At 66.9% G+C, this 56,817-nt stretch carries 50 protein-coding genes and 2 riboswitches (2 of these 52 running past the window's edge); of the genes, 22 read left to right on the top strand and 28 right to left on the bottom strand.

Features of this window, described 5'->3' with window-relative positions:
* The 6 genes from ACO2TI_RS00775 to ACO2TI_RS00750 all read right to left on the bottom strand — a co-directional run.
* Positions 1-997, bottom strand: the 5' portion of a protein-coding gene (locus tag ACO2TI_RS00775; RefSeq protein ID WP_423281500.1) for an ABC transporter ATP-binding protein. 71 nt of this gene lie to the left of the window's left edge; 997 of the gene's 1,068 nt are visible here — the first part of the coding sequence; the start codon lies at positions 995-997; its stop codon lies beyond the left edge, outside the window.
* A 3-nt stretch (positions 998-1,000) separates the two neighbouring features.
* Positions 1,001-1,855, bottom strand: coding sequence for a carbohydrate ABC transporter permease (locus ACO2TI_RS00770; RefSeq protein ID WP_423281499.1), 855 nt, complete (start codon positions 1,853-1,855; stop codon positions 1,001-1,003).
* 71 nt (positions 1,856-1,926) lie between these two features.
* Positions 1,927-2,808, bottom strand: a complete 882-nt coding sequence (locus ACO2TI_RS00765; protein WP_423281498.1) for a carbohydrate ABC transporter permease — start codon at positions 2,806-2,808, stop codon at positions 1,927-1,929.
* A 71-nt stretch (positions 2,809-2,879) separates the two neighbouring features.
* On the bottom strand, positions 2,880-4,139 hold the full coding sequence (locus ACO2TI_RS00760) for an ABC transporter substrate-binding protein (RefSeq protein WP_423281497.1): 1,260 nt from the start codon (positions 4,137-4,139) through the stop codon (positions 2,880-2,882).
* 100 nt (positions 4,140-4,239) lie between these two features.
* Complete coding sequence (locus ACO2TI_RS00755) at positions 4,240-5,757, bottom strand: sensor histidine kinase (RefSeq protein ID WP_423281496.1); 1,518 nt, start codon at positions 5,755-5,757, stop codon at positions 4,240-4,242.
* Positions 5,757-6,437 (bottom strand): response regulator transcription factor, encoded by a 681-nt coding sequence (locus ACO2TI_RS00750; RefSeq protein ID WP_423281495.1) that lies wholly within the window; start codon positions 6,435-6,437, stop codon positions 5,757-5,759. The genes ACO2TI_RS00755 and ACO2TI_RS00750 overlap by 1 nt, the downstream gene beginning before the upstream one ends.
* Before the next feature lie 48 nt (positions 6,438-6,485).
* Between ACO2TI_RS00750 and ACO2TI_RS00745 the strand changes: the two genes are divergently transcribed.
* Entirely contained in the window at positions 6,486-7,373 is an 888-nt protein-coding gene (locus tag ACO2TI_RS00745; protein WP_423281494.1) for a hypothetical protein, read from the top strand.
* On the opposite strand, the gene ACO2TI_RS00740 is transcribed toward ACO2TI_RS00745, so the two are convergent.
* From ACO2TI_RS00740 to ACO2TI_RS00685, 12 genes are all read right to left on the bottom strand, one after another.
* Complete coding sequence (locus tag ACO2TI_RS00740; protein ID WP_423281493.1) at positions 7,360-8,751, bottom strand: L-serine ammonia-lyase; 1,392 nt, start codon at positions 8,749-8,751, stop codon at positions 7,360-7,362. The two genes, ACO2TI_RS00745 and ACO2TI_RS00740, sit on opposite strands and share 14 nt — an antisense overlap.
* Positions 8,752-8,757: 6 nt before the next feature.
* The gene (locus ACO2TI_RS00735; RefSeq protein WP_423281492.1) at positions 8,758-9,822 is read right to left on the bottom strand and encodes a threonine aldolase family protein; all 1,065 of its coding nucleotides are present in this window, start codon (positions 9,820-9,822) and stop codon (positions 8,758-8,760) included.
* A gap of 2 nt (positions 9,823-9,824) precedes the next feature.
* Positions 9,825-12,722 carry an aminomethyl-transferring glycine dehydrogenase gene (gcvP, locus tag ACO2TI_RS00730; protein ID WP_423281491.1) on the bottom strand — a complete coding sequence of 966 codons (2,898 nt, stop codon included), beginning with the start codon at positions 12,720-12,722 and terminating at the stop codon, positions 9,825-9,827.
* Positions 12,723-12,785: 63 nt separating this feature from the next.
* On the bottom strand, positions 12,786-13,160 hold the full coding sequence (gcvH, locus tag ACO2TI_RS00725; protein WP_423281490.1) for a glycine cleavage system protein GcvH: 375 nt from the start codon (positions 13,158-13,160) through the stop codon (positions 12,786-12,788).
* A gap of 49 nt (positions 13,161-13,209) precedes the next feature.
* A complete protein-coding gene (gcvT, locus tag ACO2TI_RS00720) occupies positions 13,210-14,337 on the bottom strand; it encodes a glycine cleavage system aminomethyltransferase GcvT (protein ID WP_423281489.1) in 1,128 nt (375 codons plus the stop codon).
* Between the two features lie 42 nt (positions 14,338-14,379).
* Positions 14,380-14,495: riboswitch (glycine riboswitch) on the bottom strand.
* Between the two features lie 11 nt (positions 14,496-14,506).
* Positions 14,507-14,599, bottom strand: a riboswitch (glycine riboswitch).
* A gap of 15 nt (positions 14,600-14,614) precedes the next feature.
* A complete protein-coding gene (locus ACO2TI_RS00715) occupies positions 14,615-17,899 on the bottom strand; it encodes a pilus assembly protein (RefSeq protein ID WP_423281488.1) in 3,285 nt (1,094 codons plus the stop codon).
* A 14-nt stretch (positions 17,900-17,913) separates the two neighbouring features.
* Complete coding sequence (locus ACO2TI_RS00710; RefSeq protein ID WP_423281487.1) at positions 17,914-18,468, bottom strand: hypothetical protein; 555 nt, start codon at positions 18,466-18,468, stop codon at positions 17,914-17,916.
* The gene (locus ACO2TI_RS00705) at positions 18,465-19,523 is read right to left on the bottom strand and encodes a PilW family protein (protein WP_423281485.1); all 1,059 of its coding nucleotides are present in this window, start codon (positions 19,521-19,523) and stop codon (positions 18,465-18,467) included. The genes ACO2TI_RS00710 and ACO2TI_RS00705 overlap by 4 nt, the downstream gene beginning before the upstream one ends.
* A 7-nt stretch (positions 19,524-19,530) precedes the next feature.
* Complete coding sequence (locus tag ACO2TI_RS00700) at positions 19,531-19,989, bottom strand: type IV pilus modification PilV family protein (protein WP_423281484.1); 459 nt, start codon at positions 19,987-19,989, stop codon at positions 19,531-19,533.
* On the bottom strand, positions 19,962-20,468 hold the full coding sequence (locus ACO2TI_RS00695) for a pilus assembly FimT family protein (protein ID WP_423281483.1): 507 nt from the start codon (positions 20,466-20,468) through the stop codon (positions 19,962-19,964). The genes ACO2TI_RS00700 and ACO2TI_RS00695 overlap by 28 nt, the downstream gene beginning before the upstream one ends.
* On the bottom strand, positions 20,456-20,905 hold the full coding sequence (locus ACO2TI_RS00690) for a type IV pilin protein (protein WP_423281482.1): 450 nt from the start codon (positions 20,903-20,905) through the stop codon (positions 20,456-20,458). Before ACO2TI_RS00690 ends, ACO2TI_RS00695 begins: the two co-directional genes overlap by 13 nt.
* 187 nt (positions 20,906-21,092) lie before the next feature.
* Entirely contained in the window at positions 21,093-22,778 is a 1,686-nt protein-coding gene (locus ACO2TI_RS00685) for an electron transfer flavoprotein-ubiquinone oxidoreductase (RefSeq protein WP_423281481.1), read from the bottom strand.
* 177 nt (positions 22,779-22,955) lie between these two features.
* Between ACO2TI_RS00685 and ACO2TI_RS00680 the strand changes: the two genes are divergently transcribed.
* The 3 genes from ACO2TI_RS00680 to ACO2TI_RS00670 all read left to right on the top strand — a co-directional run bounded on the left by ACO2TI_RS00680 (position 22,956) and on the right by ACO2TI_RS00670 (position 24,942).
* Positions 22,956-23,738, top strand: a complete 783-nt coding sequence (locus ACO2TI_RS00680) for an SDR family oxidoreductase (RefSeq protein ID WP_423281480.1) — start codon at positions 22,956-22,958, stop codon at positions 23,736-23,738.
* 128 nt (positions 23,739-23,866) lie between these two features.
* A complete protein-coding gene (locus ACO2TI_RS00675) occupies positions 23,867-24,502 on the top strand; it encodes a YceH family protein (protein WP_423281479.1) in 636 nt (211 codons plus the stop codon).
* Between the two features lie 23 nt (positions 24,503-24,525).
* Complete coding sequence (locus ACO2TI_RS00670) at positions 24,526-24,942, top strand: acyl-CoA thioesterase (RefSeq protein ID WP_423282132.1); 417 nt, start codon at positions 24,526-24,528, stop codon at positions 24,940-24,942.
* Positions 24,943-24,945: 3 nt separating this feature from the next.
* Here ACO2TI_RS00670 and ACO2TI_RS00665 read toward each other — a convergent pair whose 3' ends face one another.
* The gene (locus tag ACO2TI_RS00665) at positions 24,946-25,542 is read right to left on the bottom strand and encodes a LuxR C-terminal-related transcriptional regulator (RefSeq protein ID WP_423281478.1); all 597 of its coding nucleotides are present in this window, start codon (positions 25,540-25,542) and stop codon (positions 24,946-24,948) included.
* Between the two features lie 155 nt (positions 25,543-25,697).
* Between ACO2TI_RS00665 and ACO2TI_RS00660 the strand changes: the two genes are divergently transcribed.
* Both ACO2TI_RS00660 and ACO2TI_RS00655 read left to right on the top strand, forming a co-directional pair.
* Complete coding sequence (locus tag ACO2TI_RS00660) at positions 25,698-26,396, top strand: CoA transferase subunit A (protein ID WP_423281477.1); 699 nt, start codon at positions 25,698-25,700, stop codon at positions 26,394-26,396.
* A 10-nt stretch (positions 26,397-26,406) separates the two neighbouring features.
* Positions 26,407-27,045: a 3-oxoacid CoA-transferase subunit B gene (locus ACO2TI_RS00655; RefSeq protein WP_423281476.1), complete on the top strand. Its 639-nt coding sequence runs from the start codon at positions 26,407-26,409 to the stop codon at positions 27,043-27,045.
* A 41-nt stretch (positions 27,046-27,086) separates the two neighbouring features.
* Here ACO2TI_RS00655 and ACO2TI_RS00650 read toward each other — a convergent pair whose 3' ends face one another.
* A complete protein-coding gene (locus ACO2TI_RS00650) occupies positions 27,087-27,833 on the bottom strand; it encodes an arginyltransferase (RefSeq protein ID WP_423281475.1) in 747 nt (248 codons plus the stop codon).
* Positions 27,830-28,600, bottom strand: a complete 771-nt coding sequence (gene aat / locus ACO2TI_RS00645; RefSeq protein WP_423281474.1) for a leucyl/phenylalanyl-tRNA--protein transferase — start codon at positions 28,598-28,600, stop codon at positions 27,830-27,832. Before aat ends, ACO2TI_RS00650 begins: the two co-directional genes overlap by 4 nt.
* A gap of 115 nt (positions 28,601-28,715) precedes the next feature.
* Between aat and ACO2TI_RS00640 the strand changes: the two genes are divergently transcribed.
* The 8 genes from ACO2TI_RS00640 to ACO2TI_RS00605 all read left to right on the top strand — a co-directional run bounded on the left by ACO2TI_RS00640 (position 28,716) and on the right by ACO2TI_RS00605 (position 38,617).
* Positions 28,716-30,887, top strand: coding sequence for a response regulator (locus tag ACO2TI_RS00640; protein WP_423281473.1), 2,172 nt, complete (start codon positions 28,716-28,718; stop codon positions 30,885-30,887).
* Between the two features lie 88 nt (positions 30,888-30,975).
* On the top strand, positions 30,976-31,908 hold the full coding sequence (locus ACO2TI_RS00635; protein WP_423281472.1) for a DedA family protein/thiosulfate sulfurtransferase GlpE: 933 nt from the start codon (positions 30,976-30,978) through the stop codon (positions 31,906-31,908).
* Between the two features lie 64 nt (positions 31,909-31,972).
* Positions 31,973-33,103, top strand: coding sequence for an MlaE family ABC transporter permease (locus tag ACO2TI_RS00630; RefSeq protein WP_423281471.1), 1,131 nt, complete (start codon positions 31,973-31,975; stop codon positions 33,101-33,103).
* A 9-nt stretch (positions 33,104-33,112) separates the two neighbouring features.
* Complete coding sequence (locus tag ACO2TI_RS00625) at positions 33,113-33,925, top strand: ABC transporter ATP-binding protein (protein ID WP_423281470.1); 813 nt, start codon at positions 33,113-33,115, stop codon at positions 33,923-33,925.
* A 24-nt stretch (positions 33,926-33,949) separates the two neighbouring features.
* Positions 33,950-34,921, top strand: a complete 972-nt coding sequence (locus tag ACO2TI_RS00620) for an MlaD family protein (RefSeq protein WP_423281469.1) — start codon at positions 33,950-33,952, stop codon at positions 34,919-34,921.
* Positions 34,918-35,502, top strand: a complete 585-nt coding sequence (locus ACO2TI_RS00615) for an ABC-type transport auxiliary lipoprotein family protein (protein ID WP_423281468.1) — start codon at positions 34,918-34,920, stop codon at positions 35,500-35,502. The genes ACO2TI_RS00620 and ACO2TI_RS00615 overlap by 4 nt, the downstream gene beginning before the upstream one ends.
* Before the next feature lie 156 nt (positions 35,503-35,658).
* Positions 35,659-37,689 carry a hypothetical protein gene (locus ACO2TI_RS00610; protein WP_423281467.1) on the top strand — a complete coding sequence of 677 codons (2,031 nt, stop codon included), beginning with the start codon at positions 35,659-35,661 and terminating at the stop codon, positions 37,687-37,689.
* A gap of 292 nt (positions 37,690-37,981) precedes the next feature.
* Positions 37,982-38,617, top strand: a complete 636-nt coding sequence (locus ACO2TI_RS00605) for a dienelactone hydrolase family protein (RefSeq protein ID WP_423281466.1) — start codon at positions 37,982-37,984, stop codon at positions 38,615-38,617.
* 187 nt (positions 38,618-38,804) lie between these two features.
* Here ACO2TI_RS00605 and ACO2TI_RS00600 read toward each other — a convergent pair whose 3' ends face one another.
* Positions 38,805-39,755, bottom strand: coding sequence for a hypothetical protein (locus tag ACO2TI_RS00600; RefSeq protein ID WP_423281465.1), 951 nt, complete (start codon positions 39,753-39,755; stop codon positions 38,805-38,807).
* A 515-nt stretch (positions 39,756-40,270) separates the two neighbouring features.
* Between ACO2TI_RS00600 and ACO2TI_RS00595 the strand changes: the two genes are divergently transcribed.
* The 3 genes from ACO2TI_RS00595 (at position 40,271) to ACO2TI_RS00585 (ending at position 42,180) form a co-directional block, all read left to right on the top strand.
* Entirely contained in the window at positions 40,271-40,972 is a 702-nt protein-coding gene (locus ACO2TI_RS00595) for a hypothetical protein (protein WP_423281464.1), read from the top strand.
* Positions 40,973-40,979: 7 nt separating this feature from the next.
* Positions 40,980-41,609 (top strand): hypothetical protein, encoded by a 630-nt coding sequence (locus ACO2TI_RS00590; RefSeq protein ID WP_423281463.1) that lies wholly within the window; start codon positions 40,980-40,982, stop codon positions 41,607-41,609.
* A gap of 433 nt (positions 41,610-42,042) precedes the next feature.
* On the top strand, positions 42,043-42,180 hold the full coding sequence (locus ACO2TI_RS00585) for a hypothetical protein (RefSeq protein ID WP_423281462.1): 138 nt from the start codon (positions 42,043-42,045) through the stop codon (positions 42,178-42,180).
* Positions 42,181-42,426: 246 nt separating this feature from the next.
* Here ACO2TI_RS00585 and ACO2TI_RS00580 read toward each other — a convergent pair whose 3' ends face one another.
* Genes ACO2TI_RS00580 through hsdR form a run of 4 tightly spaced genes read right to left on the bottom strand, consistent with a single transcriptional unit; the run spans position 42,427 to position 49,202 of the window.
* Positions 42,427-43,629, bottom strand: coding sequence for a phospholipase D family protein (locus tag ACO2TI_RS00580; protein WP_423281461.1), 1,203 nt, complete (start codon positions 43,627-43,629; stop codon positions 42,427-42,429).
* On the bottom strand, positions 43,626-45,203 hold the full coding sequence (locus ACO2TI_RS00575) for a restriction endonuclease subunit S (RefSeq protein WP_423281460.1): 1,578 nt from the start codon (positions 45,201-45,203) through the stop codon (positions 43,626-43,628). The genes ACO2TI_RS00580 and ACO2TI_RS00575 overlap by 4 nt, the downstream gene beginning before the upstream one ends.
* Entirely contained in the window at positions 45,200-46,657 is a 1,458-nt protein-coding gene (locus ACO2TI_RS00570) for an N-6 DNA methylase (protein ID WP_423281459.1), read from the bottom strand. The genes ACO2TI_RS00575 and ACO2TI_RS00570 overlap by 4 nt, the downstream gene beginning before the upstream one ends.
* A gap of 55 nt (positions 46,658-46,712) precedes the next feature.
* Complete coding sequence (hsdR, locus tag ACO2TI_RS00565) at positions 46,713-49,202, bottom strand: EcoAI/FtnUII family type I restriction enzme subunit R (RefSeq protein WP_423281458.1); 2,490 nt, start codon at positions 49,200-49,202, stop codon at positions 46,713-46,715.
* Between the two features lie 1,799 nt (positions 49,203-51,001).
* On the opposite strand from hsdR, the gene ACO2TI_RS00560 reads away from it, so the two are divergent.
* The 5 genes from ACO2TI_RS00560 to ACO2TI_RS00540 all read left to right on the top strand — a co-directional run bounded on the left by ACO2TI_RS00560 (position 51,002) and on the right by ACO2TI_RS00540 (position 53,620).
* Positions 51,002-52,234, top strand: coding sequence for a PIN domain-containing protein (locus ACO2TI_RS00560; RefSeq protein ID WP_423281457.1), 1,233 nt, complete (start codon positions 51,002-51,004; stop codon positions 52,232-52,234).
* A 115-nt stretch (positions 52,235-52,349) separates the two neighbouring features.
* Positions 52,350-52,511, top strand: a complete 162-nt coding sequence (locus ACO2TI_RS00555) for a hypothetical protein (RefSeq protein ID WP_423281456.1) — start codon at positions 52,350-52,352, stop codon at positions 52,509-52,511.
* Between the two features lie 80 nt (positions 52,512-52,591).
* A complete protein-coding gene (locus ACO2TI_RS00550; RefSeq protein WP_423281455.1) occupies positions 52,592-52,903 on the top strand; it encodes a hypothetical protein in 312 nt (103 codons plus the stop codon).
* Complete coding sequence (locus ACO2TI_RS00545) at positions 52,903-53,172, top strand: hypothetical protein (RefSeq protein ID WP_423281454.1); 270 nt, start codon at positions 52,903-52,905, stop codon at positions 53,170-53,172. Before ACO2TI_RS00550 ends, ACO2TI_RS00545 begins: the two co-directional genes overlap by 1 nt.
* A gap of 34 nt (positions 53,173-53,206) precedes the next feature.
* The gene (locus ACO2TI_RS00540) at positions 53,207-53,620 is read left to right on the top strand and encodes a hypothetical protein (protein WP_423281453.1); all 414 of its coding nucleotides are present in this window, start codon (positions 53,207-53,209) and stop codon (positions 53,618-53,620) included.
* Between the two features lie 552 nt (positions 53,621-54,172).
* On the opposite strand, the gene ACO2TI_RS00535 is transcribed toward ACO2TI_RS00540, so the two are convergent.
* Positions 54,173-56,146, bottom strand: coding sequence for a hypothetical protein (locus ACO2TI_RS00535; protein ID WP_423281452.1), 1,974 nt, complete (start codon positions 56,144-56,146; stop codon positions 54,173-54,175).
* Positions 56,143-56,817, bottom strand: the end of a protein-coding gene (locus ACO2TI_RS00530; protein WP_423281451.1) for a large ATP-binding protein. Its footprint extends 1,287 nt past the window's final position; only the last 675 of its 1,962 coding nucleotides appear in the window; the start codon falls outside the window, past its right edge; it ends in the stop codon at positions 56,143-56,145. The genes ACO2TI_RS00535 and ACO2TI_RS00530 overlap by 4 nt, the downstream gene beginning before the upstream one ends.

Below are 56,817 nucleotides of genomic sequence, written 5' to 3'. Positions count from 1 at the left end.
GCGTTCCGACCGACTCCGTCACGCGGCCCGGCACGCGAACGGTGATCGTCCCGGCGGCGGTCTCGACCAAGGCGTAGGTCTCGGGCCCGGTCGGCTCGATCATGGCAAGGCGGCCAGGCAGCCCGTCAGCGGCCAGCCCCACGTCTTCCGGGCGCAGCCCGTAGACCAGTTCGTCGGCGTTGGAGGCCGACAGCGCGCGGCGGTGCGCGTCGCTGAGCGCAAGCTCGACGCCCTGGGCGGCGATGCGCTCGATGCCGTCGCGCCGGGCGGCGAGCATGTTCATCGTCGGCGAGCCGATGAACTCGGCGACGAAGCGCGTGGCCGGGCGGCTGTAGATGTCGTCGGGCGTGCCGAACTGCTGCACCACGCCGTCGCGCATCACGGCAATGCGGTCGCCCAGCGTCATGGCCTCGACCTGGTCGTGCGTGACGTACACGGTGGTCGTCTTGGTGCGCTGGTGCAGAAGCTTGATCTCGGCGCGCATCTCGACGCGCAGCTTGGCGTCGAGGTTGGACAGCGGCTCGTCGAACAGGAACAGCTTGGGGTTGCGCGCGAGCGCGCGGCCCATCGCGACGCGCTGGCGCTGGCCGCCCGAGAGCTGGCCGGGCTTGCGCTCGAGCAGGTGCTCGATCTGCAGCATCTTGGCCACGCGCTGCACCGCGGCCTCGCGCTCGGCCTTGGGTACCTTGCGCATCTCCAGTCCGAAGGCGATGTTCTGCGCGACGTTCATGTTCGGGTAGAGCGCATAGCTCTGGAACACCATCGCGATGTCGCGGTCCTTGGGCAGCGCGTAGGTCACGTCGCGCCCGGCCAGCTCGATGCGCCCCGAGGTCGGCGTGTCGAGCCCGGCGATCATCGACAGCAGCGTGCTCTTGCCGCAGCCCGAGGGGCCGACGAGGATCAGGAACTCGCCGGCCTCGATCTCGAGGCTGATGCCCTTGAGGATGTCGGTGCCCGCATAGCTCTTGCGGATGTCCTGGATGGCGAGAGCGCCCATGGTTTACCCCTTCACCGCGCCGGCCGTCAGGCCGCGCACGAAATACTTGCCCGCGATCAGGTAGACCGCGAGTGTCGGCAGCGCCGCGATCATGGCCGCGGCCATGTCCACGTTGTAGGCCTTCACCGTGCTGGAGGTGTTGGCCAGGTTGTTCAGCCCCACGGTCACCGGCTTGGCATCGTTGCCCGAGAACACGACGCCGAACAGGAAGTCGTTCCAGATCGCCGTGAACTGCCAGATCAGCGTGACCACGAGGATCGGCGTCGACAGCGGCACGACGATGCGCCAGAAGATGCGCCAGAAGCCCGCGCCGTCGAGCATCGCGGCCTTGATCAGCTCGTCGGGCAGCGCGGCGTAGTAGTTGCGGAAGAACAGCGTCGTGCTCGGCAGCCCGCACAGGATGTGCACCAGCACCAGGCCCCAGATCGAGTTGGCCATGCCCAGCCAGCCCAGCACCTGCGACATCGGCAACAGGATCACCTGCAGCGGCATGAACACGCCGAACAGCAGCAGCGCGAACATGAGCTCGCTGCCGCGGAACTTCCACTTCGTGAGCACGTAGCCGTTGACGGCGCCCAGGGCGGTCGAGATCAGCACCGCCGGCACGACCATCGCGACCGAGTTCCAGAAGAAGGGCTTGAGGCCGTTGCAGTCGGTGCCGGTGCAGGCGCTCGACCACGCGATGCCCCAGGCCTCGAGGCTGGGCGCGCTCGGCAGCGCGAGCAGCCCGCCGGCGCGGATCTCGTCAGCGCCCTTGAAGGAGGTGACGAGCATCACGTACAGCGGCGCGAGGAAGAAGGCCGCGAAGCCCATCAGCAGGCCCCAGACGGCGAGGCGGTGAAAGTGGATGCGATTCATTGAAACCCCCTTGGCGCTTCGCGCCGTCCCCCCGAGAGGGAGTTCGCCCCTTCGGGCGGCCGAGCAGGGGCTCATCGTTTGGCCCTCAGTTCGCTGTAGAGGTAGGGCACGACGATGGCTGCGATCGTCGCGAGCATCACGGTCGCCGAGGCGGCGCCCAGGTTGATCTGGCCGCGCGTGAAGGCCATCGAGTACATGAACGTGGCCGGCAGGTCGGTCGCATAGCCGGGGCCGCCGGCGGTCAGCGCCATCACCAGGTCGAAGCTCTTGATCGCCAGGTGCGACAGCACCATCAGCGTCGAGAAGAACACCGGGCGCAGGCTGGGGATCAGGATGCGCCAGTAGATGCGCGGCAGCGAGGCACCGTCGACCTGGGCGGCCTTGATGATCGAGTCGTCGATGCCGCGCAGTCCGGCGAGGAACAGCGCCATCACGAAGCCTGCGCTTTGCCACACGCCCGCGATCACGACGCAGTAGATCGCGCGCTCGGGCTGCACCAGCCAGTCGAACGAGAAGTCGGTCCAGCCCCAGCCCTGCACCAGGTTCTCGACGCCCAAGCCGGGGTTGAGGATCCACTTCCAGGCGGTGCCGGTCACGATCATCGACAGCGCCATCGGATAGAGGAACACCGCACGCAAGGCGCCCTCGGCGCGGATCTTCTGGTCGAGCAGGATCGCCAGCAGCAGGCCGATGGCCATCGCGCCGCCGATGAAGAGCGTGCCGAAGACGGCCAGGTTGGACAGCGCGACGCGAAAGCGGTCGCTCTCGAACAGCTGCACGTACGGCTCGAATCCGGCGAACTCGTAGTTCGGCAACAGCCGCGAGGCCGAGACCGAGAACCAGCCGTTCCAGGCGATGAAGCCGTAGATGAAGAGGAAGCCCAGCACGAAGGAGGGCGCGACCACCAGGCGCGGCAGCCAGGCGCTGCCGGTGGGCGACGAGGGAAGGCTCATGCCGGGCTCCGCGAAACCAGGAGGAAAGGGCGGGGCACCGCGGGTGCGGCGCCCGAGCCGCATCGCGAGGACTACTTCGTCCTGGCGGCCGCGACCAGCTTGTCCATGGCCTCGGCGGCGGTCATCTTGTCGCTGTTCCAGAAGTTCGACACCGCGTCCTTGATCGCGCCTTCGGCGGCCGACGGCACGGCCATGCCGTGGGCGATCGAGGGCACCAGGCCGCCGCCTTGCGCGGTGGCGACGAAGTCCTTGCTCGAGAGCTTGGCGCAGTCGTCGAACTTGCCCATGTCCATGTTCAGGCGCACCGGGATCGAACCCTTGTTGAGGTTGAACACCTCCTGGAACTCGGGCGCCATGATCGCGGCGGCGAGGTCCTTCTGCGCCTTCTGGTTGGCCTCGTTCTTGATCTTGAACATCGCGAACGAGTCGACGTTGAAGGTGAAGGCATTGGCTGTGCCCGGCGCGGCGGCGCACAGGAAGTCGACGCCCGGCTTCTTGCCGGCGGCGATGAACTCGCCCTTGGCCCAGTCGCCCATCAGCTGCATGCCGGCCTCGCCGCGGATCACCATCGCGGTGGCGAGGTTCCAGTCGCGCCCCGGCGCGTTCTTGTCGGTGTAGCCCTTGATGCGCTTGAAGGTCGTGAGCACCTTCTCCATGGTCGCGCTCTTCAGCGAGGCCGCATCGAGCTGCACCAGGGCCTTCTTGTAGAAGTCGGCGCCGCCGACGCCGAGCGCCACGCTTTCGAAGGTGGTGAAGTCCTGCCAGTTCTGGCCGCCGTGGGCCACCGGCGTGATGCCGGCCTTCTTGAGCGCCTCGGCGGTGACGAAGAACTCGTCCCAGTTGGTCGGCAGCTTGGCGTTGGCCTTCTTCAGCGCCTCGGGGTTGGCCCACAGCCAGTTCACGCGGTGCACGTTGACCGGCACGGCGGCGTAGTGGCCCTTGACCTTCATCACGTCGCTGACGACCTTGGGCAGCAGCGTGTCCCAGCTGTTGGCCTTGGCCACGTCGTCGAGATCGGCGAGCACGCCTTCCTTGCCCCACTCCTGGATCGACGGGCCCTTGATCTGCGCGGCGGCCGGCGCATTGCCCGAGACCACGCGCGACTTCAGCACCGTCATCGCCGAATCGCCGCCGCCGCCGGCGACCGCGAAGTCCTTCCAGGTGTGGCCCTTGGCCTGCAGCGTGGCCTTCAGGGCCGCGGCCGCCTTGGCCTCGCCACCCGAGGTCCAGTAGTGCAGCACCTCCACCTCGCCGGCGTGCGCGAAGGCGCAGCCCGCCAGGGCCAGCGCGCCCACGAGTGGGCGCAGGAAGGTCGGCGTGTTCAGCTTCATGTCGTGTGTCTCCTGGTGTTGGATGCGCCGGGCTGAGCCGGTGAGCTTGCTCGACAAGCTGAACAAAGTATTAATGAATCATTACTACATAAATACGGTATTAACCCGGAGGGTCGGGACGGAAGCGCTCGAGCGCCGCTCCGGCGCGCGGCAGTTCGATGCGCACCCGAAGCCCATGGGGCGCGGCCGGCTCCAACTGCACGGTTCCGGCGTGCCGCTCGACGATCTCCTTCACGATCGACAGCCCCAGGCCGCAGCCGCTGCCGTCGTGCGAGCCGCGCACGAAGCGGCCGAACATGCGCTCGCGGTCGAGCGCATCGGGAATGCCCGGGCCGTTGTCCTCGACCTCCGCGACGGCCAGGGCGTCCTCGCGGCGCACGCGCAGCGTGACCTCGGCGCCGCGGCCGGCGTAGCGCACCGCGTTGTCGATCAGGTTGGCCAGCGCCTCGCGCACCAGCAGGCTGCTGCCTTCGACGGGCAGCGGCTCGCCGGTGGGCGGGCCGTCGAAGCCGAGGTCGACGCCAGCGGCGAGCGCGCGCGGCACCCACTCGGCGGCGAGGTCGCGGCCGAGCTGGGCCAGGTCGAAGCGGTTGCGACCCATCACCGCGGCCGATTCCGGCTCGGCGCGCGCCAGCGTCAGCAACTGGTTCACCAGATGGGCGCTGCGCGCGGCGCTTTGCTGCACGCGCGCGAGCCGCTCCTGCAGCGCCAGCACCGCTTGCGGATCGCGCAGGCGCTCGGGATCGGCCAGGTCGGCCAGAGCCAGCTCGGTCTGGCTCTTGAGCCCGGCCAGCGGCGTGCGCAGCTGGTGGGCCGCATCGTTGATGAAGCGGCGCTGGCTGCTGACGCTCTCGTGCACCGCGTTCAGCAGCGCGTTCACGGCGCCGGCCAGGCCACGCACCTCCTGCGGCGCGCGTTCCAGCGCGATCGGCGCCAGGTCGTTGGGCGCGCGGTCCTGCACCGCGTCGCGCAGGCGATCCAGCGGTGCCAGGCCGGCGCGGATGCCGGCCCACACGATCAGCGACATCAGCGCGACCAGCACTGACAGCGGTAGCGCGGTGTCGACCAGGATCGAGCGCAGCAGCGCCTCGCGGCTGGTGCGCCCGCGCGCCACCTGCACCAGCATCCGCTGCGCGGGCTCGTCCTCGCCGTAGGCCAGGTACAGCGCGGCCACGCGCACTGGCACGTCGCCGACGCGGCCGTCGTAGAAGCGCGGCTCGTTCAGGCCATCGCCGAGCTCGGGTGGCGGCGCGGGCAGCTTGTCGTTGCCGAGGATGAACTGGCCCGGCGGCGTGCTGACCATGTAGAACACGCGCTCGTCGGAGTCGGACTCGATGATGTCCTGCGCCGCGCGCGGAAAGTCGATCAGCAGGCCGTTGCCGATCGGCTTGACCTGGCGCGCCAGCGCGCGCGAGGTCTGGTAGAGGCTGCGGTCGAGGGCCTGCGTGGCGTAGCGCGCCGCGAGGTTGTAGGTGACCCAGGCCGCGGCCAGCCACAGCACGAGCTGGGGCAGCAGGAGCCACAGCAGCAGGTGGCGATGCAGCGAGCGCGAGCCGGGGGCCACGCCGGGCACGCGGCGCGCGAAGCGGCGCAGCCAGGCGCCGGCGCGCGCGGGCACTAGGCCTTCTCCAGCAGGTAGCCGAGACCGCGCACGGTGCGGATACCGAGCTCCGAGCCTTCGAGCTTGCGGCGCAGGCGGTGGATGTAGACCTCGAGCGAACTCGGGCCCGACTCGCCGGGCTCGACCTCCCAGGCCTGCGCGATCTGGTCCTTGGTGACGACCTTGCCCTGGTGGGCGAGCAGCAGGTCGAGCAGCAGCCATTCGCGCGGCGACAACTCCATCGTCTCGCCGCCGACGCTGGCACGCCGCGCGTCGCGGTCGAAGCTCAGCTGACCCGCCTGGACGGTGCCGGCCGCCGCGGCGCCGCCGCCCGCCGCCTGGGCACGGCGCAGCAGCGCGCGGATGCGCGCTTCGAGTTCGGGAAAGTCGAAGGGCTTGGTGAGGTAGTCGTCGGCGCCGACATTGAGCCCGGCGACGCGGTGCTCCAGGCCGTCGAGCGCGGTGAGGATCAGCAGCGGCAAGCTGGCGTTGGCGGCACGCACGCGCTTGATGACGCTCAGGCCGTCGACCATCGGCAAGCCGAGGTCGATCACGCCGAGGTCGCACTGGCCCTTGAGCAACAGATACTCGGCCACGGCCCCGTTGTCGGCCACCTCGACCTCGAAGCCGGCGCGGCGCAGCTGGGCACTGAGGGCGTCGGCGAGGATGGCGTCGTCTTCGGCAAGCAGCAGCTTCATGAGCGGAAGCTTAACGCCTGAACGTTCAATTAACGAAAGCTGGGCGGTATGAACACCACAGCAGCGAGCGACTTCGACGCCTTCCTTGCGAGTGCCTGGAACGAGCACGGCGATGTGCCGGAGGCGGTGGCGCAGCGGCTGGCAGCCCACAGGGGCCGGGTGACCGCACCGGCGCAGGTCGGGCCGTTCGCGGCCTTGCTCGCGCATGTCTACGGCGAGCACCTCGGCCGGTGGGCGCGCGGCGTCGAGTTGCTGGACGCGCTGCGAGGTGCCGCGGGCGACGATGCGGCCGCGCGCGCGGCGATCGATCGCCGCGTCGCCAGCCTGCGGCATTGCGCCGGCGAGGCTGGTGCGCTGGAGGGCCTGACCGAGCCGGACCGGGTGAGCGCGCTGGCGCTGGCGGCCGCGGCGCTGGCAGGCCGCGGCGATCTGGCTGGGGCGATCGGAGCCTTCGACGAAGCGCTCGCCTGCGCCCAGGCGCTGCCCACGGCCGACGTGGCCGGCATCGCGCGCGCCCTGGCCGTGGGCGGCAACAACCTCGCCAGCGTGCTGGAGGAGAAGGGGCACCGCAGCGCCGATGAGACGCGCGGCATGCTCGCTGCAGCGCGCGCCGGCCTGAGCTACTGGAAGCTGGCCGGTACCTGGCTCGAAGAGGAGCGAGCGGAATACCGGCTCGCGCGCAGCCTCCTGAAGGCGGGCGATGTCGCGCAGGCGGTGCAGGCGGCGCAGCGCTGCGTGGCGGTCTGCGAGGCGAATGATGCGCCGGCGCTCGAACGCTTCTTCGGTCACGCCGTGCTGGCGGTGGCGTATCGCTCGGCGGGCGATCGGTCGGGCTTCGAGGCGTCGCGCGGGCTGGCGATGCAAGCCTACGATGCGGTGCCGAACGACGAACGCCCGTGGTGCGAGGGCGACCTCGCCGAACTCAACACTCGATGATGTTGACCGCCAAACCGCCGCGGGCGGTCTCCTTGTATTTGGTCTGCATGTCGGCGCCGGTCTCGCGCATGGTCTTGATGACCTGGTCGAGGCTCACATGGTGCGTGCCGTCGCCGCGCAGCGCCATGCGCGCGGCATTGATCGCCTTGACCGAGGCGATCGCGTTGCGCTCGATGCAGGGAATCTGCACCAAGCCGCCGACCGGGTCGCAGGTCAGGCCGAGGTGGTGCTCCATGCCGATCTCGGCCGCGTTCTCCACCTGCTCGGGCGTGCCGCCCAGCACCGCGCACAAGGCGCCGGCGGCCATCGAGCAGGCGACACCGACCTCGCCCTGGCAGCCGACCTCGGCGCCGGAGATCGAGGCGTTTTCCTTGTAGAGGATGCCGATCGCGCCGGCGGTGAGCAGGAAGTCGATCGCCCCTTGCTCCGTCGCGCCGGGCGTGAAGCGTGCGTAGTAGTGCAGCACGGCCGGCACGATGCCGGCGGCGCCGTTGGTGGGCGCGGTGACGACGCGCCCGCCGGCGGCGTTTTCTTCGTTGACCGCCAGCGCGTAGAGGTTGACCCAGTCGAGCACCTGCAGCGGATCGCGCAGCGCGGCCTCGGGGTTGGCCGTGAGGTCGCGGTACAGGCGCGCCGCGCGCCGGCGCACCTTGAAGCCGCCGGGCAGCGTGCCCTCGGTGCGCAGGCCGCGCTCGACGCAGGCTTGCATCACGCGCCAGATGTGCAGCAGGCCCGCGTCGATCTCGGGATCGCTGCGCCAGTGGCGCTCGTTGCGGCGCATCACCTCGGCGACCGAGCAGCCGAGCGATTGCGTCAGCGCCAGCAGCTCGGCGCCGCTGTGGAAGGGGTGCGGCAGCACCGTGGTGTCGGGCGCGATGAGCTTTTGCTTGCTGCCGTCGGCGGCGACTTCCTCGCTGACGACGAACCCGCCGCCGACCGAGAAGTAGGTGCGCGATTCGATCTCGGCGCCGGTGGCATCGAAGGCCTGGAACGCCAGGCCATTGGGGTGAAAGGGCAGTGTGTCGCGGCGCAGGAAGAGCAGGTCGGTCGCCTCGTCGAACGCGATGCGCTGCGTTGCGCCGAGCACGATGTGGCGCTCGCTGCGGATGGCATCCAGCAGCGCCGGCACGGCATCGACGTCGACGGTGTCCGGTTCGTGGCCGGCCAAGCCCAGCAGCACGGCCTTGTCGGATCCGTGGCCCTTGCCGGTCAGCGCAAGCGAGCCGTAGAGCCGGCACACGACGCGCGCGGTGCGCTCGAGCTTGCCCTCGTGGGCGAGCCGCGAGACGAACAGGCGCGCGGCGCGCATCGGGCCCACGGTGTGCGAGCTCGAGGGCCCGATGCCGACCTTGAAGAGATCGAAGACGGAGACGGCCATGTCAGCTCAAAGGGCGGTGCACGTTGCGGCGATGTCGGCCACGAAGGCGTCGACGGACTCGGGCCGCGTGTCCCAGGCGCACATCAGCCGGCAGCCGCCGCCGGCAATGAAGTCGTAGAAGCGCCAGCCCTTGTCGTTCTGCAGCGTCTTGATGGCCTGCGGTGGCAGGAAGGCGAACACCGCGTTGGCTTCGGGCGGGTGCATCACGCGCACGCCCGGGACATCCTTGATGCCCTGGTAGAGCCGCTGCGCCATCGCGTTGGCGTGGCGGCCATTGCGCAGCCAGGTGTCCTTCTCGAGCATGCCGACCCACGGTGCCGAGATGAACCTCATCTTGGACGCGAGCTGGCCGGCCTGCTTGACCCGGTAGGCAAAGTCCTCGCTGAGCGCGCGGTCGAAGAACACCACCGCCTCGCCGACCGGGATGCCGTTCTTGGTGCCGCCAAAGCAAAGGACATCGACACCGGCGCGCCAGGTGATCTCGCTCGGGTGGCAGCCGAGATGCGCCACTGCGTTCGCGAAGCGCGCGCCATCCATGTGGACCTTGAGCTGGCGGCGCTTGGCGATCGCGGCGATGGCGCGCACTTCCTCGACCGTATAGACGGTGCCCAGCTCGGTGGCCTGCGTGATCGAGACGACCTTGGGCTTGGGGTAGTGGATGTCGTTGCGCCTGGTGACCAGGCGCTCCACCTCGTCGGGCGTGAGCTTGGCGAGCTGCGCGGCCGGCGTGAGCGGATCGGTGGTCAGCAGCTTGGAGCCGTTGGAGAAGAACTCCGGGCCGCCGCACTCGTCGGTGTCGATGTGGGCCTGCGGCGTGCAGATCACCGAGTGGTAGCTCTGGCACATCGAGGCCAGCGCCAGCGAGTTGGCGGCCGTGCCGTTGAAGACGAAGTAGACGTCGCAGTCGGTCTGGAAAAGGGCGCGCAGCTCGTCGGAGACGCGCTGGGTCCAGATGTCGTCGCCGTAGGCGGGCTGGTGGCCGCAGGCGTCGGCCTCCATGAACCAGCGCGCCGCCTCGGGGCACATGCCCGCGTAGTTGTCGCTGGCGAAGTGTTGCCGAGGCTGGCTCATCTTCATTCCTCGTACTCTGACAACGGCACGCAGCTGCAGAACAGGTTGCGGTCGCCGTAGACGTTGTCGACGCGGCCCACCGGCGACCAGTACTTCTGGCGCTTGAGCGACGCGACTGGGTAGGCCGCGACCTCGCGCGAGTACGGGTGCGTCCATTCGCCGCTCAGCAGCGAAGCCGCGGTGTGCGGAGCGTTCTTCAGCGGGTTGTCTTCCTTGGGCCAGGCGCCTTGCTCGATCTGCCGGATCTCCTCGCGGATCGCCAGCATCGCGTCGCAGAAGCGGTCGAGCTCGGCCTTGGGCTCGCTCTCGGTCGGCTCGACCATCAACGTGCCGGCCACCGGGAACGACAGTGTCGGTGCGTGGAAACCGTAGTCGATCAGGCGCTTGGCGACGTCCTCGGCGCTGACGCCCGAGCTGTCCTTGAGCGGGCGCAGGTCGAGGATGCACTCGTGCGCCACGCCGCCGCCCTTGACGCCGGCGACGTTGCCGCTGAAGTGGATGTCGTAGGCATCGCTCAGGCGCGCGGCGACGTAGTTGGCCGAGAGGATGGCGGTCTCGGTGGCGAGCGTGAGCCCTTCGGCACCCATCATGCGCACGTACATCCAGCTGATCGGCAGCACCGCGGCATTGCCCAGAGGCGCCGCGGCGACGGCGCCGACGCCGCCCTCGGCCACCGCCAGCCCACCGGCCGCGTGGCCGGGCAGGAAGGGCACGAGGTCCTCGACCACGCAGACCGGGCCCACGCCCGGGCCGCCGCCGCCGTGCGGGATGCAGAAGGTCTTGTGCAGGTTCAGGTGGCTCACGTCGCCGCCGAACTCGCCCGGCGCGGCCACCCCAACCAGCGCGTTCATGTTCGCGCCGTCGACGTAGACGCGCCCGCCGTGGCGGTGGATCAGCGCGCACAGGTCCTTCACGCCGCCTTCGAACACGCCGTAGGTCGACGGGTAGGTGATCATCACCGCGGCCAGGTTCTTGCCGTGCTGCTCGCACTTGGCGGTGAGGTCGGCGAAGTCGACGTGGCCCTCGCTGTCGCACTTCACCACCACGACCTGCATGCCGACCATCTGCGCCGAGGCCGGGTTGGTGCCGTGCGCCGATTCGGGGATCAGGCAGATGTTGCGGTGCGACTCGCCGCGCGACGCGTGCCAGGCGCGGATCGCCAGCAGGCCGGCGTACTCGCCCTGCGAGCCGGCGTTGGGCTGCAGGCTGATGCCGGCATATCCGGTGGCCTGGCACAGCCAGTCGCGCAGCTGCTGGTCGAGCAGCGCGTAGCCGGCGCGCTGGTCGGCCGGCGCGAACGGATGGATGTGCGCAAACTGCGGCCAGGTGATGGGAATCATCTCGCTGGTCGCATTGAGCTTCATCGTGCACGAGCCCAGCGGGATCATCGTGCGGTCGAGCGCGAGATCCTTGTCGGCCAGGCCGCGCAGGTAGCGCAGCATCGCGGTTTCGCTGTGGTGGGTGTTGAAGACCGGGTGCGTGAGGTAGGCGCTGGTGCGCAGCAGCGACTGGGGCAGGCGCGTGCCGATGCCGCGTTCGAAGCGGTCGAACGGGGGCACGGTCTTCCCCTCGGCGAACACGCTCCACAGCGCGACGAGGTCGGCGCGCGTCGTGGTCTCGTCGAGCGTGATGCCGACCAGATCAGCACCGGCGCGACGCAGGTTCATGCCGGCCGCGACCGCCTTGCCGATCAGCGCCCCGGCCTGCGCGCTGCGCACGACGACGGTGTCGAAGCCCTGCGCGTTGACGACCACGCAACCGAGTTCCTGCAGGCCGGCCGCCAGCACGGCCGCGTAGCTCGCCACGCGTTGGGCAATGCGCTTGAGTCCCTGCGGGCCGTGGTAGACCGCGTACATGCTGGCGATCACCGCCGGCAGCACCTGGGCGGTGCAGATGTTCGACGTGGCCTTCTCGCGTCGGATGTGCTGCTCGCGCGTCTGCAGCGCGAGGCGGTAGGCCGGCTGGCCGTGCGCATCGATGCTCACGCCGACGATGCGGCCCGGCAGCGAACGCTTGAACTCGTCCTTGCAGGCGAGGTAGGCGGCGTGCGGGCCGCCGTTGCCCATCGGCATGCCGAAGCGCTGCGTGTTGCCCAGCGCGATGTCGGCGCCGAGTTCGCCGGGCGAGGCGAGCAACGTCAGCGCGAGCAGGTCGGCAGCGACGATGGCCAGGCCGCCTTGCGCATGCACCGCGGCGATCGGCGCGCGCAGGTCAGGGACGACGCCATTGACGCCGGGGTACTGGAACAGCGCGGCGAAGCATTCGCTCTTGCCCGCGTCTTCGGCCGCGCCGACGACGACCTCGATGCCCAGCGGCTCGGCGCGCGTGCGCACGACCTCGAGCGACTGCGGCAGCACGTCGTCGGCGACGAAGAAGCGCTGGCTCTTGCTCTTGCCGACGCGCGCGGCCAGCGTCATCGCCTCGGCGGCGGCGGTGGCTTCGTCGAGCATCGAGGCGTTGGCGATCGCCATGCCGGTCAGGTCGCAGACCATGGTCTGGAAGTTGACCAGCGCCTCCATGCGCCCTTGCGAGATCTCGGCCTGGTAGGGCGTGTAGGCGGTGTACCAGGCCGGGTTCTCGAGGACGTTGCGCAGGATGACGCCCGGCGTGATCGTGCCGTGGTAGCCCTGGCCGATGAAGCTGCGCAGCACGCGGTTCTTGTCGGCGATGGCCTTCAGTTCGGCCAGCGCCTGGGCCTCGGTCACCGCCGCCGGCAGTGCCATGCCCTGCGCGCGGCGAATGCCGGCCGGCACGATCGCCTCGATCAGCGCACGGCGCGACGCCGCGCCGATCGCGCCCAGCATCAGCCCCTCATCCTCGGGCGTCGGCCCGACGTGGCGAGGCAGGAATTCGGAGCCGTTCTCGAGTTCGGCGAGCGAGGGCATGGCGGACATCAGCATGGCTTGGGGCTCCACCCGGTGCGGGCGGAGGGAATCAATACGGCGGGGAGGGAAAGCGAAGGCTCAGAGCGTCTTGAGCAGCGCGTCGTAGGCGGGCTGGTCCATCAGCTCGTCAAACTCGGCCATGTTGGTGACATGGACCTTGAAGAACCAGCCGTTACCCAGCGGGTCGCTGTTCGCGAGCGAGGGGTCGTTGCGCAGGTCCTCATTGACCTCGACGATCTCGCCCGTGACCGGCATGTACAGATCGGCCGCGGCCTTGACCGACTCGACCACGCCGGCGACCTCGCCCTTCTTGAAGGTCTTGCCGACCTCGGGCAGGTCGACGAAGACCACGTCGCCGAGCGCATCTTGCGCATGGTGGGTGATGCCGACGACGGCGGCCTCGTGGTCCTCGATGTTGATCCACTCGTGGTCGTTGGTGTACTTGGTCGTCATGGGTGGGACTCCTTGAAGGTTCGAGAGACGGGGCGGTCAGTCGCGGCGATCAGCCACGGTGGTAACGGTGAGGCGTGAACGGCATCGGGGCCACGCGCATCGGCACTTGCTTGCCGCGCACGATGGCGTAGACCTCGCCGCCGGGCACCGCATGGTTGCTCGCCAGGTAGGCCATGGCGATCGGCTTGCCCGCGGTGGGCGCGAGGGTACCGCTGGTGACGTGGCCCAGCTTTCGCCCGTGGCTGTCGACGAGCTCGGCGCCTTCGCGCACCGGCATGCGCTCCAGGCCCACCAGGCCGACGCGCTTGGACGGCACGCCGCCCAGGAGCTGTGCGTCGACGACCCCCGATCCGGGGTAGTGGCCGGCGCGCGCGCCGCCGGCGCGGCGCACCTTCTGGATCGCCCAGGTCAGGCCCGCCTCGACCGGCGTCGTGGTCGTGGTGATGTCATGCCCGTAGAGGCACAGCCCGGCTTCGAGGCGCAGCGTGTCGCGCGCGCCCAGACCGGCGGGCCGGACCTCGGCCTGCGCGAGCAGGGCCTTTGCCAGCGGCACCGCGGCGTCGGCCGAGACCGAGATCTCGAAGCCGTCTTCGCCGGTGTAGCCGGAGCGGGTGACGAAGCAGTCGGCGCCGGCCAGTTCGAAATGCCCGCCCGTCATGAAGACCAGCGACGCGACGCCGGGGTTCAGGCGCGACAGCGCGGCCACCGCCTTGGGGCCTTGCAGTGCCAGCAGCGCGCGCTCCGGCAGCGGCACGACATGGCAGCGATGGCCGATGTGGGTGATCAGGTGACGCGTGTCGGCGTCCTTGCAGGCCGCGTTGACGACCACGAACAGGTCGTTCTCGCGGCGCGTGATCATCAGGTCGTCGAGGATGCCGCCGTGGGCATTGGTGAAGAAGGCGTAGCGTTGCTTGTTGACACCCAGGTCGATCACGTCGACGGGGACCAGCGACTCGAGCGCTGCGGCGGCATCGGCGCCGACCAGGCGCAGCTGGCCCATGTGCGACACGTCGAACAGTGCCGCCGAATCGCGGCAGTGGCGGTGCTCGGCGAGGATGCCTGCGGGATAGCTGACCGGCATGTCGTAGCCGGCGAACTCGACCATCTTGGCGCCGAGTTCGAGGTGCAGGGCGTGCAGCGGCGTCTTCAGCAGGGGGGCGGTCGTGGTCGCGGACATGGTCGTTCTCCGAGGGCAAGTGGTTTCCACCGTTGCCGGTGGTTTGCCCTCGCTGTCCGCTTTACCTGAGAGATTGGCGGCCGCTGCTCTGAGAGCGTCGTGCCGCTTGCCCCTTCGGTGGGCCGCCTCGAGGGCGGCCTCTCTCCAGTGAGGTGACGCCTCCTTCGGGAGGCGTTTGCCAGTCCTTTTGCCTGAGCGTTCGAGACCTGAGCCTCTGCGCCTTCGGCGGCCTCTCGGGGAGGCTCTCTCCTGACGCTTGGCAGTGTAGCCGAAGGGGTCAGCGGTGGATGATGCGCCAGGCGTTCTTGCGGGAGGGGAGGGTGGCTGGGGGGCCCATCTTCCGGCAATTAATCTTGTCGGCCGAGGTCTGCCAGCAGATCTGGATCTGGCTGCTTTGGCTACCCGGGCTACCGGCCGGCGCCAGGGCGATGAGGCCCGAAGCGGTGATGCCGTCATACGGTTGGGTAATGCTCGACTCATTGACCACCTTTACGCCGGATTTGAGATCGACGTAGTAAGTGGCCCCCTTGCCGCCGCAATTGCTGGTCGACATGCCATTGGCGTTGAAGCTCACGATACCCCGGGCGATCACAGGCGCCGTGTGAGCTTGCTGTCCCGAAGGCAGATCGAAGTACCAGCCAAGATTGGTCTGCCAGTCAAACGCTGGTCCGCTGAGGATGATCTGACCGGCGTCAGTGATCAGCGTCTTGGCCACCAGCTGCGTGCGCGGCGCGTCGATCGTGGTTCCGTTGTCCTTGAAGGCGTAAAAGCTCTGAATCTGCGGCTGGGCCAAACCGACGAAATCGGCCACACCCAGCAATCGTCCGGTGCCGACGGTGACGACACGCTCACCGTTGATCCGCGCCAGGTCGAGCGGCGCGGTGATGGGCTGACGCGCTCCCGAGGGAGCCACCAGCTTGGCGATCGCCGTGCTGGAGAGTTCCTCCAGATCGAACCGCCAGACATTGCCGTGCTCGTCGCCACCGTACACGTAGCGCACAGTGCCATCGCGTTCGCCCATGGCCGACAGATGCGCAAGACCCGGGTTGCCGCTCGTACCGCTTTGGATCCTGAGGGGTGTCGTCTTGGGTGTACCTGTCCACGGATCGAGCACGTGCACGCGACTGCTGCCGTCGTTGGACGCGCCGTTGTAGCCCTCGGCGATCAGCACCACGGTCCCGAGCTTGCGCGTACGAACGATGAGAGGCCTTCCCATCGCAAGTCCGGCCGTCGTGATGCCTTGCGACGTCGGGAACTCCCACTTCCAGCGCTTGGCGAGTTCGTCATCAGTGGTAATCGTCTTGGGGTCGGTCACATCCAGCGCCACCACGCCCGCGCCAGCCATGCCACGCCCGACAAGCAATAGCTGCTTGCCGTCGACGTTAGCAACTTGCGGAGAGCCATCGAGCAGTGTCCGGAAGGCCCAGGTACGTTGCGTGGTGACTTTGAGCGCATCGCGCACGGCCGCGGGAGCGAAAGCCCAAAGCTCATCGCCGGTGGCCGCATCGAACGCGTGCAGGAAGCCTTCACCGGTGCTCGCATAGACAACGCCGTCGACGACGCGCGGCTGGGCATTGATCACCGCGCCCAGCAGGCCTGTGCGCTTCCGAAGTAGCGTGCCCTCGCCAGTGCGGTCACCTCGGAGGTAGTTGACTTCAGCGGCACTGAACAGGGACTTGTCATCCGCGGGCTTGCCGGCATTGAGGTTGTCAACGGTGAATGCAATGCCCCGCGTCCCGTCGGACGTGGCGATCACGCGAGGGTTGGTGCGGCTGCCGAGTCGTTGGCTGGCGCTCCACGTCGTGCTGGATGCAATCTCACCGGTGATCTTGTCGATGGAGTAGGCCTTGATGTCGCCAGCCCATCCCTTTCCGTCGTAGGTGGCGGCATAGACACGTCCGTCGCCCGCGGAGAGGTCGCTGTTGCTGGCTACAAGTGCTGCTTGCCCGCCTTTCGCCCGGGTCATGTCCTCGATGGCTTCGACCATGCGAGCGGCGGTTTCGAATGCATCGCTTGCTTCGAACATCAGCCCGCGCCCATTGATCGTTGCATGCCAGAGATCGTCGATCGTCTCTTGAGTATCGATGGCGGGTGTGGGCCATGTGAAGGGCGTGGCCTTGTATGCATCGGTGATGCCGGGCCAGATCTTGCCTTTGACACCCAGCGTGATCGCATAGGTGTTGACATGAAGGTTGGGGTTGAGGTCGGCACTCGGGTCAGGGGCAGGGTCGGCGGGCGAGCCGAGCGGCTTGACGTTGCCTGTCGGAAGATCGGGACGGATGAATTGCACACCGGATGCATTGCGGCCGGTGTAGTACGACAGCGCCGCGTTGGCGATGGTGTTCGAAGGCGTATTGCTGAACGGCCAGGTACCTCCGTAGGTCGCCGTGCTGTAGGACGGCGCACTGGCCGTCGGCGTGCGGTCGGCATAGCCGTCAGTCACGATGAAGGCGTTGTTGCGCTGGCAGGAGTACTGGATGACGCTGTTGTTGTTGCGGAACTGCTCGCCCAGAAACACGAGCGTGTCCAGCGTGCGGGTACCGCTGTCGATGTTGGATTGGTAGATGAAGCCCGCGGCGCGCTTCAGGTTGCCTGCATCAGACGTGCTGTCGGCGTCGTACATCGTCACCGCGTTCGTCGGATTGAAGCGTGAGACGCCCACGCGCACGCCCGTCAGGTACTCGAAGGCTTTACCCGTTGCAGCGGCCCCCATCAGCAAGCGGTTGCGGTAGTAGCTCCACCAGTTGGCGAAGTTCTGCATCTCCGGGGTGCCGGCAGCGATCTGGACGCGTCGCAGCGTGGCGCCATCGGGCGCCGCGGCGCACGTTTCGTCATCGGCTTTGACGGTACAGGCTTCTTTTTTCCAGTACGTCGGCCAGTAGTAGTTGATGACGATGAAGGCGTCGCTGGTCAGCGTCGTCTCTGTCGCGTAGGTGGTGGTTCCCTTCTTCGCTCCGGCGGGCACAAGCATGCCGGCCTTCATGTTGTAGCCGCCACTGGTCCACGGGGTCTGCACCACCGTGAGGTTGCGCGACACCGTGGTAGCGAGGCCTGGATTCGACAGGGCCGCGGTCGGGGCCGCATCGCCGTAGGTCCGCAGACTCGATCCGTCGTGAGCGGGCGCCCATGGCGTATAGACCTTGCTGGGATCGTAGTAGAGTGGGTTGTAGTCCTTGGACCACATCGCCGCGAACTGCTTGGTCGGCGGCAGCGCCGCGCCATAGCTACCGTCGAGGTCCCAGTAGTTTCCACCGGCGTCCGACGAGGCGAAGATGGGAAACAAGACACCGTAACTTGTACCGGTGTCGGTGTAGTACTTGCCGGATGCGTCCCAAGCCGACTTGGTGGAACTGTTCCACCACAGCATGCCTTGCTTGGTGGGGACGATCAGCTCCCAGTTCATCGATGTGGTGTTGTCCCAGCCGATGAGTACATTGGGCTTGATCAATCCGCCCGCATTGATGGGGCGCAAGGCTACATCGGTGGCGGCGGCGTTCGGACAGACCGCAGCGACGAGCAGCGAGGCGAGGGCGGCGAACGATCGAGGGATCGATGAGGTCATCGAGATTCTCCGGTTCATAGTCCCAGAGTCATCAACCCTTGGATGAAGCTGGTCGTGCCACGCGGTTCGACAACGCGAACGGTGACGCGGTAGGTCATGCCGTAGCGCGGCGGAAGAGGATCGGCGTCCACTCTCGCACTGGTGATCTCGTCGATATCGCGCACGAGGCATTCCGCGCGCGGATTGGTTGGCGTGGCGGAGTCACACTGGCGGTCGATGAAGTAGGAGACGCTGAACTCATTGACCGTTGCCGTGACCGCGGTTGACCAGTTGATGGCGGTTGGCAAGCCTTGCGCGTCAGTCACCAGCCGAACTGGTGAGTACGAGATGACGTTCGTTGCTGTGGGATTGAACCCGGTGGCCGTGATCTGAGCGAACGCAGCGTTGAAGCCGACTTCGCTCGCGCGTAAAGCTCCTTCCTTCTGCGATGTATTGCCTGACAGCACGAGGCCGGTGGCACTCATGCGCGAAAAGGCCAGGGTGCCGAGCAGCATGGCGGCGAGCACCAGCAGCACCAGCAGAAGCGAAGCCCCGCGCTGTCGACGTGACGCCAGCCGTTGCGGGTTCATGGGTTCATCCCCCACGCAAGATTGCGCAGCGGAGTCGTCACGCTGGTCGTACGGTAGTAGAAGCACTCCCAGCCGGTGGGCAGGGTTGGCGCCGCACCGAGCAGTTGGGGTGGCTTGGACGTCGGCGTTGCTGTGCAGTCGCCTGCGCTGTCAGGCCGCTGCGGCTCGGTGCTGCGCACGAGCACGCTCAACCGAAGTGCGCGTAGCAGTGACAGGTTGGTGGTTCCGACGGAGGTCCAGTTGGTGGCGTCCGCCTTGTTCCATGCGGTTATCGTGGTCGGTCTTGTGCCCGCGCCTCCCGCTACTCCGTACTGCGCGCGGAACGCGACGACGCTGCGCATCAGGACGGCTGATCGGCCCTCCATGGGCCATTCGAGCATCAAGTTGCCATCGACTACGCGGAATCGATGCCATTCGACGCGACCAAGTATGGAGACGCGATCGTCGATGAGGTACTGCGTGGGTTGGGAGAACACCACCTGGTTGTGCGTAGCGCTGCCGCTCGCGCTCATCTCCAGTGTCATGGGCACTGCGCCGACGCCAGTGGAAATCGAGGTGACGGTGCGAACGGTGCAGATGCCATTGGCGGCGGCGGCTGCAAGGGCAGAGGGCATGGGCGCGAGAAGGACCGCTTGACCTGCTGCCACCGGCAGCGCGCTGGCGAGTTGCGCCGATTTGAGATCGCTCGGCGCCGCCAGACGCACATCGGCGCCGCCGCCGACCTCCGAGCCATAAATCACGTCGACGATGTCCGAGTCGCCATCGCGCGTGATCCGAACTGGCGAGAACGGGTTTAGCGTCCAGGACGATGCGCCGCGGCTCAGGTTGAGCGAGCCGCACATGTTGGGTCCGGTCGGAATGAATCCGAGGCCGGCCTGAGCGATGTCCTCGGAAATGGCCGTGAGCGCCGAGGTGGCACTCGCCACCGCCAGGCTCGTGCCGATCCCTTCGCGCTGCGGCGCCGTGTAGAAACGCGCCGTCGACATGGCGGCGATGCCCACCAGCAGCGCGACCAGCACGCCGACCATCAGCTCCACCAGCGTGAAGCCGTGCATGCGGCGATCAGCGCACATCGGTTGTCCGCAGCAGGCGTTGAGGCTCGGCGGCGGCGCCTTCGGCGACGACGCGTCCTTGCCAGCTCATCGCGACTGTGAGTTGTCCATTGGAGGCAAACGAGGCGGTGGGGCTGCCAATCAGCGGCAGGCCACTGGCAGCGACGGCTTTGGCCCAGTCGGCGGTGACTGTCCGTGCGGCGGGGGTTGCGCAGGTTCCGCTTGCCGGCAGCGTGTAGCAGGCACCGTTCCCTGCATCCATGACGGCGAGATCGAGCAGTTCATCGGCGAGTCGGATCGCCGTCAGGCGGTTCTGGGCTTCGCTGCCATGCACGAGCACACGGGCCTGGAAGCGCGTCATTGCCAGCATGCCGAACGACAGCACGAGCAATGCAATCAGCGCATCGAGCAGAGAAACGCCGCGCGCTCCCGGCGGGGGCTTCAAAGGCAGGCGTTGCGGTCGGCGCACAGCGATACTCCTCCGCCGGCATCGACGCGTACAGCCGGGCAATGCGTTTCTTCGCCGCAGCTCACGCCGCTGGCGCCGAGCGCCACTGCGTAGCTGTCGCCAAACGTCGGCGGGCGGCCTTGGCTGCCGAACTCGATCGTGGCCGACTTGTCGACGGCAACCGAACCAGGCAGCTGAACGGTGCGCAGCACGGTCGGTGGCGCTGTACGTGCATCGAGTACTTGCAGCTGCGAACCGTCGAGCGTGACGCGCACGATGCCATTGCGGCGGATCGCCTCGTTTTGCGCGTAGAGCGTTTGTTCAAGCACCAGTTGCCCCGCCGAGCGCAGGCGTGCATTGGTGAGGTAGTCGCCGAGAGCTGGCAACCCCTGGACCAGCAGTACGCCGCCGATGGCGACAGCGGTCATCGTCTCGATCAGGCTGACGCCGCGCAGGCGGTGAGGGCGTGAGGCGGATCGCATGATCTTCACGCGTCGCATACGCCACCCTTGATCGACCAGCAGCTGCCACTCGGCGCACCCTTGGGATGTGCAGTCGTCGCCCGATTGCCGTTCTGGTCGATCGTGTAGGTGTAGCCGGTCAGCTGGTCGGTGCCCGTGGCCGTGGCGGTGAAGCTGCGGCCGCTGTTCGTGACGTCGCATGTCACGGTGAAATTGGCCACCGTTGGGCGATCCACCGCGCATTGGTCGGTGGTGCCGCTCTTCAAATAGGTGCCGTTGTTCTGATATTGCTGCTCCATCCGCACCAGATACGAAGACAACGCCACCAGCGCGACCGGCACCCGAGAGCGCTGGATGTACGCGGCATACGAAGGCAACGCGATCGACGCGAGGATCGCGACGATCGCCACCGCGATCATCAGTTCGATCAGCGTGAAGCCACGCGAAACGCGGCGTTGGTGACGGGACGGAGACATGATTTCCCTGAGCAGTTCGACGTAACGAACTGTTCCAGGGAGGCCATCCCGCGGCTTGACTGAGCGCCGATAAAAGTCTTGAGCGACGCGCCGCCGATCAGTGCGAACTGACCATCCGCGTGATCTGCATCACGCCCATGAACGCGCAACTCGCCAAGCGTCTGATGGGCGGGCGCGTGACGATCGTTTACATCCCGGCGTAGTTGGGGCCGCCGCCGCCTTCGGGGGTGACCCAGACGATGTTCTGCGTCGGATCCTTGATGTCGCAGGTTTTGCAGTGCACGCAGTTTTGCGCGTTGATCTGCAGCCGGTCGCTGCCGTCCTCGTTCTTCACGAACTCGTAGACGCCGGCGGGGCAGTAGCGGCTTTCGGGGCCGCCGTAGACCGCGAGGTTCGTGGCCACCGGCACCGTCGGGTTCTTCAGCGTGAGGTGTGCTGGCTGGTTCTCCTCATGGTTGGTGTTCGAGATGAACACCGAAGAGAGCCGGTCGAAGCTCAGCTTGCCGTCGGGCTTGGGGTAGGCGATCGGCGCGCATTCGGCGGCCGGGCGAAGGTAGACGTGATCCGGCTTCGTCGCATGCAGCGTCCATGGCGGGCTTTGCACGCCCACCTTGGGCAGCAGCCACTGCTCGATGCCCGTCATCACGTTGCCGACCAGCTTGCCCTTCTTGAACCACAGCTTGAAGTTGCGCGTTTGCTGCAGCTCCTCGTTGAGCCAGCTTTGCTCGAAGGCATTCGGGTAGGCGGCGACCTCGTCGTGCGAGCGGCCGGCGGTCACGGCCTCGTAGAGCGCATCGGCGCACAACGTGCCGGACTTGATCGCCGCGTGGCTGCCCTTGATGCGCGCGGCGTTCAGGTAGCCCGCATCGCATCCGATCAGCGCGCCGCCCGGAAACACGGTCTTGGGCAGGGCCTGCGGCGTGCCGTTGTTGATGGCACGCGCGCCGTAGCCGATGCGCTTGCCGCCTTCGATGTGCGCGCGGATCGACGGGTGCGTCTTCCAGCGCTGCATCTCCTCGAACGGGCTCATGTGCGGGTTCTTGTAGTCGAGCCCGATCACGAAGCCGAGCGTGACCTTGTTGTCTCCCAGGTGGTAGAGGAAGCCGCCGCCGAAGGTGTCGTCGGTCATCGGCCAGCCGGCGGTGTGAACCACGAGGCCCGGTTTGGCCTTGTCTGCCGGGATCTCCCACAGTTCCTTGATGCCGATCGCAAAGCTCTGCGGGTCCTTGCCGTCGGCGAGCTTGAAGCGTTCGAGCAACTGGCGGCCGAGGTGGCCGCGCGCGCCTTCGGCAAACACGGTGTACTTGCCCAGCAGTTCCATGCCGAGCTGGAAGTTCTCGGTCGGCTTGCCGTCCTTGCCCAGCCCCAAGTTGCCGGTCGCCACGCCCTTGACGCGGCCTTGCTCGTCGTAGAGCACTTCGGCCGCCGCGAAGCCCGGAAAGATCTCGACGCCCAGCCCCTCGGCCTGTTGAGCGAGCCACTTCACGACATTCGACAGCGAGATGACGTAGCAGCCGTCGTTGTGCAGGTTGCGCGGCACCAGCCAGTCGGGCGTGCGCGTCGCGCCAGTTTCGGAGAGGAACAGGACGTCGTCGCCAGTGACCGCCTGGTTCAGCGGTGCGCCGAGTTCCTTCCAGTTCGGGATCAGCTCGGTGATCGCGCGCGGATCCATCACCGCACCCGAAAGGATGTGGGCGCCCGGCTCAGAACCCTTCTCGAGCACGCACACCGAGACGTCGCTGCTTTTCTCGGCGGCCAGCTGCTTGAGGCGGATCGCGGTCGCGAGCCCTGCGGGGCCGGCGCCGACGATCACCACGTCGTACTCCATCGATTCGCGCGGGCCGTACTGCTCGAGGATCGCTTGCGGCGTCATGTCTCTTCCTTGTGGTCTGGGTCGGGGCAGCGGGCGATTCTAAAGGGCGCCGACGGAAAAAAGAACGATCGTTCGATTGTGCGCAGCAGCCTCCCGCGCCCGCTCGTCGCGGCGATGACCGAGCGGCCGCGGCTCGCGTGCTATCTTGCGTCGCACCCAGAAGAAGAGGAGTCCAGCATGACCTACAGCATCGATCTCGCCGGCCGCGTGGCGTTGATCACCGGCGCATCGAGCGGCCTGGGGGCTCAGTTCGCGCGCACGCTGTCGGCCGCCGGCGCCGCCGTGGTGCTGGCCGGGCGGCGCGTCGAGCGGCTCAAGACGCTGCGCTCAGAAATCGAGGGTCGTGGCGGCGATGCGCACGTCGTCGGCTGCGACGTGACCGATACCGACAGCATCCGCTCGGCCGTCGCGCACGCCGAGACCGAGGTCGGCCCGATCGACATCCTGGTCAACAACTCGGGCGTGAGCACGACGCAAAAGCTCGTCGACGTGTCGCCCGACGACTACGACTACGTGTTCGACACCAACACGCGCGGCGCCTTCTTCGTGGCCCAAGAGGTCGGCAAGCGCATGATCGCGCGCGCCAAGGGCGCAGCGCCGGGCACCTTCACCGGCGGGCGCATCGTCAACATCGCGTCGATGGCGGGGCTCAAGGTCCTGGGCCAGATCGGCGTGTACTGCATGAGCAAGGCCGCGGTCGTGCACATGACGCGCGCGATGGCGCTCGAGTGGGGCCGCTACGACATCAATGTCAACGCGATTTGCCCCGGCTACATCGACACCGAGATCAACCACCACCACTGGCAGACCGAGCAGGGCAAGAAGCTCGTCGACATGATGCCGCGCAAGCGCATCGGCAAGCCCGATGACCTGGACACCGCGATCCTGATGTTGTGCGCGAAGGAAAGCCGCTTCATCAACGGCGCGGTCCTACAGGTCGACGATGGTTTTGCGGTGTGAATGAGGCCCCCATGCTCGCTTTGCCCGCTGCCCCCCAAGGGGGCCCTTGCCGCGGACCGGCAAAGCCGGATCCACGCAAGACCTTGGACCCCAAGCGCTGGCTGGCGCCGGCCGCCATGGATTGACGAATGCGAATCCTGACCCCGCTCGAAGCACGCATCCTCGGCGTGTTGGTCGAGAAGCACGCAACTGTTCCCGACAGCTATCCGCTTTCGCTGAATGCGCTGGCCGCCGGGTGCAACCAGAAGACCGCGCGCGATCCGGTGATGAACGCGTCCGAGCCCGAGCTGCTCGCCGCGCTCGACGAGCTGAAGTCGCTTTCGCTGGTCATCGAGGTCAGCGGCAGCCGCGTGGTGCGCTACGAGCACAACATGGGCCGCGCGCTCAAACTGCCGTCGCAGTCGGTCGCGTTGCTGACCACGTTGATGCTGCGCGGACCGCAAACGGCGGCCGAGCTGCGCGCCAATGCAGAGCGACTGCACCGCTTCGCCGACGTGTCCTCGGTCGAGGCCTTTCTTGACGAGCTGGCCGCGCGCGATCCGCCTGCGGTCGTGCGACTGCCGCGCGCGCCGGGTGCGCGCGAGTCGCGCTGGGCGCACCTGCTGTGCGGCGAGGTGATCGCGGCGGCGCCGGCGTCCGAGGTGCCACCCGACGTGGCCTGGCTGCAAGCCGAGCAACTGCGCCTGGCGGCGCGCGTCGATGCGCTCGAGTCACTGGTGCAGCGGCTGGCCACCGAACTCGGCGTCGACGCGAACCCGAACTGATCCTGCGAAAGTCTTCGTCGATGCTGCGTTTCGAAGTCCCCGCCGAGAAGAAGCTCACCAACCAGGTCGTGATCCCGATCCGCTGGGGCGACATGGATGCGATGGGCCACCTCAACAACGCGGTCTACTTCCGCTACCTCGAGATCGTGCGCATCGCGTGGTTCGACGAGCTGGGCTGCGCACCCAATCCGCAAGGCGAGGGGCCGGTGATCGTCAATGCGTTCTGCAACTTCATCCGCCAGCTCGAGTACCCGGGCGATGTGCTCGCGAAGCACTACGTCTGCAATCCGGGGCGCAGCAGCATCGACACCTACGTGACGCTGGAGCGCACCGACCGGCCCGGCGAGGTCTACGCCGAAGGCGGCGCCAAGCTGGTGTGGGTCGATTTCCCCAAGCAGAAGTCCGTGCCGCTGCCCGAGTGGCTGCGCGCTCGCGTCTAGCCTTCAGCCCTCGAGCAGCCGCTGCACCAACTCCGGCGTCGTGCCGGCGCCGTACTTGCGCAGCAGGCGCGCGCGGTAGATGTCCACCGTGCGCGGGCTGATGCCGATCGTCTTTCCGATCTGCTTGCTGGTGCGGCCTTCGATCAGCAGCGCGGCGACCTCGCGCTCGCGCGCGGTCAGGCCGGCGCGGCCGGGCGTCGTCAGCGGGCGGCGCGACGACAGATCCTCGAAGCTCCAGATGCCCGCTTCGTGCGGCGCGTCGCGGTTGAGCGCACGGCCGGACACGTGGCACCAGAACAGCTCGCCGGCCGGGTCGGACGGACTGCGCTTCATGATGCGGTCGTCCGCGTAGTAGCCGCCGTCGTTCAGGTTGAGCACGATGCGCTCGCCGGTGCGCTCGAACTCGTCGTGGCTGGGGTACAGCACCTCGAACGACTGACCGATGAGCTGGCCGCGTGCGATGCGGAACATCTGCGCCAGCGCCTCGTTGCAGTCGACGATCATGCGCCGGCGCGAGAGCACCAGACCGACGGGCGCCAGTTCGAACGCGATGCGGTAGTCGAGTGTGAGATCCGGAGCTGGGGCGGCGGACGGCGGCATCGCGGCTGTCGAAGGCGGCTTGGGGGGGAAGTGACCTTAGGCGATTCTACGTAACGGTTACCTATCCGCGTACGTAGTACGCTTCGCTGCGCTGCGGCGGCCATCGTCACCGGCCGTCAGCCATCGGCACCCGAGAGGGCCACTGAGGAGACTCCATGAACAAGGTCTACCCGAGCGCGCAAGCGGCGCTGGAGGGCATCGTGAAGGACGGCCAGCTGCTGGCCGTCGGCGGCTTCGGCCTGTGCGGCATTCCCGAAGCGCTGATCGATGCGCTGCGCGACTCCGGTGCGAAGAACCTCACCGCCATTTCCAACAACGCCGGCGTCGACGGATTCGGTCTCGGCAAGCTGCTCGAGACGCGCCAGATCAAGAAGATGATCTCCAGCTACGTCGGCGAGAACAAAGAGTTCGAGCGACAGTACCTGGCCGGCGAACTCGAGCTTGAGTTCACGCCGCAGGGCACGCTGGCCGAGAAGCTGCGCGCCGGCGGCGCCGGCATCCCGGCTTTCTTCACGCGCACCGGCGTCGGCACCATCGTCGCCGAGGGCAAGGAAACGCGCGAATTCGACGGCCACGTCTACGTGATGGAGCGTTCCCTGGTTCCCGACGTGGCGCTCGTGAAGGCGCACACGGCCGACAAGAGCGGCAACCTCGTGTTCCGCCGCACCGCACGCAACTTCAACCCCGCCTGCGCGATGGCGGGCAAGATCACAGTCGTCGAGGTCGAGCATCTGGTCGAGACGGGCGAACTGGACCCGGACGCGATCCACCTGCCGGGCATCTACGTGCATCGCATCGTGGTCAACGCCCATCCCGAAAAGCGCATCGAAAAGCGCACCACCCGTCCCGCCTGAGGAGAGCGCCATGCCCTGGACCCAAGATCAGATGGCCGCCAAGGCTGCATCCGAACTCAAGGACGGCTACTACGTGAACCTCGGCATCGGCATCCCGACGCTGGTGGCCAACTTCGTGCCCAAGGACATCGAGGTGTGGCTGCAAAGCGAGAACGGCATGCTGGGCATCGGCCCGTTCCCGACCGAAGACGAGGTCGACGCCGACCTCATCAACGCCGGCAAGCAGACCGTGACGACCATCCCCGGCACCAGCATCTTCGGCTCGCACGACTCGTTCGCGATGATCCGCGGCGGCAAGATCAACCTCGCGATCCTGGGTGCGATGCAGGTCAGCGAGAAGGGCGACCTTGCCAACTGGATGATCCCCGGCAAGATGGTCAAGGGCATGGGCGGCGCGATGGATCTCGTGGGCGGCGTGCCCCGCGTGCTCGTGGTGATGGAGCATGTCGCCAAGAAGAAGGACGGCACCACCGACCTGAAGATCCTGCCCAAGTGCACGCTGCCGCTGACCGGCGTGGGCGTGGTCAACCGCATCATCACCGACCTCGCGGTGATGGACGTGACGCCGCAGGGGCTCAAGCTCGTCGAGCTGGCCGAGGGCGTGACGCGCGCGGAAGTCCAGTCCAAGACGGGCGTGCCGCTGCTGTGATCTGAAGACTCCCTCTTCCCAAGGGAGGGGGAGCAACGCGCTCAGCGCTCGTTGCCGCCCGGTCGCCACTGCCCCTCCACCAGCACTTCGTGCGGGCGGAACTGGGCCTTGTAGGCCATCTTGGCGCTGTCGGCGATCCAGTAGCCGAGGTAGACGTGCGGCAGGCCGAGCTGGCGCGTCTGGTCGATCTGCCACAGCACGTTGTAGGTGCCGTAGCTGGCGCCGGCATCGGGCTCGTAGAACGTGTAGACCGCGCTGATGCCGTCGTTGAGGATGTCCAGGATCGAGACCATCTTCAGTGCGCCGACACGGCCCTCGGGCGCCGGTTCGCGGAACTCGACCAGGCGCGAATTCACTCTGCTTTGCAGCAGGAATTGCGTGTACTGGTCGATCGAGTCGTGGTCCATGCCGCCACCGGCGTGGCGTCCGGCCTGGTAGCGCAGGTAAAGCTGGTAGTGCTCGGGCATGAAGCACAGGCGCAGCACGCGCGCCTGCAGGCCCTGATGCTGCTTCCAGGCACGGCGCTGGCTGCGGCTGGGCTCGAACTTCGCCACCGGCACGCGCAGCGGCACGCAGGCGCGGCAGCCATCGCAGTAGGGCCGGTAGGTGAACATGCCGCTGCGCCGAAAGCCGCTGGCCACGAGGCCCGAATAGGCGTCCGCGTGGATCAGGTGGCTGGGCGTGGCCACCTGCGAGCGCGCCAGCCGGCCTGCCAGGTAGCTGCAGGGGTAGGGCGCCGTCGCGTAGAACTGCAACGACGCGAGCGGAAGCTCTTTCGGGTGGGTCACGGTTCGGCGGGCGTGGGAGGCGCCGCAGGCCCGTCGAGGCCGAGCTGCGCCCATAGCGATGGATGATAGGACCAATCCTTCGGAGCCTGCTCGTGCACGCAGCGTGCCAGGTGGGCTTCGAACGCACGGCGCGGCCATTCGCGCGCGCCCAGCGATGCCAGGTGAGCGGTGTTCTGCTGGCAGTCGATCGCCTCGATGCCGTGAGCGCGGCAGAACGCCACCAGTGCCGCCAGCGCGATCTTGGAGGCGTCGGTCTCGCGGGCGAACATCGATTCGCCGAAGAACATGCGTCCCAGGTTGACGCCGTACAAGCCACCTGCCAGCTTGCCGTCGATCCAGGTCTCGAACGAATGCACCGCGCCCGCTCGGTGCCAGGCGCGGTAGGCGGCGCGCATCGGCCCGACGATCCAGGTGCCGGGCTGGCCGTCGCGCGGGACGCTGGCGCAGGCCTCGATCACGCGGTCGAAGGCGCTGTCGATGCGGATCTCGCAGTGCGCGTCCGCCCTGAAGCGCCGCAGCCGCTTGCGCAGCGAATGCGAGATCCGCAGATCGGCGCAGCGCAGCACCATGCGCGGATCGGGGCTCCACCACAGCACCGGTTGGCCGTCGCCGTACCAGGGAAAAACGCCGTGCGAATAGGCCTCGGTCAGCCGCGCGACGCTGAGCGAGCCGCCAGCGGCCAGCAAGCCCGGCGCGTCGCTGTCGGGGCCCAGCGCGCGCGCGGTGGGCGGCAAGGGGGTCAGTTCGTCGTGCAGCCAGGCGATCACGCGTGGATTCTGGGCCCAGCGGCCGGTCGTCGCGTCCTGGCACCGGGCATTCCCCGGGGGGAATCCATGCGAAAGCACCGCCTCGGTGTGCCCCGTGCGCGCTGCATTGCCCGCCGTGAATCCCGCCTCCGGAACGACGCCTGCACATGGGCACGACGCGCCGTCGGCCATTCCGACGGCGCGGGCCCTCGAGCGCGAGTTGCACCGCAAGATGCTGTGGCTGCTGGGGCCGATGTTCCTGCTGCTCGGCGTCTTCTACTTCGCCTATTCGCTGCAGTCGGGCCTGCAGCGCTTTCCCTGGACCAGCACGGCGATCGCGACGTCCGGCGCTGCCGGCCTGGCCTGGGGCGCGTGGACCGGTCGGCACCGGCGCGGCCTGGAGATCGTCAACCTCGGCGTGTTCGCGGCCTTCGCCTACTCGTCGGCACACCAGCAGGGGCTGTACTCCAGCTCGCTGTGGTGGTTGTGCCTGCCGCCGGTGTTCCTGCTGCTGGCCGGTTCGCTGCGGTTGGGCGTTGTCACGGGCATCGTGCTGCTGGCGCAGATCGCGGCGCTCGGGCTGCATGGCCCGCAGTCGATGGGCAGCGTCTCGCTCACGCTGAAGCATCCGCAGCTGCAGATGTACCTCGCCGAGACGCTGTCGACCGTGGCGCTGCTGATGGTGGTCGGCCTGAGCGTGTACTGGCGCCTGCAATTGCAGAAGGCGCTGGCGCTGGCCACCGACGCCGCCGACGAGGCGACGCGGGCGAAGGCGCGTTTCTTGGCCAAGATGAGCCACGAGATCCGCACGCCGCTCAACGGCATGGTCGGTGCCACCGAATTGATCCGCCGCGGGCGCATCGGCGAACGCCAGCGCCTGCAGCTCGAGGCGGTGCAGGGGCAAAGCGCCAAGATGCTGCTGGCGCTGGTCAACGACATCCTCGATCTGTCCAAGATCCAGGAGCGCAAGCTCGATCTCGACTTCGCGCCGATGCGCGTGCGCGCGGTGGTGTTCAGCATCAACGAGCTGTATTCGGTGCAGGCCTTCAACAAGGGCATCGACCTGACCTCCAGCTGTGCGCCCGAGGTGCCCGAATCGCTGATCGGCGATGAGCTGCGGCTGCGTCAGATCGTCGGCAATTTCGTCTCCAACGCCGTCAAGTTCACGCAGCGCGGCGGCGTGCACATCCATGTCGGCCTTGCAGGAGGCGACGTGCGCGCCCCCGACGGCGCCGAGCGGCGCATGCTGCGCTTCGAGGTCATCGATTCGGGGCCGGGCATTGCGACCGAGGCGATGGGGCGGCTGTTCACGCCGTTCCAGCAGGCGCACCGCGACGTCGCGAGGCTGCACGGCGGCACCGGCCTGGGCCTGTCGATCTGTGACGAGCTGGCGCGGCTGATGGGCGGGCGCGTGGAAGCGGACAGCACGCCGGGCCAGGGCAGCACCTTCACGGCCGTGATCCCGATGACGGTTGATCTCGCCGCCGCGCCGCGGCGCCCGCGCCCGCGCACAGGCCGTCGGGCGCTCGTCGTTGCGTCGACGCCTGGCCTGGTGGCGCATTTGCGCGGCATCCTCGACGACCTGGGCATCGATGCCGCGGCCTGCGGCGAGATCCCCGACGCGCGGCGCGTGCTGGACACCGGCGCGTGCGCCGTGTTCATCGATTCCGCGCTGCTCGCGCCGCATCCCGAGCCGGCGCGCGCGCTCGGGGCGATCCAGTCGGCCGGTGCGCGCGCCGTCGTCCTCGCGCCGCTGGGGGCCGACACGATGGTCGGCACCTCGGGCGAGACGGCGCTGCTGTACAAGCCCGTGCGCCGCTCGTGCCTGCGGGCCGCCATCGAAGGCCTGGACGCCGACGCAGGTCCCGAGCCCGCGCGTGCTGCCGCGCCGGCTGACGAGCCGCATGGCGCGGCGGCGCCGCGCCGGGTGCTGGTGGTCGACGACAACCCGGTCAACCAGATCGTGGTGCAGGCCATGCTGGCCGACCTGGGCGCGACGGCGCGGCTGGCATCGAGCGGCGCGGAGGCGGTGAGCTGCCTCGCCGACGAGCGCTTCGACCTGGTGCTGATGGATGTCGAAATGCCGGGCATGGACGGCATCGCCGCGACGCGGCGCATCCGCGAGCGCGAGGCCGCCGCGGGCGTGCCGGGCGTGCCCGTCGTCGCGATCACCGGCGCCGAACGCGCCGAGCGCTGGGAGGCCTGCCGCGAAGCCGGCATGGACGACTTCCTGACCAAGCCGTTCCAGCTCAAGCGCCTGGCGCAGGTCCTGGCCAGGGCCAGGCGGCGCGCCGACCTGCCGCGCTGACGAAGCGGTCGGCGGGCGCCGCCACCCTGCGCGCGTCAGCGTGGTACGGCTTGTGCTCGAATGCGGCCTTCGCCGCCGTTCCTTCCCCATGCAAGATCTCATCGACCTCGTCGTCCGGCACGGCATCGCCATCGTGTTCGGCGCCACGCTCGCCGCGCGCGTCGGCCTGCCGGTGCCGGCCTCGCCGCTGCTGGTGGTGGCCGGCGGCCTCGCGGTGGCCGGCGCACTGTCGCTGCCGGCGGCGCTGGCCGCATCCATCGTCGCCAACGTGCTCGGCGACGGCGTCTGGTACCTCGCGGGCCGCCGCTTCGGCCACCGCGTGATGGGCCTGCTGTGCCGACTGTCGATGTCGCCGGACTCCTGCGTGAGGCAAAGCGAGTCGCTGATCGTGCGCTGGGGCGGCAGCTCGCTGGTGGCCGCGAAGTTCGTGCCGGGTGTCTCTGTGGTCGCGGCGCCGATGGCCGGCGCGGTGCGCATGCCGCTCGTGCGCTTCATCGGCTACGACATCGTGGCTGGCGCCATCTGGAGCGCTGCCTTCCTGGGCCTGGGCGCCGCGTTCAGCGATCAGATCCAGGAGCTGCTTGTCGTGATGTCCAATGCCGGCACGGCGGCGGGCACGGTGCTGGTGCTGCTGCTCGCGGCCTTCGTCGGCTGGCGCTGGTGGCGCCGCCGGCGTTTCCTGCGCCAGGTGGCGATGTCGCGCATCAGCGCCGACGAGCTTCACGCGCTGATGGAACGCGGCGAAGCGCCGGTCATCCTCGACGTGCGCGCTGCCGGCATGTCCGATCTCGACCCGCGCCGCATTCCAGGCGCGCTGCGCGTCGACTTCCGCGAGGTGCGCCGGCACGCCGCGACGTTGCCGCGCGACCGCGACATCGTGCTGTACTGCAACTGCCCGAACGAAGCCTCGGCAGCGAGCGCAGCGGCAGTGCTGGCCGCCGCCGGCCTGACGCGCGTGCGCCCGCTCGCCGGCGGGCTCGATGGCTGGGCCAGCGCAGGGCGGCCGATCGACGAGGCCTGAGCGCGCGGCAGCGGCTAGACTGGCCCGGCCGCACCCGGCGCGCGTCGGGCCTTGCCACAGCGACATGGTCGAACCCGCGATCGACGCCTCTTCTCCCCAACTGCACCGCACGAGCGAAGACGGCGGCGTAACCGTCGCGCGGCTGTCGGGCGAATGGACGCTGCTGTCGCTGCGGCCGCACTTCGAAGCCTTGCAGGCGCAGGCCCGCGCGCTGGCCGGCGAGCGCAGCATCGTCTGGGACCTGCGCGACATCGCGCGGCTCGACCGCGCCGGCGCGATGCTGCTGTGGACGGCCTGGGGCCACCGACGGCCGCAGCGGCTGCGATGGCAGCCCGAGCACGAGGACCTGTTCACGCAGTTCGGCGCCGCGACCTCGCTGGCGCGCGCGCCTGGGGCGCCGTCGTTCGGCCTGGTGGCGCTCGGGCACCGCGTGCTGTCTTTCGGCGACCACCTGGCCGATGCCTTGCGCCTGGCGGGGCAGCTGCTGTTCGACCTGGCGCTGATGCTGCGCCGACCGGATCTCATTGCCTGGCGCGAGATCTCGGCCAACATCTACCGCACCGGCGCGCAGGCGATGGGCATCACCGCACTGGTGGGCTTCCTCGTCGGCATCACGCTGTCGTACCTGACTTCGCGCCAGCTCAAGAACTACGGGGCCGACATCTTCGTGATCGACATCCTGGGCATCAGCGTCTGGCGCGAGCTGGGCCCGCTGCTCGCGGCCATCCTCGTGGCCGGGCGCTCCGGCTCGTCGATGACCGCGCAGCTCGGCGTGATGCGGGTGACGCAGGAGCTCGACGCGCTGTCGGTGATGGGCGTCTCGCACACGTTGCGCCTGGTGATGCCCAAGGTCATCGCGCTGGCGATGACGCTGCCGCTGGTGGTCGTGTGGACCAGTGGGATCGTGCTGCTGGGCGGCATGGTCGCCGCGCGCGCGCAGCTGGGCATCGAGTACGTGCAGTTCCTGCACGGACTGCCGAGCGCGGTGCCGGTGGCCAACCTGTGGCTGGGGCTGTCCAAGGCGATGCTGTTCGGCGCGCTGATCGCGCTGGTGGCCTGCCACTTCGGCCTGCGCGTGAAGCCCAATTCAGAGAGCCTGGGCGCGGGCACGACCGATTCGGTGGTGACCTCGATCACCGTGGTGATCATCGTGGATGCACTGTTCGCGGTACTGTTCTCCGACGTGGGAATCTGAGGAACCGGCATGCCCGAAGCCCCAGCGATCATCGAAGTGCGCGACCTGACCACGGTGCTGGGCGGTCACGTGATCCATCGCCATCTCGACCTCGACGTGCGCGCGGGCGAGGTCTTGGCCGTCATCGGCGGCTCGGGCAGCGGCAAGACGACGCTGCTGCGGCTGATGCTGGGGCTGGAGCGGCCTACGCAGGGCGAGATCCGCGTCTTCGGCCAGCCGCTGGGCGGTTGCGCCGAAAGCGAGCTGGTGCGCGTGCGCCACCGCTGGGGCGTGCTGTTCCAGCAGGGTGCGCTGTTCTCGGCGCTGAGCGTGTTCGACAACATCGCGCTGCCGCTGCGCGAGCTCAAGGCGGTGCCGAAGAACGTGGTGCGCGAGCTGGTGATGCTCAAGCTCGCGCAGGTGGGCCTGTCGGCGCGCGACGCGCTCAAGATGCCGGCCGAGCTTTCGGGCGGCATGGTCAAGCGCGTGTCGCTGGCGCGCGCGCTGATCCTCGATCCGCAGCTGCTGTTCCTCGACGAGCCGACCGCCGGGCTCGACCCCGAGAGCAGCAAGCAGTTCGTGCGCCTGATCCAGGACTTGCGCAGCGAGATGAAGCTCACCGTCGTGATGGTCACGCACGACGTCGACACGCTGTTCGCGCTGGTCGACCGCGTCGCGGTGCTGGCCGATCACCGCCTGGTGGCGATCGGCACGCTGGCCGAGGTGGCGCGCGTCGATCATCCCTTCATCCGCAGCTTCTTCCTTGGCCACATCGCGCGCTGCGCCGAGGAAAGCATCCAGAGCTATCGCGAAAGCCTGCGCCAAACGCCGCTGGCGGCCTGACACCCACATCGAAAGGTCTCACGCATGGAGAACCGCGCACACGCCCTCATCGCCGGCCTGTTCCTCTTGCTGATGGGCACGGCGCTCGTCGCCGCGATCGCCTGGTTCCAGGGCGATCGCACCGCGCAGCGCAGCGTCACCGTGGTCTCGCGCATCGGCGTGCCGGGCCTCAACGTCAAGGCGCCGGTCAAGTTGCGCGGCGTCGAGGTTGGCAAGGTGGAGTCGATCGGCTTCGATCCGGCGGACCCGCACCAGATCCTGATCGAGATCGGCGTGGACGAGCGTGCGCCGCTGACCACCGGTGTCTACGCCGAGCTGGGGCACCAGGGCATTACCGGCCTCTCGTTCCTCGAGCTGCGCGACGAAAGCCGCAGCCAGCAGCCGCTGGCGGCCGCGGCCGGCGGTGCATCGCCGCGCATCGAGCTGCGTCCGGGCCTGTTCGAGCGGGTGGCCGACGCCGGCCCGGCGCTGATCGCCGGCTTCGGCGAAGCGGCGACGCGGATCAACACGCTCCTGGGCGACGAGAACCAGCGCCAGCTCGCGAAGACGCTGGCCAACCTGGAGCAGGCCTCGTCCGACGTCTCGCGGCTGGTCGCCGACTTGCAGCCGACGGTGCAGGCGCTGCCGCGCCTGGCGCGCAGCGCCGACCAGACCGTGCAGCGCGCCGGCGGCGTGCTGGCCAACGTCGATGCGCTGGTCACCGACGCGCGCGGGCTCAGCAGTGACCTGCGCGCACGCAGTTCGGCACTGGATCGCCTCGGCGACGCCGCGGCGCAGCTCGAATCGACCTCGCGCAGCCTCGAGCTCGCGCTCGTCGGCCCCGAGCGCGTGCGTAGCGCGCCGCTGATCGAAGACATCGCGCGCGGCAGTCGCGCGGTGGAGCGCGTGGCCACCGAGTTCGGCGACCAGCCGCACAGCCTGCTGTTCGGCAAGGCGCCGTCGCCACCCGGGCCGGGCGAATCGGGCTTCCAGTTCCCGGCCGGAGGTGCGAAATGAGCCGACGGATGATCGCCGCCCTGGCCGGCGCCATCGTCATCGCCGGCTGTTCGATCGTGCCGACGGCCCCGGTGCTCACGCTTTATGACCTCGGCCCGCCGCCGACCGCCAGCGCCGTGTCGATGCCGGCACCGCTTCGCATTGCCGATGTCGATGCGCCGCCGTCGCTCGAAGGCGCGCAGATGCTGTACCGCCTGCAGTACGCCGATCCCTACCAGCACGCGGCCTACCGCGACAGCCGCTGGGCCGCGCCGCCGGCCACGCTGGTGGGCCAGCGCATGCGCCAGGCGGCCGCGCTGGGCGATGCCGCGCTCACCGCGCCGGCACCGCTGCGGATGGTGCATGTCGAGCTCGACCGCTTCGAACAGGTTTTCAGCGCGCCGGGGACGAGCCGCGTCGTCGTGCAGCTGCGTGCGCGCGTGCTCGACGCCGCCACGCGCACGCGCGGCAGCGCCGAACGCAGCTTCAGCGTCGAGCGCGACGCCCCGAGCGCCGACGCAGCCGGCGCGGCGCGTGCGATGGCCGGCGCCGTCGACGAAGTGACGCGCCAGGTCCTCGGCTGGGCAGCCGCCTTGCCCTGACGATCGACACGGGGGCGCGGCAGCGCTCGGAGTCAATCCCTGCGCCGTGCGGTCCGGCCGCGCGACAAGCGAGCCCATTCGGGGCAGCATTGCGGATGGGCGCCGGCCGCACCGCCCGCTCCCATTGCACGCTCACCCGCTCTCGAAAGGCACTTCATGGTTCCGGTTTCCCGCTCGGCCCGCCGGCCGTTGAAATGGACGGCGCGTGGCGCCGGCGTCCTGGCGGTCGCAGCCTGTGCCGCATTGCTGGCCAGCTGCGGAGGCGGCGGTGGTGGTGGGGGTGGCAGCGCCGGGCCGAGCGTTCGAGGCACAGGCTTCGCCTCACGCGAGGGCCCGGGCGATGCGCAGCAGCACTTTCCGGCCGCGCAGGGCGATCGTTGGGTCTATGACCAGAGCGGCGTCGACGGCGGCTTCATCGTGCCCAACTCGATGTACGCGACCGAGGTCACCGGCACGGCCGAGCTGCTGGGTGTTACGGCCGTGGTGCTGACGCAGACCGATCCGGCCGTCCCCGACGTCTCGATCGAGCGCTATGTGAACCTGCGCGCGGGCGGCATCACGCAGCTGGGCAACAACGACCCGACCGACACCTTGTCCCCGCAGATCGTGCCCTTCGTGGAACTTGCCTTCCCGGTCGCCACGGGGCCGGTGTCCACCGTGACCGGCAACGACCTGCCCGCGGGCACCGACGGCGCCGGCAATCCGCTGACGCTGGATCTGACCCAGCGCGTCGTCAATGTCGCGCACGAGAGCGTGGACGTGCCGGCGGGCCGCTTTGCGCAGGCGCTGAGGCAGGAGACGACGATCGACGTCGTGTTGAACTCCGCATCGCAGGGCCGCGTGCCGGCGCGGGCGGTGCAGACGAGCTGGTATGCGCCGGGCGTGGGCATCGTGAAGCAGACGATCGAAACCGCGGTCGAAGGCACGACGGTCAGCAGCTCGGCCAGCGAGCTGCGCGGCTACTCGGTCGGCGGCGTGCGGCGCGGTCTCGGCGAGCCCTTCGACGCGCTGCGCGGCCTGTCGCCCGACAACGCCGATCCCGCGCCGCCGGTGTCCGTGCCGGCCGTCGCGACCGACGGCGAGAACTTCCTGATCGTCACGCGTCGCGCAGCCGGCACCGCGGCGCCATACCAGACGCAATGGATCTCGGCGCTCGTCACGATCGACGGCCAGCTGCTCGCCACGGCCGAGCTGACCGCCGCCGAGACGGCCAACGACCCGCAGTCCACGCAGCGCGCGGCGGTGGCATTCGACGGCACGGGCTTCCTCGTCGTCGTACCGCGCGACAACGGCTTCGCGCAGACAGGGCTGCGGCCTTCGCTGCTTGCGGTGCGCGTGTCCGCCGACGGCGAACGCATCGCCGACGGCCAGGTGGTGGCCGACAACGGCGCGTTCGCACCGGCCCTGGCCTTCGACGGCACGCGGCTTTTGCTCGCATTCAAGCGCGGCAGCAGTGCCGATGCGTCGGGGCAGGTGCGCGGCGTGTTTCTGTCGGCCGCCACCGGCGCGGCCGACGGCGCGGAGTTCGACATCTCGGCGGTCGCCGTCGCCGCCGACAGTCCCGCGCTGGCCTTTGGCGGCGGCCGCTACCTCGCGGTGTGGAACCAGCATCCGGGCAGCCAGGCGGGTGGCGTGTTCGCCGCGCGCATCGAGCCGGCGGGAACGGTGCTCGACACCGCCGGCATCGCGGTGCGCACGACCACGAATTGCTGCATTGACCACCTGCCCGGCGTGCATCACGACGGCACGCAGTACGTCGTCGCCTGGCGCGACTTTCGCGCGCAGCAGGACAACCTCCACACCAACGTGCGCGCTGCGCGCGTGAATGCCGCGGGGCAGCTGCTCGACGGTCCCGCCGACAGCGGTGGCCTCGTGGTCAGCACGTCACCGGATCACGTCGACGGCCCCGTGCTGGCGGCGCGGGAACCGGGCGGCGGCACGCTGCTGACCTGGCTCTCTCAGCCGCCGACGCAATCGCGGCCCGAGCTGCGCGGTGCACGCATCGCCGCCGACGGCAGCGTCATCGTGTCGGCCGCGTCGGGCACGCCGTTGTGGCGCCAGGGTGCGCCGGGGCTGGCAGCCATCGCGTCGCACGGTAATGGCGCGCTGGCGGTCTGGCTCGAAGCCGTGGCGCCGGTGCTGACGAACAGCGTGCGGGCGATGGCGATCCGACCCTTCGGCATGTGAGACATCGGCTGGCTGCATGGCGCTGCGGCGCGCTTGCTGGCTGCGCCGCTGGATGTGCTGCTGGTGCGCAAGATCGGCTTGGCCAGCCGCCGCGCATTCACGCCGTCGGCGTGCATCACCGCGACTTCCGCCAGGTCGACGGCGTGAGAGGAGCGAGCCGACTGTCGCTTCCGTTGTCGTGAAGCAGACAGGGGCCGCGCGAGCCTGTCCTGGCGCGGGAACACGGGCTGCCTGCTGTGGTCGATAAGGTGGTCGGGCGGATGCATGCCCGACCGCCGAGCGGAGCGGCACGATGCCCGACCATGTCACGAAGATCCACATCGGCGAGCGACGGCTCGTCGGCGACCTGTGCCGCGTGCCGGGGGCGCGCGGCCTGGTCGTGTTTGCCCATGGCAGCGGCAGCAGCCGCCTGAGCGCGCGCAACCGGCGCGTCGCCCAGAGCCTGCAGCAGCGCGGCCTCGATACCTTGCTGTTCGACCTGCTGACGGAGCAAGAGGCGAGCGACCGCGCCAACGTGTTCGATATCGAGACGCTGGCCGCGCGGGTGATGGAAGCGCTGGACGAGCTACGGGATGCAGTGCCGAGCCGTCGCATTGGCCTGTTCGGCGCGAGCACGGGTGCAGCCGCAGCGTTGGTCGCCGCGGCGCGCCAGCCTGATCAGGTCTTCGCGGTGGTCTCGCGCGGCGGCAGGCCCGACCTCGCGCGCGCAGCGCTGCCGCAGGTGCAGGCGCCGACGCTGCTGATCGTCGGTGCCGCGGATGTCGGCGTGCTCGAACTCAACCGCGAAGCCTACGCGCTGATGCGCTGCGAGAAGCAGCTCGAGCTGGTGCCGCGCGCCACTCACTTGTTCGAAGAGGCCGGCGCGCTCGAAAGGGTGGGGCTGCTCGCCGGCGACTGGTTCGTGCGCCACCTCGGCGGGCCGGTATGAGGAGCTGGCCGAACATCGACGTCCGAGCCCCGTAAAGCAAAAAGCCCAACCGGTGAGGGTTGGGCTTTCGCTTGCCATTGCTGGCCAATTTTGGCTCCCCGACCTGGGCTCGAACCAGGGACCTACGGATTAACAGTCGAAGACCAGCGCTTGCTTGAGACTGGCGATCTCTCGTAAGGCCTTGATGCTACTTGGTTTTCGTCTTGCGCGGCTTCGACTGTGGTCGATTGGTTTCGACCTCCGTCTGTGGCAATTCTGTGGCAGCGTGGGTACCGACGTGGCTCTCGAGCCACTTGGCGATCAACCTCTGGGTTGATAGTTCATCCGCGGTTGGCGCGTGATCCGCAACCATAGCAACGCAAGCTGCATTGGGGACAGTGTCTGGTAGATCAACCTTCGGCGGGGGGAGGTCGTTCATGCCCAGCGCTTGTGCCTCAACCAGCGCGGCACTGCGGATGTTGACGGCAAGCTCGCCTAGGTGCTTGCCAACCACAGCGAACTCTGTCAAGTTCGCGTCGAACCCGAGTTCTGGGTCATCTTGCATATCGGGCAGCTTTGCGAAGCTTGTCGGCTCGATTGCAATGTCGTGCGAGTGCGCGTTCCTGATCGCGTCCTGCAAGTCCTGCAGTGCGAGGCTCGCCTGCAGCAGAAGCTTGGCGGCCGAAGAGCACTTTTTCGCAAGACCGTTCCGCTCGTCCGTTATTCGTTTGCTTGAGACCTCATAGCGAGCGCGCCATTCGTGGTCGTGCCGATCCAAGCTTGAGGCAGAGAACGTCTCGCCGCGTTCCATGCGAAGCAAGACATCATGCACAGGGTCTAGCGCTCGCCAGCCGCCAGCTACCAGTTGCAGATCAATGAGGTCGGCGGGGCCAAGCCAGCCGAATTTGATGGCGTCATGCGCCAACCGCGCCAATGTCCGAGGCGAGGCGGCCTTTCTTCCGTCGCGCCAGCGCCTCCAAGTTGTCCCAGTCTTCTTGGGCTTAGTGGCCTTCTTGTTGTCGAGCACGCCACCAACCGCGAGCTTCGACTCCAACTGGGTTGCACTCAGGCCTGACCTTGCCTCGATGAAGCGAGTGAGTACCTGCGTGGCCTGAAGCTGAGCGGTACTGATCGCGGCCTGCTTCGCGGTGTTGGCCATGTGGTTGGAAGGGCAATCGAGGCTTTAGAGATCGTCAGGAAGGGCGCACCCGGAATTGCCGCCGCAGGTCCGAATTGTCGGCTTTCGCGCGCAGAGCGAGTTCACCTGCACAGTGTCGCTCATGCCAACGCCCAAACAAAGCTCAGCTGACTGCGACGTGCTGAAGTGCCGCCTTGCCGCCTATCACGATGAGCAGGTGATCGGCGCCGAGGAGCTGGCCGCCATGCTGAACACGACGGCCGCCATGATCTATCGGCTCTCAGCCGTCCGAGAGGATTCGCTACCACCCCGGCTCCGAGTCTTCGGTCGGAAGCTTGCATGGCGCCTCGGGACATGCCGGGATTGGCTGCGTCAGCAGGACACAGGCGCCAAGCCGCCGCATGAGAGTGATGCCGCGCACCGCCGGCCGGGGCGACCAAGGCAGCCTGCTCGAGTCAGCTGAGACGCGGCGCGCTTCCTCAACAAGGGCGCGGCAGCGCCATTGCACCTACTTCCTATCAGCCTCGTTCGGACTCATGAAGCTCTATCAACAACACATTCCCGCCCTTCAGGCGATTGCCTTGCACTACCGGCGAGGCTATTGCCTCACGATTGGATTCACTACTGACGAAGAGAAGCTGGAACGCAAGGCCATCGAGTGGGCAGAAGCGTTCGGCACCCGGTTACCCGCGTGGAGGCGCCAGGATCGCAAGCAACGGGGCCTTCCGAACGCCGTGGCGGTGGCGGGGGGCGTTCTCGGCTACCCGGGCCGTCGTGAAGTCATCCTCATGGCGACGGCGGAGGCACTCAGCGCGCCCGCCATATCACCTTGGGCCAAGGAGAAGTGGACGGACCGGTATCCAACCTTCGGTCCCTACATCCTTTCCCGTGAGCCGCGCCCCGGGCGTGAGCCCGTGTGGACCTGGCGCCTCCAGGAGAGTGTCTATCAAGGGATCAGCAGGTACCTCATTTCGCTCGTGAAGCAGGGCAATGCGGGCGCCGTGCGCTTGGAAACGGAATCGTGGCTCGGAGCCTATGCCCTCTTCGGCGGAGTCCGGCGGCAGCTGCGTCGTTCGCTGATGGCTGCCCGCAAGCTCTGGAACGCATGTCACCAGAGCGCATGGCCTGGTGTCGACCCAGACGCTCTGCCGATGTTGATCGGCTTTCGAAAGGACACGTCGCCGTCGGACAAGGCCACGTCCGTCTCCACTCCAGTCCGCCAAACCGCAAAATCATGAAATCGTGATGAATATCAAGATCGAGAAGTACCGCCAAGACGTCAAGAATGAGCTGCTTCGCCTCGTCATCTATGGAGATGGTCGTACGCTTCGCGGCCTCGCGACTGGCACTCTGCCGATTTTCGGAAAGCGGGTCCCCGGCGATCAGGTTCTGCTTTTTTGCGCCCCTGAGAACTGGCCGGAACTGAGCCACGACTTGCTTGTCAACTTCGAAGTGTGCTTCTATGTGGAGCTCTTGTCATTCAACGACCAAGGCGCGATTGACTTCGTGTGTCAGCAAGCCAAGAACGGCAAGATGCTTTCGCATCCGACTTACTGGAAGTTGATGCGCCGGTTGTTCGGTGCTGAGTACGTGATCCGCAGCGTCACGGCCGCAAAGTGGCAGACCGAGGACCTGCGAGCGGCGCTGATGGACCGCGTGCGCATGGACGCTCGGGACACCCTGGACGAGGTCGCCGAAGTCTTGGCTCGGCCCTTCTATCCGTGGCGTGGTTTGACGCCGCGGTCGATGTCGCGTCGCGATTTCCTGGGCGAAGCCAAGGGTGCGCGTGTTTTCGATATTGGCCTCCTCCTGGAGACCGTCCACCAGAACGATGAAGCAAAGTTGCGCGAGCCCGTCACCGACTCCCAGTGGTAGCCGGACGGCGGCTAGCCGATCACGCACTGGCCAGCAAAAAGGCCGATCCTGCACTGCCGGCAAACGTCGCTGTCTACGGGCTCAGCTGGCCGGCATGTGCCGATCCTCGGATGGCCGGCTCATGCCGACCGATGACAGCTGCACGCTGGGGAGTTTCGCTGTCGTCCCGGCAGCAGGGCAAGGAATCCGTCGCCGACCGCGCGTCGAGGAAATCGCGTGCCGGCAGATCGCGTCGATGGCCGAGTGATCGAAGGGGCGCCGTGCCACGGGCTGCGCGACAATGGCGCATGGAACGTCGGATCCGCCACATCAGCCGCCCGGTCGAGCCGACCCGGCTGGGTGTTCTGCGCGCGCAATCTCTGAAGGCTAGGGTGAGGGCTCTTCGCACCCTCGGCGACCAGGGCAGCCACCCCCGTCACGCAGGCTTGGCCGTATGAGCGCCGCGATTGCCTACTTGGCGCTGGTTGCCTTCGCCATTCTCATGATGGTCTTCTACGTCTTCTCGCCCCAGATTGACCGGCTCATCACGTACCTTGAAAGCAAGGGCGTCCAGGACGAGGATATGGGATGACATCGCCTCGAAAGCGAAGCGCCACGACGCGACATGGCAGGCGATGCCGCAGTACTGTTGGTCATCGGCCGCTCGGCCAGTCCGCGTCGCGTCCAGTACTTTCGCGAGCCGGACGACGGCAGCACCTCGGCGGCCTCCGCTGCGCCATTGGCGGCGTAGGCCCGCAGACCTTTCAGGCTGGAGTTCGGGCCTCGGCGCCGGAGTAGTCGATGCCGACGTAGCGGGCGAAGCTGGGCTCGTGCATCGTCACGGAATAATCGGCCAGTCCAGAGCGTCGAGCGCGCTTTGTGGAATCGTGCTGTGCAGGTCGAAGGCACCCTGCAAGCGGGAGGCGACCCAGGCAGCGCCCGCGGCCGACAAGCGGACTGCGGCTCTGCGCTTCAGTGCGGACTTCGGATCGATCTGCGCTCCGCTCTTGGCAGCGCGCACCTGAGTCGACTCGAACGCTCCGGCTCCAAGCTCAGCCATCAGGTCTCTCAACGAAACGCCGTGGCTCAATGGCCCAGCCACAAACTCAGCATGGTGGACGCGCACGTAACGTGACCACTTCTCCTTGTACCGCCGCGCCGCGATGTCCTCCGGCGTCGCATCGTCCCGCCCAGGTACATGGCGCATGCCGATGGCGCGGCCGAAGATGCGCATGTCGGTCGGCTCCCGCGTCATGCGCGCTATGTACATGAGGTCGCCATCGTTCACGATGCGCGGCCGTTGCTTCGCCGGGTAGGCCAGTGCCCAGTGGCACCCGGCGCGCTTCACTTCCGCCAGAGTGTCGAAGGCAAGCGCCTCCCGGTCGTTGGCCGTGCCAAGGAACTTCACGAAGACATGCCCAGCCTCGGCGACGGCCACTGGTAGGGGACTCCGCGAAGGAGGCCCGGCCGTTGGCGTCAAGGCCGGTCCGGGCCCCGGGTCGGGTGCTAGCTGCGTTCCGAAGTCAGGAAGCGCCAAGCCCTCCGCGGGCCGGGCGCCCCGCGCCAAGTACTTTGTGACCGTGGCCTCCCAGTCGTCGAGTTGCTCGCGCGACAAGTTCGGTCCCGCGTGCGACCACAGCCGCTCGAAGTAGGCCGAGCACGAACCAATGTCCTCGGCGCTGTCCAAAACGGCTCCGAACTCCTCGTTGCGGTCCAGCGCAGCTGTCGTCAGATTGGCCGACGTGACGACGGCGCGGCTCTTCCCGAAGAGGTACAGCTTGGCGTGCAGGTGGCGGACACCGCGGACCTGGGCGCCGGCGTCGAGCAGGGCACGCAGAGCGTGGATGTCGCTGACGCCCGTGGCGAAGTCGGCCAGGTTGAAGCGTGTGATGACCCGGGTGGCTCGCGGTCTTTCAGCCAGCAGCCAGCATAGGGCGGCGTGCTTGATGAACGGACTGATGATGCGCGACTCGCTGGGGTCGGCCCTCAGGGCGGCGCTCAACTCGCCGCCCCATCTGCCATCAACGAGGCGCAGGGTCACGCGGCGGCCTCCATGACCTCCGCCGGCTCGAGGGCATGCCGGAGCAAGACATCGAGCAGGCGGGAGCGGTGTTCGGTGGCAGCGTTGAGACCGGCCTCCAACTGTTCGCAAAGGCCCATCAACCCCGCGACCTTGTTCACTACGCGCCGTTGTTCTTCGAGGTCAGGTACAAAGATCCGCGCACGGCCGATGTCCTCTGGAGCGATGTGTGGCGCAACGTTGGTGCTGACCGGTTGAACCTGCTCCTGGAAAAGCGAGCACTGCAGCCATAGCAGCAGATAGTCAGGTGACAAGCCTTCCGCAATCTCCAGGCGAGCGACACGCTGAACCAGTAGCGCCGGCAGATCGGACGGTTGTACTTGAGCGACCTTAGTCCCAGTTGCTATGAAGGGTCGATTCAGGGATAGCACAAGGTCGCCGGCGTTCAACATGAATCGCTCGTAGGCCCCGGTAAGCTCATAAGGTAGGAACGCTTGTTCGGCCCAGTTCACTCTGCCGTGTGCCACGTTCGCGTTCCTCAACAAGCGGACTCCAGTTGGGCCGAACCATTCGCTCTTGAAGGCGTAACCGCTTTGAAGCCGCACGTAGTCCCGAACATGGCAGGGAGCCTTCGGCCATCGCCCGCCATCAGAAAACCGCCCGAGTAGTGCCATGCGGCACACCGTGTCGCGCCAGGCACGCATCTGATCAGATCGCGCGGCGAGGGCCGGCAGGGCGGCGCGGGCGAATCGGGCGTCATCCTTGAACGTCTCGGTGTCGGGCGCGCTGAGGCGGGCCAGGTTCGCCGCGGTGAGCCGGTCGCGCGCCGCCTCGCGTTCCGTCCGCGCGGCGTCCAGCCGGTCGCAAAGCGCCATCAGTTCATCGACCTTGGCGACGATGCGATGCTGCTCGGCGAGCGGAGGGATGTGCACCACGTGGTTCAGAAATGGGCCGCGATTGATGTGGGTCATCACAAGGCCATGCGCGTGCACGCTCTCCGCCATCTCGCGAATGGCCCGCTTCAGGAGCAGAAGTAGGAACGAGTCGGTGGTCAGGCCTGCGGCCGGGATCACCCTGAAGATGTGTTGGTTCAGTACACCTGTTTCCCGCCGCCATCTGAACGCGTCAAGTGTGGCGGACCAAGACACGAGGATGTCACCGCTTCGCACAACGACCTCGTCGGGAAACTCGCCCTCAGCGTAGTTGAACTCGCGCGACTCGTCGGTCAAGTTCTGGATTCGGATGATGGGAAGGCCGGTTGGCTTCCAGTCTGCAGGCTTGAAAGCAAGGCCGTTGATGTAGAGACCCGTGTCGTTTACCCGGGCGGTAATCCAACCGTCGGGCAGGCTTGGTTCCAGCCGCTCGTCGGCGATTGGCTCACTCGGCGTGAAGCGCAATCGCCCAGTTCGGCGTGCCAACTCTGCAAGCTGGGCTCGCGCATCCGAAAGCGCGTCGGCTTGGCTGTCGTCGTTACGATTCTGTGGCACGAGCTTGCCGCGCATGGCGAGCTCAAGGACAAGCTCGCGCAGCCGTGGAACTGCATCTGGCGCATCGGCTACTCGATCGAAGTGCCGGAGCAATTCGTCGGCGTTCATCGCGTCAGCGCCTCTGCCAGCATCGTTTTCAACTGCTCGCGGAGCCTCGCTGTTTCCGCTTCGGCTGCATTCAGCGCCGCCAGCAGGTGCTCTGGGTCCCCGTGGTCATCGTCTTCCGCATGCGGGTTCTTAATGTCCAGGTTGTAGCCCCGCGCCTTCACCTCATCGGCAGTCACACGCCAGGCCTGTGGCGTGTCCACCCGGCCCGCACGCGCTGCGCCACCCCACCAGTCCACGCACCCCTGCAGGTGCTCCACGCGGATTGGTCTAGTCATCGAGTAAGCCTTCTGGCCCTCCGGCACTTGGTGCTCGTAGAACCAGATGTCCTGTGTTGGCGTGCCCTTCTCGAAGAACAGCAGGTTGGTGCCGATGCTGGCGTAAGGCCGGAACACGCTGTTGGGAAGGCGCACGATGGTGTGCAGGTTGCACTCGGCCAGCAGGTGCTCCTTCAGACGGGTCTTCACACCTTCGCCGAATAGGCTGCCGTCGGGTAGCACGATGGCGGCACGTCCGCCGGGCTTGAGCAAACGGATGAACAGGGCCAGAAACAGGTCGGCAGTCTCCCTGGTTCGGAAGTGCGATGGGAAGTTGCTCTCGATGCCGTCTTCCTCGCGTCCGCCGAAGGGCGGGTTGGTGAGGATGATGTCGACGCGGTCGCTCTGGCTGTAGCTCACGTAGGGGCGAGCCAAGGTGTTGTCGTGCCGCACGAAGCCGGGGTCTTCGATGCCATGCAGCAGCATGTTGGTGACGCACAGCATGTGCGGCAGAGGCTTCTTCTCTACCGCGCGCAGGCCGCGCTGCAGCGCCTGCTCATCCTCGGGCGTCTTCACGTAGCGGTCGCGCATGTGGCGCACGGCGCAGGTGAGGAAGCCGCCGGTGCCGCAGCTCGGGTCCAGCAGCGTTTCGCCCGGCCTCGGGTCGATTCGGTCGACCATGAAGGCCGTCAGCGCGCGCGGCGTGTAGTACTCGCCGGCGTTGCCGGCGCTCTGCAGGTCGTTGAGCAGTTGCTCGTAGATCTCGCCGAAGTGGCGGCGGTCGGCCAGGTCGTTGAAGTCCACGCCGTTGATCTTGTTGAGCACCTGGCGCATCAACTGGCCGGACTTCATGTAGTTGTAGGCGTCCTCAAACACGCCGCGCACCACGCGGGCCCGCGCCGCAGCGGAGCCGGATGTCGACAGTGCCTTCAGTGCCGGGAACAGCTCGCCGTTGACGAAAGCCAGCAGCGCATCACCGGTGATGCCTTCCGGGTCGGCCGCCCAGGTACGCCACTGCAGGTTGGTCGGGATGGGCGAGCGATAGCCGTCCTGCATCACCTCCAGCTGCTGGTCCTGGTCGTCGATGATCTTCAGGAAGAACATCCAGCACAGCTGCGACAGGCGCTGGGCGTCTCCGTCGACGCCGACGTCCTGGCGCATGGTGTCCTGGATGGATTTGATGATGGCTCTGGCTGACATGTTCTGGTTCTGAGTTCTCGGATCGGTGCCGGCGCGCCGAGGGCGCCGAGTTTGATTAGGCGGTTTCCTGGTACAGCGCCGCCTGCAGCTCGTGTACGGCCTGCTCGAAGCCGGCGCGATTGCCGAAAGGCTTGATCAACTGCAGCGGAGTGCCCATGGTGCTGAAGGGCGGGATCTCCAGCATCTTCACATTGTCCAGGCCGCCGACGATGCCTTCGTCCTGGTACTTGGTCAGCAACGCCTCCAACACGGCGCGGGCCTGCGGACCGTACTTGGTGAACACGTCGCGCTTCTTCACATTGTTGGCGCGCTCGCGGCGCGTCAGCGGCGGCTGGTCGAAGGCGATGTGGCATATGAGATCGAAGGGGTCGAGGTCCTTGCCGACCTCGTCCAGCAGCGGCTCGAGCAGCAACCCCTCGGCCGCCAGTTCCGCGATGATGGCTTCCTTGCGCTCGCTGGCGCGCCAACGCTTGAGGAACTGCTCCAGGCTGGCGAACTGCTGGCGGATCGCCTTGCGCGAGAAGTCGCGCAGCGACTCGGTGACGAGCTTGCCGCCGTCGTCCAGGTACTCCACGCGCTCGGCCAGCACCGTCACCGGCCGGCCGTGGATGTGGAACTTGGGCGGGGGTGGTGGGAGCGGGGGCAGCGGGCCGGGGCCTGGCGGGGGCGGGTCGACCAGGATGTCTTCGCCTTCGTCGTCTTCGGGCGTGTCTTCCCCGCCGCCCGGCGGGGTGGGCGGCTCGACGGGCGGTTCGGGGGGCAACGGCGGGTCGTGCTCGCCTGGTTCGTAGATCTGCACCGGGTCGCCGTCGAAGTCCGGGTCGGCGAAGTGCGCGGTGGCGCCGCGGAAGTCGACCAGGGTGAAGTAGTACTTCTGCGTGTCTTCGTGGATGCGCGTGCCGCGCCCGACGATCTGCTTGAACTCGGTCATCGAGCCAACGGCGCGATCCAGCACGATCAGCCGGCAGGTCTGGGCGTCCACGCCCGTAGAGAGCAGCCGTGAGGTCGTGACCAGTACCGGGTAGTCGGATTCCGGGTCGATGAAGTTGTCGAGTTGCTCAGTGCCGGCGGGATCGTCGCCGGTGATGCGCATCACGTAGCGCTCGTTCTTCAGCACCAGATCCTGGTTCTCGACGATCAGGGCCTGGCGCAGCCGCGAGGCGTGGTCGGTGTCCGTGCAGAAGACGATCGTCTTCTGCATGCGGTTGCCGCTCTGCTTGAGATAGTCGGTGATCCAGCGCGCCACCCGCTGCGTGCGCGTGTCGATGATCAGGCTGCGATCGAAGTCCTTGACGTTGTAGATGCGGTCGTCGATCAGGAGGCCGTGCTTGTCGGTCTCTTGAGCCTGTGGGCGCCAGCCATGCACGTCGACGTCGAGGTGAACACGGATCACCTTGTACGGCGCGAGGAAGCCGTCGCCGATGCCCTGGCGCAGCGAGTAGGTGTAGACCGGCGTGCCGAAGTAGTGGATGTTGGAGACGTACTCGGTCTCCTTCGGCGTGGCGGTCAGGCCGATCTGCGTGGCAGTGCGGAAGTGGTCGAGGATCTCTCGCCAGGCGGCGTCCTCAGCGGCGCTGCCGCGGTGGCACTCGTCGACGATGATGAGGTCGAAGAAGTCCGGCGAAAGCTCGCGGAAGAGCTTCTGCCGGTCGTCCGGGCCGGTGAGCGCCTGGTAGAGCCCGAGGTAGATCTCGTAGGCGGTGTCGATGCGGCGCTGCTTGTCGGCGCCGCTGCGGTCGACCGCGATCGTCAGCTCGGTCTTGCTGCCGTCGTCGCGTTCGATGGTCTTGGACTGGGTGCTGAGCTTGGCCATCTTCGCGCCGAAGGGGCGAAAGTCGTTGACCATCGTCTGGTCGACCAGGATGTTGCGGTCCGCCAGGAACAGCACGCGCTTCTGCCGGCCGGCGTGCCAGTTGGACTTCCACAGGCGCCAGATGATCTGGAATGCGGTGTAGGTCTTGCCGGTGCCGGTGGCCATGACCAGCAGCACGCGGTCGCGGCCCTTCGCGATGGCCTCCACCGCAGCGTTGATGGCGTTGCGCTGGTAGTAGCGCGGTTCCTTGCCGCTGCCATCGTCGTAATAGGGCTCGAGGACGATCGGCTCCTCAGCGGGGCCGATGCCCTTCCACTCGCGGTACTTCGCCCACAGCAGGTCCGGCGCCGGGAACTCGTGCATGCCTAGCTCGGCCTCGCCTTTGACGAGCAGGCCCGTGCGGTCATGGAGGATGAAACCCTTGCCGTTGCTGGCGAAGACGAACGGCACCTGCAGGGCGGTGGCGTAGTCCAGCGCCTGCTGCATGCCGTGGCCAGCCGGAAACTTCGAGCGCTTGGCCTCGATCAGGGCCAACGGGATATGCCGCCAGTAAAGGACGAAGTCGGCCTTCTTCGCCTTGCCCCGGGCCACCAGCCGGCCGCGCACGATGATGCGGCCCTTGGTGAACGACACTTGGCGGCGGATCTGCGTGGCCTCGTCCCACCCTGCGGTCACGATGGCCGGGGTGATGAACTTGACGCTGACGTCGTCTTCGCTGAGGTCTTCTTCCACGAGTTGCCTCCCTCAGGATGGGAGTATCCCTGAGGCGCACCTCGACGAGCACTGGGTTGGCCCGATACCCGGCGATCCGGGTGATGCATGTCGGGACCGGACTCCTGGGCTGACGGCACGGCCAGTGCGTCGCGAGCCTGAGCAGCTGTACGGCGGTTTCGGGGATCGATTGCAGAAGAGGTTCTGCAATCCCTTTCCGCAATCAATTCTGCAATCGGAACCGAGGCAGGGCCGAGTAGGCGCGTCGGACTGCAGGGCTGTTCCGGCTTCCAGAGGGCGAGCAAGGAAACGAGGCGAAGCAAGTGGATCACAACGTCGTAGCCTTGGTCGGCTACGACGTCAAATGAAGGTGGTGTGTATACGAGGAGTACACGAGCGTGTGAAGCATCCCCAGGTGCCAGGAGACACCAAGGTGACCGAGTTGCGGCAATCGCTCCCTGTCGGGCCGGCGGTCCGCCGATGCACGTTTCGCCCGTGCATCGGCGGGCCGCCAACCCGACACAGACACTCGATATCGCTCGGCGCGAAATGCGCCAGGGGGTTGCCAGCCCCTATGCCCGTGACCCGCCTGTCACGGGAATCTGCTTGTTGGCGCCGGATGCTGATAGTTCAGCATGTCCGGTGCGAGGGCGGTGTTCAGGACTAATCCGTCGATTGACGAGTAACCCCTGAACTCCAGCCCATGATCTTGGCGGACCATGTCCGTCCGGAGGCGTGCGAGCAGGAAACGGCGCGCGGGAGCAAATGCCCGCGTGTCCTGGTTGTAGCGAAAGGAGGTGAAAGCCCTCCCACGGGAGACGCAGGAAAGCTGCGTAACCGTTGCCGCAGACGACGGCAGCTCAGGCTGGAGAAAAACCAGCGTCGGCGTCACGAACCAAGCGGTTCGGGGACGTCGGGGTAGCTGAGTGTGACCGGGGTCGCGCCCGTGAGCACGAAGCATCGGCTGATAGCTTAAGCGTCTAAAAGCGCCCTCCGGGGTGCGATGCGGAAAGTCTGAAAGGTCGCCGTGTGCGGCGGCCGATAGGTGCTAGGGCTGTGATGCCCGCTGCAGACCGAAAACGGCATCCAAACCGTACGAGGAGCGCTTTACTGCCTTCGGCCCTCGGAAACCTGGAGAACGCGTCCAGGGATTGAGTTTGGAACTGTCGGGTCTCACCTAGGACTTGGAGAAGTAGCTCACAGCCTAACTGTGCAAGTCTCAACCGTGTCGGCGCGCGTGGCAGCGCGTCGGAAACCTGTGTTAGCGACAGGTGTTAGCACGGAGGGGGCAAGAGCGAGGATCGTGTAGGCAATGAAGGACTGGTCGAAAGCCAGCTCCGAGGTCGCAAGACCAGCATCCGGTTGGCACCGGAATGCGCCGAAAGACCGAGCAAGCAGAGCAGCGTATCGAGCGGGACCGGGAGGTCCTCGGGAGCGGTCGGGGGTGGTTCCCCGGCCGCAGTCATCTACTTGGCGTTGGCACGCCATATCAAACAGAGAAAGGATCATTCATGAGCATTAAATCGACTCACATCGACCGTTGACGAGGCCCCGCGCCTCCAACATTCAACGCTGTTCCTCCTCGATCGAGGACTCAAGCGATGAACGCACTGACGGCGGAACTGTCTGCGGCGACATGGTCGCCCAGCAGGGGCCGCTAAGACACTGGCACGGCAACGTGGCCAGCGAGACGATCCCCGGGGCAACGCCCCGGGGATCTCCCTTCCCTGGGGCTTGGCCTGCGCACCGCCTTTTCAGCGGTAGTTCGTGCTCGGCAACCTCGCGGATGGCAAGATCCGATTGAAGAGGAGGGTGCTGCGATGAACCTTGGAGAACTGCAGGCCGAACTGCGGCATTTCGCGGCAGAGCGCGATTGGCAGCCGTTTCACACGCCCAAGAACCTGGCCACTGCGCTTATGGTCGAGTCGGCGGAACTGGCGGAGGTCTTTCAGTGGAAGACCCCCGATGAGTCACGCCATGCGCACGAGGACCCTGCTACCAAGCAACGCATCGGCGAGGAAGTGGCGGACGTGCTGCTCTACCTCCTGCAGGTGGCCGACTATTGTCAGGTCGATGTCGAGCAGGCCGTCAGCGACAAGCTGGCGAAGAACGCGCTCAAGTACCCGGCGAAACACGTGATCGCGCGGGTGTCGCCGACGCGGGCATCAGTGGCCGGAACCCATGTGCTGCTCGACTACGAGAACGTTCAGCCCGGCGACGTCGAGCTGCGAGCGCTGTTCCCCGACGTGAACCAAGTCTGGGTGTTCCACGGACCCCACCAGCGCGAAGTCGCGAAGCGCTTCGCCTCCTTCGGCACCGGTGCGACGGCTGTGCCGATCACCAAGACCGGCAAGAACGCGCTGGACTTCCACCTGTCGTTCTACATGGGCTACATCGCGTCGCGGAATCCCGAGTCGACCATGGTGGTCGTCGCGAACGATAAGGGATACGAGCCCATGTTGGAGCACGCGAGGGCGATGGGATTCCAGGTGCGCCGGCAAGCGTACGGCGAGGCGACGACGCCGGCGAAGAAGACTGCCGCAAAGAAGGTGCCTGCCAAGAAGACGCCAGCGAAGAAGGTCGGCGCGAAGAAGCCTGCCGCCAAGTCAGCTGTGACGAAGAAGGTTGCAGCGAAGAAGGCCTCTCCCGCACCGGCGACGAAGAAGGCACCTGCCGCCAAGGTGGTGCCAGCCAAGAAGGCTGCGTCTGCGAAGCCCAACGGTAGAAGGGATGCAGCGCATGCTCCAGGCAAGGTGGTGTCCGCACCGGCTACGGCGCCCGCACTCTCGTCGTCGAGTGGGACGGTGACGATCTCGACCGACGACGTCCGAAAGCTCACCGACAACCTTCGCAAGCTCGTCAATCGACCGACCAAGCCGGCTGCGTTGCGGCGCCTGCTGAAGTCTCTTCTAGGCGCCGAGACCGGGGATGCGTCAATCGAAGTCGCGCTTGGCAACTTGGTTGCAGCGGGCATCGTGGCGGTCAATGCCGCGGGTGCCGTGACCTACCCCACCTTCGAGTCGGCCGGTGCTTCAGGCGAGTTGATCAACTGACCTTGCACAGCAGATGGCGCCATGCCATGGGCGAGCCCATTCGCGCAGGCATGGACGTTCCTCAGATGGCTCAACCCGGACACAATGTACGCATGAACCAAGCGGCTGCGACAAGATGAAGGAGTACGCGTTCCTGATCGTCTCGCTGACGATTGCCGTGGTCGGCATCGGCTTCTACTACCTTCAGCCGATCCTGGAGCGCTGGCACAAGCGACTCGAGGCTGACTTGTCTCGCTTGAAGAAGAAGGGCGAATCGCAGGAACCTCCTGACTCCTGAGCATCGGACGCGCCGCATCGCAGTGTCGCGCGGTGTCTACAGCGCTTCACAAGTTGCCGTCGACTTGGCAGGATGGTGAGATGCATTCACTTCCATCTCATATCGATCGCATCTCTGAACTCGAACCTTTCCGCGCCACGCGAATCAGCCGTCATGCGCGGACGCGCGCGCAGCAGCGCGCCATTTCAACCAAGTGCGTTCCTCTCTTGAAGGCCTATGGTCGTCGAGAGCACGACGGCCATGGTGCGATCCGCTACCTGATGACGAAGGATGCGATCGCCGTGCTCGAGGACGTCGTCGGCCGGTCGGCAGGTCTGGAGCGCCTCGCAGGTGTCTACATCGTCGTCAGCGCAGCGGACGACACGCTCATCACCATCGGACATCGCACGTGATGGCGCCCATCGAACGAATGGCGGAACCATCGGACGCCGGCGATGACGACGCCGACTTGCGGGCCTTCGAGGCCATGCGCGAGATTGCTGTAGCCGAGGGCATCAGCCAGGTGACTCCCGCTGCTATGCCGGGGCTGATGGCGTTGTTCCGTCGCGCCGGCTTGCTGCGCGACGAGTCGGACGACACGTCCGTCGAACCACCTCCGTCGGCCGGCGACTCCTGCAGCGACGGCTCCGAGCCCGCTTGCAACTCCCCGCACGACAGTTAGCGCAGCAGGTGCTGCGAACGTCGGCAACCCAACTGTGAAGATCATCTCGCTACTACTTTCACTTTTGTACCTCGCTGTCGCGTTCGTCTTTGTCGGCGCCACGATCGGCTCCGTTCTCTGGCTCATGGCCGTGCCGATCTTTGGCGTGAACTTTGCGTCCTTGCCACTGTTCGCGGCGGGCGGCGCGACTCCGTGCGTGCTTTGGGCCTTTTCAAGGGTCTTCACCAATGATGCAGGGGCTGCGACGGCCACACCTCCCGAGCGCAACTGGATGGTCGCGGACTCCATCGAGACTCTCCCATCATTGGTCGACCAGCCACTGGGTCAGGACAACGCCGCGACCTTTGGCGCCGACGTTGATGCCTCAGCTTGGGCTGCGCAGCCGCGTTGCATGATTGACGCGTTCACGTTGGGCGACAACTTGTACGAGACAGTCTATGGCGCCTGAGGGACCGACAGAGGGCCGGCGCGGCACTACTGCTCTTCGCCGCCGGCGCAGCGAGGTGTGGTGTTAGTGAGCATCCAGCTGTGCCAACATGTCCAGGCTTGCGCGTTGAATGAATCGAGGACGCTTAGGAGGGCTTCCAGTGACCTTGGAACAACTCAGGTGGACCGTGCTCCATGAAGTCTCCCTGTACTTCGCCCCCGCTACTGGCGCGGCCAAGGGGATTCGGCGCGCGTACCGAGCCCAGAGGTCGAAGGGCAAGCGTGCGGGCATCCATCTCTGCATCGCGCCGATACTGTCGGGCCTCGGAGGCATCCGACGACAGTACCGCGCGCTAGAGCGGCTAGCCGAACGCCGACGACTCACGAAGCGCCGAGGGAGCTAGCGACGCTTCGACCTGTTCGAGCGCCGGCAACGGGAATCGACAGGTGGCGGCGCGTTGCGCGGGCCTACTTCCCCCGAGTGGCAGGATCGCAGGCTGCCGGCGCTTATTGGCCGTGCGGTGCGGCTGGCTCATTCGGTCGACCAGCAAAGGCTAAAGGCGCCAAACAGCTACTACCGTGTGGCTCTAGCAAGTTTTGTGAGGTCACTTGGTCTCCTGCGACGGCCCGGAACCTTGACAATCAAAATCAGCCGCGACTGGGTCTCGCCCATGCGGCGGATGTGGCGCATCTCGAACAAGCTCGTCAGATGCGGAGTGCCCTCACGGTTGGGTGTTGCTAGATCGAGCACCAGGAGTACGCCCAACCGGATGCTGACGTTCTGGTAGTCCGTGGTCTGCGCTGCATACGACGTGGAGAGCGCGTCGAAGGAACAGTCAGATTCTTCGCGCTTCACCTCGACAACCAGACGTTCGGGGCCAGAGTTCAGGCGTATGTCGGCTCTGCCACTCGCAATATTTGTCGCCTCAAGATCGCTCCCTGCGGCGTTCGTCGCCACCCAGCGAAAAAAGTCCTTCTGTAGTTCGTCCTCGTGAGGCAGAGGACCGTCATCGCGTTCGAAGAGATAGGCACCGGTTGGGTCGTCGCCCTTAGTCAGTTCCAGGCGATTGAAGATGAATCGAACCAGCCAGAGGAGTACCGTGTCGAAGAGACGTGCCCCATTCGCATTCGCGCTGTAGTCGGGGTGTCCCCGTGCCTCTTTGCAGCAACGTTCGATGACATCGACTTCGGCGCCAGTCAGGTTGGCAAGTTGCAGAGACATTGCGTTAGAAACTACACTGAATAGAACACTCCTGTGATCTTCCGGGATGTTGGACCTTTCGATGATGGCGACGAGCGAGGTCCCTTCGCTCGACGCCTCAGGAGGGTTCTTTGGACTACCTGACTGTTCAATGAAGGCATCAATCTGGGCACTCAGGTCTCGCGCTTCTGCAGCCCATTCGTGGGCCGCGTTTTGTTGAAGCCACATGCGCACTTGATGCGCCTGTCCGGCCTGCGAGGCAACGCTTGCGCGTATTCGAGGTCTGACCATGGCTTCGATACCACCGTACTGGTCTCGACGCAGAATCGACCGACCTGCGCTGTACACGGACAAGAGACCTTCCTCGATGACTGCTGCCGGCTCCCACCAGCTTGGCTCGTCAAGCCGCCCCGCTAGCCCCGCAACGGCACTGGCCAGGGCGCTCCAACACGCTGCCTCGGTCTGTCTGGCGCCCAGCCAGGGAGGGCCGGAACCTCCTGACCAGGCATGTAGCTCGAATGCGTGCTGCTGAACGCGGGCGCTCGCGGCACCGAGCGATGCGCTCGCGCCACCGTTCTGGAAGCTCAGAAGCAGGTCAAGGCCATCGAAGTACAAGCTGGCTTCCGGGCGGTGCTCAGATACCTCTTCGGACTCACCAAACCAGTCTCTGGCCTCACGGAAAGCGGGCGCTGCCGTGTTGCTGTCCGCCCTATCCATAGCTTCAGCGAGAGCGGCCATACCCAACTCGAAAGCTGCCTCAGGCCGGACCGCTTCGAGTTGAGCGAGCTTGCGCAGAACCCCGACCAGTTCCTTATCGCGCCAGTGCGAAAAGGCGACACCAGCGATCTTGGCGGCTCGTCGCAGGAATTCTGGGTCGTCGCCCGGCACAAGACCGAGGAACAGGTCCAGCAAGCGAAGCTGCCAGCGTCTGTTTTCACCAGCCCAGCGAAATGCTCCATCAAGCGCTGCACCGCGGGAAAGTCCGGAGTGCGAATGGTCGCGGTTTGCTGCCTTTGCCAGGAAGAGCATGAAGCAGCACTCATCGCCGTCGTCCGGCAGCGGCCGATGATGTTCGAGGATGTCGACCGCCTCCAGAAGCACAAAGTCTGTTGTCGCGACCTCGAGCAGATCGTGCAGAGCGCGTTTATGCGCGTCTCGATCAGCTGCCGTAGCATTGCTCCACCCCAGGATAAGGGGCTGAAGCAACTCGGGCATCATTGGCGTACTTCCGAGCGATCTTGCTGCCGGTGCAAGCTTCGAAATTCCGCCAAGATCTTCCAACCGCCAGTCTCGCCCGCTCTTGACGACCTCAATGAGTTTGGCTTCGATTGGATGCATGTCGGTCACCACAGGAACGCGTTGCCGGCAACCTCACGGCGGTGCTTCTCAGGTACGTGATCGGTTATCGCCTTTGAGGAGAGGCCCGCAACGAACACCTGAAAATGCGGCAGCTTGGTTGAGACAGCCTGCAGCCCGGCAACGAGATGATCCACGTCGACGGGTGACACCTCTTGAGCGGCGGGCGAATCAATCATGAGCAATCCCGGGTGCCGACCGATCCCCCGCGCCTCAGCAATTTCGATCATCGCAAGAACGGCTGCCACTTTCAGACGCAGTTTCTCGCCTTCCGTCACCTTGCTGTAGCTTGTTGGGACGCCTCCCTTCACCAGAGACAGCGCCGCGTTTCCCTTCAGTGAGGCCTCTGACAAGTTCTCCATTCCGAAGGCCTTGGCGTACTCGACCAAGCGCGCTGAAACGTCAGTGAGCAACCCGTCCCGCATGGCCTTGACGCGCGCTTCGGTTTCGTTGACGACAGCAGTAAGGATCCTAAGCTCACCGGTTCGATCCTCGCTCTGTGCTGTTGGAGCGGTGGAGACCTCTTCAAGACGACCTTCCAGAACCGCGACGGCCGTGGCAACTTCGTGCCGTCGCACAGCGGCATTCAACTCTTTCGACGCGGCCTCAAGGCGGCTTTGCAGCAGTGCGGCCTTCCCGCGGAGGATGGCGAGATCAGTCTC

It is taken from the genome of Caldimonas sp. KR1-144, from assembly GCF_049446155.1.
Classification (GTDB): domain Bacteria; phylum Pseudomonadota; class Gammaproteobacteria; order Burkholderiales; family Burkholderiaceae_C; genus Rivibacter.
This window is presented reverse-complemented; position numbering and strand designations above follow the sequence as displayed.

Bases quoted from the DNA above. Each gene is read 5' to 3' on its own strand.
- ACO2TI_RS00770 (WP_423281499.1), bottom strand. From the start codon at position 1,855: ATGAATCGCATCCACTTTCACCGCCTCGCCGTCTGGGGCCTGCTGATG.
- ACO2TI_RS00765 (WP_423281498.1), bottom strand. From the start codon at position 2,808: ATGAGCCTTCCCTCGTCGCCCACCGGCAGCGCCTGGCTGCCGCGCCTG.
- ACO2TI_RS00760 (WP_423281497.1), bottom strand. From the start codon at position 4,139: ATGAAGCTGAACACGCCGACCTTCCTGCGCCCACTCGTGGGCGCGCTG.
- ACO2TI_RS00750 (WP_423281495.1), bottom strand. From the start codon at position 6,437: ATGAAGCTGCTGCTTGCCGAAGACGACGCCATCCTCGCCGACGCCCTC.
- ACO2TI_RS00745 (WP_423281494.1), top strand. From the start codon at position 6,486: ATGAACACCACAGCAGCGAGCGACTTCGACGCCTTCCTTGCGAGTGCC.
- ACO2TI_RS00740 (WP_423281493.1), bottom strand. From the start codon at position 8,751: ATGGCCGTCTCCGTCTTCGATCTCTTCAAGGTCGGCATCGGGCCCTCG.
- ACO2TI_RS00735 (WP_423281492.1), bottom strand. From the start codon at position 9,822: ATGAGCCAGCCTCGGCAACACTTCGCCAGCGACAACTACGCGGGCATG.
- gcvP (WP_423281491.1), bottom strand. From the start codon at position 12,722: ATGCTGATGTCCGCCATGCCCTCGCTCGCCGAACTCGAGAACGGCTCC.
- gcvH (WP_423281490.1), bottom strand. From the start codon at position 13,160: ATGACGACCAAGTACACCAACGACCACGAGTGGATCAACATCGAGGAC.
- gcvT (WP_423281489.1), bottom strand. From the start codon at position 14,337: ATGTCCGCGACCACGACCGCCCCCCTGCTGAAGACGCCGCTGCACGCC.
- ACO2TI_RS00715 (WP_423281488.1), bottom strand. From the start codon at position 17,899: ATGACCTCATCGATCCCTCGATCGTTCGCCGCCCTCGCCTCGCTGCTC.
- ACO2TI_RS00710 (WP_423281487.1), bottom strand. From the start codon at position 18,468: ATGAACCCGCAACGGCTGGCGTCACGTCGACAGCGCGGGGCTTCGCTT.
- ACO2TI_RS00705 (WP_423281485.1), bottom strand. From the start codon at position 19,523: ATGCACGGCTTCACGCTGGTGGAGCTGATGGTCGGCGTGCTGGTCGCG.
- ACO2TI_RS00695 (WP_423281483.1), bottom strand. From the start codon at position 20,468: ATGCGACGCGTGAAGATCATGCGATCCGCCTCACGCCCTCACCGCCTG.
- ACO2TI_RS00690 (WP_423281482.1), bottom strand. From the start codon at position 20,905: ATGTCTCCGTCCCGTCACCAACGCCGCGTTTCGCGTGGCTTCACGCTG.
- ACO2TI_RS00685 (WP_423281481.1), bottom strand. From the start codon at position 22,778: ATGACGCCGCAAGCGATCCTCGAGCAGTACGGCCCGCGCGAATCGATG.
- ACO2TI_RS00680 (WP_423281480.1), top strand. From the start codon at position 22,956: ATGACCTACAGCATCGATCTCGCCGGCCGCGTGGCGTTGATCACCGGC.
- ACO2TI_RS00675 (WP_423281479.1), top strand. From the start codon at position 23,867: ATGCGAATCCTGACCCCGCTCGAAGCACGCATCCTCGGCGTGTTGGTC.
- ACO2TI_RS00665 (WP_423281478.1), bottom strand. From the start codon at position 25,542: ATGCCGCCGTCCGCCGCCCCAGCTCCGGATCTCACACTCGACTACCGC.
- ACO2TI_RS00660 (WP_423281477.1), top strand. From the start codon at position 25,698: ATGAACAAGGTCTACCCGAGCGCGCAAGCGGCGCTGGAGGGCATCGTG.
- ACO2TI_RS00655 (WP_423281476.1), top strand. From the start codon at position 26,407: ATGCCCTGGACCCAAGATCAGATGGCCGCCAAGGCTGCATCCGAACTC.
- ACO2TI_RS00635 (WP_423281472.1), top strand. From the start codon at position 30,976: ATGCAAGATCTCATCGACCTCGTCGTCCGGCACGGCATCGCCATCGTG.
- ACO2TI_RS00630 (WP_423281471.1), top strand. From the start codon at position 31,973: ATGGTCGAACCCGCGATCGACGCCTCTTCTCCCCAACTGCACCGCACG.
- ACO2TI_RS00625 (WP_423281470.1), top strand. From the start codon at position 33,113: ATGCCCGAAGCCCCAGCGATCATCGAAGTGCGCGACCTGACCACGGTG.
- ACO2TI_RS00620 (WP_423281469.1), top strand. From the start codon at position 33,950: ATGGAGAACCGCGCACACGCCCTCATCGCCGGCCTGTTCCTCTTGCTG.
- ACO2TI_RS00615 (WP_423281468.1), top strand. From the start codon at position 34,918: ATGAGCCGACGGATGATCGCCGCCCTGGCCGGCGCCATCGTCATCGCC.
- ACO2TI_RS00610 (WP_423281467.1), top strand. From the start codon at position 35,659: ATGGTTCCGGTTTCCCGCTCGGCCCGCCGGCCGTTGAAATGGACGGCG.
- ACO2TI_RS00605 (WP_423281466.1), top strand. From the start codon at position 37,982: ATGCCCGACCATGTCACGAAGATCCACATCGGCGAGCGACGGCTCGTC.
- ACO2TI_RS00600 (WP_423281465.1), bottom strand. From the start codon at position 39,755: ATGGCCAACACCGCGAAGCAGGCCGCGATCAGTACCGCTCAGCTTCAG.
- ACO2TI_RS00595 (WP_423281464.1), top strand. From the start codon at position 40,271: ATGAAGCTCTATCAACAACACATTCCCGCCCTTCAGGCGATTGCCTTG.
- ACO2TI_RS00590 (WP_423281463.1), top strand. From the start codon at position 40,980: ATGAATATCAAGATCGAGAAGTACCGCCAAGACGTCAAGAATGAGCTG.
- ACO2TI_RS00585 (WP_423281462.1), top strand. From the start codon at position 42,043: ATGAGCGCCGCGATTGCCTACTTGGCGCTGGTTGCCTTCGCCATTCTC.
- ACO2TI_RS00575 (WP_423281460.1), bottom strand. From the start codon at position 45,203: ATGAACGCCGACGAATTGCTCCGGCACTTCGATCGAGTAGCCGATGCG.
- ACO2TI_RS00570 (WP_423281459.1), bottom strand. From the start codon at position 46,657: ATGTCAGCCAGAGCCATCATCAAATCCATCCAGGACACCATGCGCCAG.
- ACO2TI_RS00560 (WP_423281457.1), top strand. From the start codon at position 51,002: ATGAACCTTGGAGAACTGCAGGCCGAACTGCGGCATTTCGCGGCAGAG.
- ACO2TI_RS00555 (WP_423281456.1), top strand. From the start codon at position 52,350: ATGAAGGAGTACGCGTTCCTGATCGTCTCGCTGACGATTGCCGTGGTC.
- ACO2TI_RS00550 (WP_423281455.1), top strand. From the start codon at position 52,592: ATGCATTCACTTCCATCTCATATCGATCGCATCTCTGAACTCGAACCT.
- ACO2TI_RS00545 (WP_423281454.1), top strand. From the start codon at position 52,903: ATGGCGCCCATCGAACGAATGGCGGAACCATCGGACGCCGGCGATGAC.